Genomic DNA, 56,387 nt, shown 5'->3' with positions numbered 1-56,387 from the left:
GGGCGCAGCAGCAAAGCCTTAGCGTTTGGAGAACTGCTTGCGGCGGCGTGCGGAGTGCAGGCCGACCTTCTTGCGTTCCACTTCGCGGGCATCGCGCGTGACGAAGCCGGCTTGGCTCAGCACGGGCTTGAGGCTCGCGTCGTAGTCCATCAGCGCACGCGTGATGCCGTGGCGCGTGGCGCCTGCCTGGCCCGATTCGCCGCCGCCGTTGACGTTGACCATGATGTCGAAGGTTTCGACATGGTTCGTCAAGAACAGGGGTTGCTTCGCGATCATGATCGAGGTCTCGCGGCCGAAATAGGCCTGGATGTCCTTGCCATTGACCGTGATCTTGCCGGTGCCCTTCTTCAGGAACACGCGAGCGACGCTGGATTTGCGACGGCCGGTGCCGTTGTTCCATTCACCAATCATCTCAAGGCTCCTTAGATTTCCAGCGCTTTAGGCTGTTGGGCGGTATGCGGGTGCTCTGCGCCACCGTAGACCTTGAGTTTCTTGATCATCGCGTAGCCGAGCGGACCCTTGGGCAGCATGCCCTTGACGGCCTTTTCCAGGGCGCGGCCCGGATGCTTGGCTTGCATGTCGCGGAAGTTCGTCGCGGTGATACCGCCCGGGTAGCCCGAGTGACGGTAGTACACCTTGTCGATCGGCTTGGCGCCGGTCACGCGGAGTTGCGATGCGTTGATGATGACGATGAAGTCACCGGTGTCGACGTGAGGCGTGTAAATGGCCTTGTGTTTGCCGCGCAAACGGAGAGCAACTTCGCTGGCTACTCGTCCGAGGACCTTGTCGGTCGCGTCAATCACAAACCACTCGTGCGTCACGTCAGCGGGCTTGGCGCTGAACGTTTTGGTCATGAGTTTTCTCTTTTGAAGAGGGTTTGGCGGGCCCTTTTCCACGGTCGGCGTTCCTCTGGCGGGAATCTCTTAGGTGGGTTTGATACCTTCGCCGCGGGGCCACAAAAGCGCTGCGAAGCCTTCCATTATACGAAGGAAAGCCCAATTCGGGCAAATCCGGCCTTTGGCAGCGCACAGGCCTCAAAATCGGAGGCTCCTCGAACGCAGGCGCACGACTCGCAGCTCCCACTGGCTGCGCGTCGGGCGCCCGGCGTTTACCCGTTCATCCGACAGGGACTCGACAAGACATGTTCAGCTATCGCCACGCATTCCACGCCGGCAACCACGCCGATGTGCTCAAGCACACGGTGCTGATCGCCACCCTGGAGCATCTGCTCGAAAAGGACACCGCGCTCACCGTCGTCGACACCCATGCCGGCGCGGGCCTCTACCGGCTCGATGGCGACTACGCCGGGACCAGCGGCGAGGCGAGCGATGGCATCCTGCGTCTCCTGGCGCCGAAGCAGGCTGCGGCCGCGGTCGCGCTGGCGGCGCCTGCCCAGGGCGCGGCGAAGAAGTCCCCCAAGCCGGCCGCGCCGCCAGATGCGCCGATGGCGCCAGCGATCCACGCCTACCTGGACCTGGTGCGTGCGTTCAACCCCAATGGCGGCGCACGCGTCTATCCGGGCTCGCCCTTCATCACGCATCACCTGCTGCGCGATCACGACAAGCTCAAGCTGTTCGAGTTGCATCCCACCGACGCGCGCACGCTCGACGCCAACATCGCGCAGCTCGAAGCCGGCCGCCAGATCGCCGTGCTGCGCGAAGACGGTTTTGGCAGCGCCACCAAGTTCCTGCCGCCGCCCTCGCGCCGCGCGCTGGTGCTGTGCGACCCAAGCTACGAGATGAAGACCGACTACGGTCGCGTACTGGACCTGATCGGCGAATCGCTCAAGCGCTTTGCGACCGGCACCTACGCCGTGTGGTACCCGATCATTCCGCGGCCCGAGGCGCACGACCTGCCGCGCCGGCTCAAGACCATGGCCACGAAGGCGGGCAAGTCGTGGCTGCACGCGACGCTGACGGTCAAGTCGAGCAAGGTGTTGACCACCGTGACCGGCGACCAGAAGCGGCCGGGATTGCCGGCCAGCGGCATGTTCCTCATCAACCCGCCCTACACGCTCAAGGGCCGGCTGCAGCCAGCGCTGGAGCAACTCAAGGTCTTGCTCGCGCAAGACCGGCATGCGGCGTTTTCGCTCGACAGCGGAGGTTGAGAAGATCCTGGACAGGATGGCCGCCTACCTTGGGGGGCGACGGCAGTGATCAACGCCGCTGGCGCGGATTGACGGCCTTGGACGCGCCCTCGGGCGCCTTGCGCTTCGTGGGCGCGGCCGGCGTGTAGGCTGTCGGCTCGAAGCCGTCGGCGTCACCCGTGGCACCGCCGCATCGTTGCTCCTTGCGATCGATCACGGAGAGGGACACCTGCTTGATGCCCAGGCCCATCATGCCGATCTGTTCGGCCGCCGCGCGGCTGAGATCGATGATGCGACCGGCCGCGTAAGGGCCGCGGTCATTGATGCGAACCAGGACTTCCTTGCCATTGACCAGGCTCCGCACGCAAACCTTGGTGCCGAAGGGCAGGGTCTTGTGGGCCGCGGTCATGGCGCTCATGTCGAAGCGCTCACCGTTCGCCGTTCGCTTCAGGTGGAACTCGATGCCGTACCACGAGGCATTGCCGCGTTCGATGATCTCCCGCGGACCGGCGTTGTCGCCCGGCACGCCGTCGTCAACCGACTCCGAGTTGTAGATGTCGTAGTTGACCGTCGCGACGGCCGACTGCGGCGCAGCCCCGGGCGGCGTCGCGGGCAGGCGCGAGAGTGGACGCAGGCGCGGCCAGGAAAAGGAAGACGTCGAGGGTGTCTCGGCGCCGGCCACCGGAGCCGCCCCATCCTCGGTATCGGCCGATCCAGGCGCGGCGGGCGGAACAACGCAGCCGGCGGTGAATGCCGCCGCGAGCAACGCTGCAATCCTGCAACCGACGCGCCAGGAACTCATGGACCCCAGCCCAATCGCTGCAGCAGCCCGAGGGTCGCCACCGACTGGTTCATCGTATAGAAATGCATGGCCGGCGCACCACCTGCACGCAGGCGTTCGCACAGCGTGGCCACCACGTCGGCGCCGAAGGACTTGATCGATTCCACGTCGTCACCATAGCTCTGCAGGCGCAGCCGGATCCAGCGGGGAATCTCGGCGCCGCAGGCGTCGGAGAAGCGCATCAGTTGCGTCGAGCTGATGATCGGCATCACGCCCGGCACGATGGGCGTGTCGATGCCCAGCGCGCGCACTTCATCCACGAAGCGGAAGTACGCCTCGGGGCTGAAGAAGTACTGCGTGATGGCCGAGTCGGCGCCTGCGCGCACCTTGGTTGCGAAGGCCTTGAGATCGGCTTCCGGCGAACGTGCCTGCGGATGCACTTCGGGGTAGCAAGCCACCTCGATGTGGAAATCGTTGCCGGTCTCGTTGCGGATGAAGGCGATCAGGTCGCTGGCGTACTGGAACTCGCCGCCAGCGCCGTAGCCGCTGGGCAGGTCCCCACGCAACGCCACCAGGCGCTTGACACCCATGGCCTTGAGCTCGGCCAACTGCTCGCGCACGGTGGCCTTGGTGGCGCCGATGCAGGAGAAATGGCTGGCCGCGTCGACCCCCTCAGCAAGGATCTCGCGCACGGCATTGAAGGTGCCTGCATGCGTCGAGCCGCCGGCACCGTAGGTGACCGAGCAGAACTCGGGCTTCATGGCATACAACTGCTGGCGCACCGCGCGCAGCTTGACCGCGCCTTCTGGCGTCTTGGTCGGGAAAAACTCAAAGCTCAATGGAAGGCGCATGGCCAACTCCGGTTCACCGCTCTGCGCGAACGGCGTGCAAGAAAAATTCGTGGTTTCCGTCGCCACCCTCGATGGGGCTGTCGAACCAGTTCACCACGCGCAGACTCAGCGCGGCGCATGCCTCCCGCAAGCGCTGCTCGACCACTGCGAAAAGGGCCGGGTCGCGAACGATACCGCCTTTGCCGACTTGCCCGGGCTGCAATTCGAATTGCGGCTTGACGAGCATGAGCAAATCGCCGGCAGGCGTGAGGAACTGCACGACGGCCGGGAGCACCAGCGTCTGTGAAATGAAAGACAAATCGCCAACGATGATGTCGAAAGCTGGCTCGGGCGGCGGTTCTGACAGGGCGCCATCGTCCGCGTCGTCGGGCATCAGGTCGGTAGCCGTCAGGGCGCGCGCGTTGACCTTCTCGATGGCGGTGACGCGCTCATCTCCACGCAGCCGCGCATGCAGTTGCCCGTGGCCGACATCGATGCCGGTCACGTGCAATGCGCCATGCTGCAGCAGGCAATCGGTGAAGCCACCCGTCGACTGACCCACGTCGAGGCAACGCTTGCCGGATGGCTTGAGTCCCGCGACGCGCAAGGCGCTTTCGAGCTTGAGCCCGCCGCGCGAGACGTAGCGCGATTCGGCCGCGTCGAGCAGCTCGAGCTCCGCGGTTTCAGGCAGATCGTCGCGGTTCTTCACCACGTTGCGCCACGCGTCGGTGGTGCCGGCATCACGCCAGCGCAAGCCACCGGCGATGAGGCGCACGGCCTGCGATCGGGACGCGGCCATGCCGCGCTCGACAAGCAATTGATCAGCGCGCATGAGCGAAGCGCCGGGCCGCCCCAAGCAAGCTCGCACCGCAGTGCGAAGCACGAAGGCTTTGCATCCTTCGCCGATCAGTAGCGGTAGGTGTCCGCCTTGTACGGACCCTTCTTGTCGACGCCGATGTAGGCAGCCTGTGCATCGGTCAGCTCGGTCAGCATCGCGCCGACCTTCTTCAGGTGCAGGCGCGCAACCTTCTCGTCGAGATGCTTGGGCAGCACGTAGACCTTGCCGGCCTGATAGGCGTCCTGCTTGGTGAACAGCTCGATCTGCGCGATGGTCTGGTTGGCGAACGACGACGACATCACGAAGCTCGGGTGGCCCGTGCCGCAGCCCAGGTTCACCAGGCGGCCCTTGGCCAGCAGGATGATCTTCTTGCCGTCCGGGAAGGTGATGTGGTCCACCTGCGGCTTGATCTCTTCCCACTCGTACTTCTCGATCGACGCGACGTCGATCTCGTTGTCGAAGTGGCCGATGTTGCAGACGATGGCCTGGTCCTTCATCTTGATCATGGTGTCGTGCGTGATGACATCCTTGTTGCCGGTGGTGGTCACGAAGATGTCGGCCTTGTCGGCAGCGTACTCCATCGTGACGACCTTGTAGCCTTCCATCGCGGCTTGCAATGCGTTGATGGGGTCGATCTCGGTGACCCACACTTGCGCGCTCAATGCACGCAGCGCCTGCGCCGAGCCCTTGCCCACGTCGCCGTAGCCAGCCACGCAGGCGACCTTGCCCGCGATCATCACGTCGGTGGCGCGCTTGATGCCATCGACCAGCGATTCGCGGCAGCCGTAGAGGTTGTCGAACTTGCTCTTGGTGACCGAGTCGTTCACGTTGATGGCGCGGAACAGCAGCGTGCCCTTGGCCGACATTTCGTTCAGGCGGTGCACGCCGGTGGTGGTCTCCTCGGTCACGCCGATGATCTCGGCGGACTTGCGCGTGTACCAGGTGCTGTCGACGGCGAGCTTGGCCTTGATGGCGGCGTAGAGGATGCGTTCTTCCTCGCTGGTCGGGTTGGCCAGCACGGACTGGTCCTTCTCGGCGCGCTGGCCCAGGTGCATCAGCAGCGTGGCATCGCCGCCGTCGTCGAGGATCATGTTCGGGCCTTCGCCCTTCGTGCCCTTGGAGCCGAAGTCGAAGATGCTGTGGGTGTAGTCCCAGTAGTCCTTCAGCGACTCGCCCTTGATGGCGAACACCGGCGTGCCGGTGGCGGCGATGGCGGCGGCGGCATGGTCTTGCGTCGAGAAGATGTTGCACGAGGCCCAGCGCACGTCGGCGCCGAGGGCTTGCAGCGTCTCGATCAGCACGGCCGTCTGGATGGTCATGTGCAGCGAGCCGGTGATGCGCGCGCCCTTGAGCGGCTGCGCCTTCGAGAACTCCTCGCGGATGGCCATCAGGCCGGGCATTTCGGTCTCGGCGATGCGGATTTCCTTGCGGCCCCAGGCGGCAAGCGACAGGTCGGCGATGGCCTGGTCAACGGTGGAAACGGGGGTGGGCTTGAGAACTGCGCTCATGTGAACTCCAACAAAGCTGGTTTGAAGAATGCCACTGCGTTCGGGGTATGAAAACTCACCGCGAGAACAGCGGGTGAGCGTGGTTGCGATAAGGGTCCGAGCCTCACGCCTGTCGGCGCTGCAACGCTCCTCGGAACGGCGGATTTTAGCGCGGGTGCGATTTGACAGCTGCCGAACTGTGTTTCGGGGTCGCGACGGCGCCTTTGCCGGGTGGGTTGCAAGCCGCAGCGCGCCGCACTGACTGCCTGCGCATGCGAGCGTCGCAACGCCACAGATCGCCCGCAAAGACACTGGCCCGACGGGATTGCGACCCTGAAACGTCGTTCATCAGCCTGCCCTGGCCAGCGGGATTGGAAGGATCGTCCTAGACTGCCGATTCCCATCGCCTGTCCGGAGACCCAAGCCATGATGAAAGCTCAGCAACTCGCCATTTCGATCGTTATTGCGGCCACGTCCGCGCTGCCCCTGGTCGCCGCGGCGCAAGCGCCCGCGCAGGTCCGAGTGCGCGGGGTCATTGAACGTGTCGACGCCAACTCGATGGTCGTCAAGGACCGCAGCGGTGAAGTGGTCACGCTGGTGCGGCCCGCGGACATGAGCGTCTCGGAGGTCGTGCCGCTCACGATGGCGGACATCAAGGCCGACAGCTTCGTCGGCGCCGGGTCGATGCCGCAGCCCGACGGCACGCAGCGCGCGATGGAGATCGTGGTGTTTCCGGAGTCCGCACGCGGCACCGGCGAAGGCTTCCGGCCCTGGGACTACCTGCCCGAGAGCACGATGACGAATGCCACCGTTTCCACGCTCTCGACTGCGCCGGCATCGGTGCCGGGTGGGCAGAAGCTGTTGCTCAAGTACAAGGGCGGTGAACAGACGGTGATCGTGCCTGCAGGCACGCCGGTCGTCACCTTCAGGCCGGGCAACCAGGACCAGGCCGCGCTGGTGGTGCCGGGCGCCAAGGTGGTCATCACGGCGCAGGAGAAGGAAGGCAAGCCGACCGCGCTGCGCATGCTGGTCGGGCGCAACGGGTTCCAGCCACCGATGTGAGCCGGGCAGGGACTCGGGAAAGGCGCGGCCCCCCTGCCGTCGTCAGGAGGGCCTGCGCCATGCTTCGGTCAGTGCGCGACGGCGCCCTTGGGCGCGACGCCCGCCGAGGGCGTTTCGGACTCCACCTTGAGCCGCAGCGCGATCACGGTGCCGATGGCCGCCACGGAGCCAAGCATGATCAGCCCGGTGGTGAAGCTGCCGGTCTTGTCGTGCAGGTAGCCCATCATGTAGGGGCCGAAGAAGCCCGAGAGGTTGCCGATCGAGTTGATGGCCGCGATGCCCGCGGCCGCCGATGCCCCGGTCAGGAAGCTGCTCGGGATCGGCCAGAACAGCGGCGGCACGGACGACACGCCAATCTGCCCCAGGCACAGCAACCCAAGGATCAGCACCGGTGCGCTCACCATGCCTGCGCCAGCCACGCCAACGGCGGCAAGCGCCAGCGCGAAGGCCACGTGCTCACGCCGCTTGAGCGTGCGGTCGGAGTTGCGGCTCAGCGTCACCATGCCGATGGCGCCGAAGACGAAGGGCAGCGCGGCCAGGAAACCGGCCTGCAGGTTGGAGACGCCAAAGCCCTTGATGATCGACGGCAGGAAGAAGGCCACTCCGTAGCTTGCCGCGTTGAGGCAGAAATACACGGACGCGCACGCCAGGATGCGCGGATTGGAAATCGATTGCCAGAGGCTCAGGTGGCCGTGGCCGGCGGCGACCTTTTCCTTGGCTTCTTGTGCAAGCCGCGTGTCCAGCCACTCGATTTCCTCCTTGTTCAGCCAGGTGGCCAGCACGGGGCGGTCCGTCAGGTAGAAGATCACGCCGATGGAGAGCAGTACCGAAGGCGCGGCCTCCAGCACGAACAGCCACTGCCACCCAGCCATCCCGGCGCCCGTGATGCCGAGCAATGCGCCCGACAGCGGCGCACCGAGGATCGACGAGAACGGAATGGCCAGCATGAACAGCGACACCACCCGCGCCCGGTAGATCGCGGGGAACCACAGGGTCAGGTAGAAGATGACGCCGGGATAGAAGCCCGCCTCCATCACGCCGAGCAGGAAGCGCAGCGTATAGAAGGTCACCTCGTTGCTGACGCCGAGCGATTTGGAGATGGGATCGATGAAGGCGAACAAGGCGGACACGAGGCCCCACGAGGCCATGATCCGTGCGATCCACAAGCGCGCCCCGAAACGGTTGAGTGCCAGGTTCGACGGCACCTCCAGCAGGAAGTACGCCACGAAGAACAGGCCCGCGCCCAGCGCATAGGCGGTTTCGCTGAGGCCGAGCGCGGCGTTCATCTGCAGCTTGGCAAAGCCGACGTTGACGCGATCGAGGTAGGCGACGAAATAGCAAAGGATCAAAAAAGGAACGATGCGCCGCATCACCTTGCGGATCGTTCTTGTCTCCAACTCATTCATGTTGTTGTCTCCCCGTTGTTTTTTCAAATGAGGCCACGGACTGCGTGACGCCGCGGGGCGGACGTTTCGCGTCGATGGCAGGTGGAAGCGTGTCTCGGGAGGCATGGCCGTGGCGGCCCGGTCCCCATGCGCGCGAAGCGCTGGTGTGCGGTGGTTTCCTCCTTGCATCCGCTCATGGGCGGACGGCTGTTGTGCGTCGTTCTGTGCGTGCCAAGTCTCCGCGGGGACAGCGGGGGCCGTCAACGGCAGATGTGCGCCGCGACGTCCCGCAAGTGACTGCCAGAGCCGGGGCGGCGATAATTGCGGGTTCTCCTCGACCCTTGGTCCGCCGCGCCTCGCCTCCTCATGGCGACTGCGCGGTTCGCAATCCTTGCGGCCACATCCTGTCTCTGGAACCCTCTTCGTGTCCTATCTTTCCGAAACCCGCCGCCGTCGCACCTTCGCGATCATCTCCCACCCTGACGCCGGCAAGACCACGCTGACCGAGAAGCTGCTGCTGTTCTCGGGCGCGATCCAGATCGCCGGCTCGGTGAAGGCGCGCAAGGCCTCGCGCCATGCGACCTCCGACTGGATGGAAATCGAGAAGCAGCGCGGCATCTCGGTGGCCTCGTCGGTGATGCAGATGGCCTACCGCGACCACGTGATCAACCTGCTCGACACGCCCGGCCACAAGGACTTCTCGGAAGACACCTACCGCGTGCTCACCGCGGTCGACTCGGCGCTGATGGTGATCGACGCGGCCAACGGCGTGGAAGCGCAGACGCGTCGACTCATCGAAGTCTGCCGCCAGCGCGACACGCCCATCATCACCTTCGTCAACAAGATGGACCGCGAAGTGCGTGAGCCGCTGGACATCCTCGACGAAGTGGAACGCGAACTCGGTATGGCCTGCGTGCCGATGACCTGGCCCGTCGGCCAGGGCAAGACCTTCCGCGGGATCATGAACCTGCGTACGCAGGCGATGACGGTGTTCGAGTCGGGCAGCGAACGGCTGCCGCAGGACTTCGAGACGATTCCGCTTTCCGACCGCGAAGCGCTGACGAAGCGCTTCGGCACCGACTTCGAGGACGCGATGGAGAGCATGGAACTGGCCACCGGCGCATCGCATGCCTGGGACCACGAGGCCTTTCTCGCCGGCAAGCAGACGCCGGTGTTCTTCGGCTCCGGCGTGAACAACTTCGGCGTGATGGAAGTGCTGGATGCGCTGGTCGACCTGGCGCCTTCGCCGCAGTCGCGCACCAGCACCACGCTGGTGAATCGCCAGTCGGTCGTGAAGGAGATCCAGCCCGAGGACAAGGACTTCGCTGGCGTCGTGTTCAAGGTGCAGGCCAACATGGACGCCAACCACCGCGACCGCATCGCCTTCGTGCGCATGGCCTCGGGCAAGTACACGCCCGGCATGAAGCTGCGTGTGCAGCGCACCGCGAAGGAGCTGCGGCCGACCAGCGTCGTGACCTTCATGAGCCAGCGGCGCGAAGCCGTGGACGAGGCCTATGCGGGAGACATCGTGGGCTTCACCACGCATGGCGGCGTGCAACTCGGCGACACCATCACCGATGGGGCGAGCCTGCAGTTCACCGGGTTGCCGTTCTTCGCGCCGGAGCTCTTCATGACGGTGATCCTGAAGAATCCGCTGCGCACCAAGCAACTGCAGCAGGGACTGGCGCAGCTGGGCGAGGAAGGCGCCATCCAGGTCTTCCGTCCCGAAGTGGGCGGCCCGATGCTGCTGGGCGCGGTCGGGCAACTCCAGTTCGAAGTGGTGCAGCACCGCCTGAAGGCAGAGTACGACGCCGATGTGAAACTCGAAGGCTGCCAGTACACCGGCGCGCGCTGGATCACCGCCGACACGCCGGCCGAGTTGCGCGAGTTCGTCAACGCCTATCCGGTGCGCATGGCCAAGGATGCGGCCGACACGCTGGCCTTCCTGTGCACGTCGCCCTACGACGTGCGGCTGGCTCAGGAGCGCTTTCCGAAGATCCATTTCCATCCGCTGCGCGAGCATGCGGGCCTGGCGTTGCAGACCGCCGGCTGAATGGCCTCCACGCTCGGTACCAGCGTGTCCTCGTTGCCCGCCGGCCAGCCCGCCTTGGAGCAGCCCGGCGACGGACCGATGCTGCCGCTTTCGCGATGGCCTTGCGAAGCACGCGCCGGCCTGGTTGGCGTGTTCACCGACATCGACGACACGCTGACCACCGAAGGCGCGATCAGCCCCGACGCACTGCAATCGCTCGCCGACCTGAAGGCCGCGGGCTATCACCTCGTCGCCATCACCGGTCGGCCGGTGGGGTGGAGCGAACCGTTTGCCGCTTCATGGCCCGTGGATTCCATCGTCGCGGAAAACGGCGCGGTCGCGCTCGTGCGCTCGGTCGACGGCACGATCACCAAGCGCTACCAGCAGGACGCCATGACGCGAGCGCGCAACTTCGTGCGCATGCAGTCAGTGCTCGATCGCATCGAGCGCGAGATTCCCGGCGCGCAGCGAGCGACCGACTCGGTCGGGCGTGAATGCGACATCGCCGTCGATCACAGCGAGTTCGTGCAGCTCGACGATGCACGGATCGCCGCTGTCGTCGCCCTCATGAAGAGCGAAGGCATGCATGCCACGGTGAGCAGCATCCACGTCAACGGCTGGTACGGCGAGCACAACAAGCTGGAAGGCGCGCGATGGATCGTGCGCGAACTGTTTGGCCGTTCACTCGATGGCGAGATGAGCAGCTGGGCGTACGTGGGCGATTCGACCAACGATGCACTGATGTTCCAGCACTTCGAACACAGCATCGGCGTGGCCAATGTGCGCCGGTTCGAGGCGTCGCTGACGCACCTGCCGCGCTATGTCGCACCGAGCGAACGTGGCGCGGGCTTCGCCGAAGTCGCGGGCGCCATTCTTGAAAGCCGCGCGCCGCTCGACGCGCGTTGAGGACGATGGCGGGCGCGCGGGGCGTTCCGGCCACCGAGCGGGCCGTCGCCCGCGCTCCAGCGCATCACTCCTTGCGGAACACCCGCTCGCCGCCCACCCAGGTCTGCAGCACCTGCGTCTTCCACAGGTCGGCCGCCGGCGCCTTGAATGGGTCCTGGTCGACCAGGATGAAGTCGGCCCACTTGCCACGCTGCAATGAGCCCAGCACCTTCTCCTGGTGCTGCGCGTAAGCGGCATCGAGCGTGAAGGCGCGGAAGGCCTGGAGCAGGGTCATGGCCTCCTCGGGGTGCCAGCCCTGGGCGGGCTTGCCTTCGTGGTCGGTACGTGTCACGGCGGCGTGCAGGCCGTAGAACGGATTGGCCGACTCCACCGGGAAGTCAGACCCGCCCGCCACCACCGTTCCCTGCTGGAGGAAGGTGTGCCATGCGTAAGCGCCCTTCAGCCGCTCCTTGCCGATGCGGTCTTCTGCCATGTTCATGTCGCTGGTGGCGTGCGTGGGTTGCATGGAGGCGATCAGGTCCAGCGTCTTGAAGCGCGGAATGTCGGCCGGCGTCACCACCTGTGCGTGCTCGATGCGGTTGCGCAGGCCGCGCCCACCAACGTCCTTGTATGCCGCCTCGTAGGCATTGAGTATCTGGTGGTTGGCAGCATCGCCGATGGCATGCGTGTTGACCTGGTAGCCGGCCTTGAGCGCGATGCGCACCTTGCTGTTCATGGTCGCATCGTCCGACAGCAGCAAGCCCTTGTTCCCGTGGTCGTCCGAATAGGGCTCGAGCATGGCGGCGCCCCGGCTGCCCAGCGCGCCGTCGCCGCGCAGCTTGACCGCGCGCAGGTTGTAGCGGTCCTGCGCGTAGCCCTTGAGCGGACCCTTCGTGTTCAATGCGCCGAAGTCGTCGCCTACGTCGCTGATCATGGCGTAGACGCGCGTGGTCAGCTTCTTCTGGTCGGCGAACTCGCGGTAGATGCGCGCCTCGTCCACGCCGATGCCGGCGTCGCCGACGCTGGTGAGCCCGAGCGAGCCGAAGTGCGCAAGCGCAGTGCTCAGTGCCAGCCGGCGTTCGTCGTCGCTGGGCGCGGGAATGATGTTCGTGACCAGCAGCTGGGCCTTGTCCACCAGCACGCCGCTGGGATTGCCCGCGGCGTCGCGTTCGATGCGCCCGCCCGCCGGATCGGGCGTGTCGCGGGTGATGCCCGCGGCCTGCAACGCCTTGCTGTTGGCCCAGGTGGCATGGCCGTCGACGCGTCGCAATGTCATCGGCCGGTCGGCGACCGCGCTGTCGAGTTCAACCGCCGTGGGGAAGCGCCCGAGCTTCCAGATCACCTGGTTCCAACCGGAGCCCAGCAGCCATTGCCGGTTGGAATTGGCCTTGGCGTAGTCGCGGATTTTCGAGAGTGCCTCGTCGAGGTTCTGGGTGCCACCCATCAGCACCTCGTTGCGCCGAAAGCCCAGCCGGAATACGTGGCCGTGCACGTCGAACAGGCCGGGGAGCATCGTCTTGCCTTCGCCATCCACGAGCGTGGCGCCGCGGTAGCGCTTGACGAGTGCCGTGTCGTTGCCCGTCGCCAGCACCTTGCCTTTGTCGAAGGCCAGGCCGCTGAAGCTCACGAGCTTGTTGTTGGCAAGCGTGTAGCCCTGGACGTTGGTGACCACGGTGGGTGCGGCCATGGCCGCCGGGACGACAAGGATGCTCGTGGCAGCGCATGCCACGGCCATGACGGAAACGCGAAATCTCATTTTTTCCCCCTGATTGGTTTGAGTGGTGTCTCGTCGAACTTCATGTCCTGGTAGCGCACGTAGCGCGTCTTTCGCAGGACCTTGTAGCCCAGCCACAAGGTCAGAAAAATCGGAATGCCGATGTAGGTTGCGGTCACGCCCACCCAGTCGATGCGGTTGGCGGTGAAGGCGGCGTAGTTCTGCCCCAAGGTCACGACGAGGCACAGGCCGAAGGCGAAGATCGGGCCCCAGGGAAAGAAGGGCGAGCGGTACGGCAGCCGGTCCGGGTCGATGCCTTGCGCCTCCATGCCCCTGCGGAAGCGGTAGTGGCAGATCGCGATGCCGAGCCAGGCGACAAAGCCGGTCATGCCCGAGAGGTTGAGCAGCCACAGGTAGACCGACTGGCTCTCGAACAAGGAGGTGAGGAAGCACAGCGCACCGACTGCCGTGGTCGCGAACAGTGCGTTGATGGGCACGCCGTTGCGCGTGAGCTTCGCGAAGACCTTGGGCGCCCTGCCCTCCACACCCATGTTGAAGAGCATCCGCGTGGACGCGTACATGCCGGAGTTGCCGGCCGACAGCACCGCCGTCAGGATCACGGCGTTCATCAGCCCCGCCGCGAAGGCCAGGCCCGCGCGCTCGAAGACCAGCGTGAAGGGGCTCACGCCGACCTGCCCGATGTCGGTCTTGATGAGGTTCGGGTCGGTGTACGGGATGAGCACGCCGATGACCGCGATGGCCAGCACGTAGAACAGCAGGATGCGCCAGAACACCTGGCGCACCGCCTTCGGAATCTGCGTGGCCGGGTCGGCCGATTCGCCGGCGGCCACGCCGATCAGTTCCGTGCCCTGGAACGAAAAGCCGGCGATCAAGGCCACGCCGATCATCGCGGGCAGGCCGCCCACGAAAGGCGCGTCGCCGATGGTGAGGTTGTGCAGTCCCGGCGATGTTTCGCCGCGCAGCACGCCGAAGATCATCAACAGGCCCAGGATGATGAACCCGATCACTGTCACCACCTTGATGAGCGCGAACCAGAACTCGGCTTCGCCGAATCCCTTCACCGAGATGGCGTTGAGCAGGAACATGAGCCCCAGGAACAGCGCGCTCCACAGCACGCCGGAGCTGCCCGGAAACCAGTACTGCATCACCAGCTGCGCGGCCGCCAGTTCGACCGCGATGGTGACGGCCCAGTTGTACCAATAGTTCCAGCCCAGCGCGAAGCCGAAGCCCTCGTCCACGTACAGCGCGCCGTAGGTGGCGAAGGAGCCCGACACCGGCATGTACGCGGCCAGCTCGCCCAGGCTGGTCATGAGGAAATAGACCATCGCGCCGATCAGCAGGTAGGCCAGCAAGGCCCCGCCTGGGCCGGCCTGCGAAATGGTGGCGCCCGATGCGACGAACAGTCCCGTGCCGATGGAGCCGCCGATGGCGATCATCGTCAGGTGGCGGGCGCGCAGGACGCGATGCAGCGTGGGGGCGGGTTCGGTCGCGGAAGCGGCGGTTGCGGAAACGGCGGGCGCGCTGGCGCGCGGCGTGTGCTCAGGCATAGGGGTGTCGTCCCGTTCTGGTTGTCGTTATGTCTACGCGGATGCGCCTGTCGTGGCGCACTGGCGGTCCCTCCGGCCGTCAGCGCGCAAATGATAGAGCGGCCCGGTGGGCAAGCCGGCGCGTTGGCTGGTTTGGTGAGTGGGTCAGGCGCCCTGTGTTGCGCGGAGGTTCTCGCCCGGCAGAATCGCAGTGAGCGCCAGATTGACGTAGTAGTTGCCGCGGCGGCGAAGTTCTCCGAGTCGTTGATGAAGCGCTCCAGCCCACTCATCGGCGCCACAGTTTCGGCGGGGTCCTGCGGTGGGGTGTAGGCCGTGCGCCCCGCTCCGTCTTTCAGCGCCGTACCTGGGAGTTTGCGAAAGCCTGCGTTGTTGCGCTCCAGTTCGGCCTGGACCTGAACAAAATGATTCGCCGTGATCAGGCCGCTTGATCGGACCTGCTCGAATCCCACGCAACGCCTGGCGATAACGCAAGACTTCCTTCGTCGCCGGATTCGCGAAGGCCTCGGGCAACACATCGCCCTTGACCAATTCATCGTGCGTGGTGACGATGTTCTCAATCTCGGAACTGTGCTTGGCCTCTTGCAGGCCCAAGGTGTCGGTCAGGATTTCCTGGTTGGGAATTGCAGAGGCGATGCCCTTCAATTCCGCAGGCCGGCGACTCGCGCTGGCCAGCTTCTTGGGGGATCAAGGCGCGCCAAATCGGGCGGGATCCAGTTGATCAAGCGCGAGGATATGCACAGGAAATGCAAGCTTCCTTGCATATCGCCCGCGGCGTGTATAGAAAAATGCGTTTTCTATGCATATGGAAGCCTCGCCATCAATTCACGGGCTTCGCCAACCCCAGTTTCTCGATGATCACCTTCTCCCGCGCCACCGTGTCCTTGGCGAACTGGGAGTACTGCGCCGAGCTCTTGTAGTCGGGCAGCATGTCGTAGCGACCGAGCGCGGCGACGTAGCTCGGTTCCTCCATCGCCAGCTTGAAGGCGTCATGCAGCTTCTTCACCACCTCGGGCGGCGTGCCCTTGGGGGCGCCGATGCCGAAGGGCGAGTTCTGGACGACGTCGTAGCCCAGCTCCTTCAGCGTCGGCGCGTCGGGGAACTTGGCCAGGCGCTTCTCGCCCCAGGTGTTGAGCACGCGCAGCTTGCCGGCCTCGACCTGCGGCGCGAAGCCGGTGCTGTCGGCGGCGGCCATCAACTGGCCGCTGAGCACGGCCAGCGACAGGTCCGCGCTGCCCTTGTACGGCACGTGCTGCAGTTCGATGCCGGCCTTCTGCGCGACGATTTCGGTGGTGAGGTGCGGACTGGTCAGCGTGCCGGTGGAGCCGTAGGTGAGCTTGCCGGGGTTGGCCTTGGCATAGGCGACGAAGTCGGCCCAGGTCTTGAACGGGCTGCTGGCCGGCACGACGATGCCAAAGGCGTAGCCGGTGACGTTGATGACGTAGGTGATGTCCTTGATCGGGTCCCAGTTGATCTTGGTGGTGTAGCCGAGGCGGAACACGCCGAGCGGGATCTAGGCGATGGTGTAGCCGTCGGGCGCGGTGGTCTGCAAAGCCTGCGCGGGCAGGGTGCCGCCGGCGCCGGGCTTGTTGTCGATGATGACGGGCTGGCCGAGGATCCTGGAGGCGTTCTCGGCCAATTGCCGCATCGTGATGTCGGTCGGGCCGCCGGCCGGGAAGGCGATGATCAGCTTGACGGGCTTGGCCGGGAAGCCCTGCGCCCATGCGGCGAGCGGCGCGGCGGCGGAGAGGGCGACGAGCGCGGTGGCGCGAAGCAGGTGGGAACGGGTGAACATGGGGCAGGCCTCCTGGGCGATGTCGTTGGACGATGATGTCGAGCCGGGCATTGGGCCCGGTCAGGTGAAAGTCAGCAATCCGTGATGTCCCATGGGCGACCCTGCCGGGCCGTTCCGGGTTTCCAGGAAGGAAGTCATGCACACAGTGATCGTGTTGGGCGGCGGTTTTGCGCTGATGGCGGCGTGCCTGCTGCTGGGCCATGCGTGGGGGCACGGAATGGCCGGCGTGGTGGCGGGCGCGAAGGTGTTCGTCCCGCTCTGGCTCGCGGCTGCCTTCGTCAACATGTGGGTCGGGGTCAGCACCGCCGGCTACTCGTGGGGCGAGGAGCTCCCGATCTTCCTCGGCATCTTCGCGGTGCCCGCCATCGTGGCGGGGCTGCTGTGGTGGAAGCTTTGACCCGTCCGGCTCGGGCCGGCCATTGGGGTCTCTTCAGCCAGAAGGCGCGGACCGACTCATGATGTTCCGCGCGCCAAGACAGGCGCCAATGCGACGCCGGTGTGCGTGCCGATGCGCACCACCTCTTCCGGCGGCGCGGCGGCGACGATGCGGCCGCCGGCGTTGCCACCTTCAGGGCCGAGATCGATGATCCAGTCGGCCTCGGCGATCACGTCGAGGTCATGCTCGATCACCACCACGCTGTGGCCGCCGTTGACCAGGCGGTGCAGCACGTGGATGAGCTTCTCCACATCGGCCATGTGCAGGCCCACCGTCGGCTCGTCGAGCACGTAGAGCGTGTGCGGCGCCTTGTTGCCGCGGCGCGTGACGTCGTCACGCACCTTGCTGAGTTCGGTGACGAGCTTGATGCGTTGCGCCTCGCCGCCGCTCAGCGTGGGCGAGGGCTGGCCAAGCGTGAGGTAGCCCAGCCCCACATCCTTGAGCAACTGCAGCGGATGGCTGATGTTCGGCATGGCGGCGAAGAAGTCGACCGCCTCGTCGACCTCCATCTGCAGCACCTCGCCGATGCTCTTGCCGCGCCAGCTGACGGCCAATGTTTCGGGATTGAAGCGTGCGCCGTGGCAGACCTCGCAGGGCACCTTCACGTCGGGCAGGAAGCTCATCGCGATGGTGCGGATGCCGGCGCCGTCGCAGCCGGGGCAACGCCCTTCGCCGGTGTTGAAGCTGAAGCGTGCCGGGCCGTAGCCGCGCGCCTTCGCCTCCAGCGTGTCGGCGAAGAGCTTGCGGATGGTGTCCCAGAAGCCGATGTAGGTGGCGGGGCAACTGCGCGGGGTCTTGCCGATGGGGGTCTGGTCGACTTCGAGCACGCGGTCGATGGTGCTGTAGCCGTTCACCGACTTGCAGCCCGCCCACGCCGGGCGCTTGCCGGCATCGTCGTTGTCGCGGCCGGCCCTGGTCATGCGCTGCACGACGACCGCCTGCACGTTGGCGAGCAACACATCGCGCGCGAGCGTGGACTTGCCGGAGCCGCTGACGCCGGTGACGGCGACGAGGCGATGCAGCGGCAGCGTGGCGGTGATGTCCTGCAGGTTGTGCAGGTAGGCGCCATGGACGGTGAGCCATTTGTTGGCTCCCTCTCCCGCTGGCGGGAGAGGGTTGGGGTGCGGGTCTGCGGATGGCGCAGCAGCCTGTGCGGTGCTGCCCCTCACCCCTGCCCTCTCCCCGGCGGGGAGAGGGAGCAAGACAGCCCTGCGGGGTTGCAAGGGGTGCTTGATGGCGTCACGCAGGTAGCGGCCGGTCTGCGAATCGACGGCGGCCTGGATGTCGGCCACCGTTCCTTCGGCCACCAGCTTGCCGCCGCGCTTGCCGGCGCTCGGGCCGATGTCGATGATGTGATCGGCGCGGCGGATCGTGTCCTCGTCATGCTCCACGACGACGAGCGTGTTGCCCTTGTCGCCGAGCTTGTGCAACGCGTCGAGCAGGATCTGGTTGTCGCGCGCGTGCAGGCCGATGGTCGGCTCGTCGAGCACGTAGCAGACGCCTTGCAGGTTGCTGCCGAGCTGGGCGGCGAGCCGGATGCGCTGCGCTTCGCCGCCGCTCAACGTCGGTGCACCGCGGTCGAGCGTGAGATAGCCGAGGCCGACTTCTTCGAGGAATTCGAGGCGGCTCCTGATCTCGGGGACCAGGTCACGGGCGATCTCGGCATCGCGGCCGATGAGTTCGAGGCCTTCGAACCATTGGCGGATATCGGTGACGCTCATGCGGGCGAGTTCGGTGATGCCGATGCCTTGGAATGCACCCTCACCCCGGCCCTCTCCCGCAAGCGGGAGAGGGAGGAATACCGGCGCCCGCGCCGAAGCGACCTCCTCCCTCTCCCCTCTGGGGAGAGGGCCGGGGTGAGGGGCGGCCCCGCCCCCCGCGAACAGCACCGCGCGCGCCGTCGCATTCAACCGCGTGCCGGTGCATGTCGGGCAATCCACATCGCCCACGTCCTCTGCCTCAGGCTCCGCAAAGGTCTGCTCGCGCCCCTTCTGGTCGTCGGCCATGACCGAATCGTCGTAGACCTTGCGCTGGTCCTTGGTGAGCTTCACGCCGGTGCCCACGCAGTCAGGGCACCAGCCGTGCTTGCTGTTGTAGCTGAACAGGCGCGGGTCGAGTTCCGCGTAGCTGGTGCTGCAGACGGGGCAGGCGCGCAGCGTGGAGAACACCTGCACGCGGCCGATGCCGGTGGTCGGCGCGCCCGCCATCATCGCGGCCTTGAGGCCGGTGAGTTGGCTCAGCACATGCACCACGCCCTTGCCATGTTCGAGCGCGCGCGTGAGCGATTCGCGCAGCAGCGCCTCGTTCTCCGGCAGCACGTCGAGGCTGGCCACGGGCAGTTCGATGCTGTGCTCCTTGAAGCGGTCGATGCGCGGGAAGTTCAGCGTCGGCAGGAAGGCGCCGTCCACGCGCAGGTGGGTGTAGCCGCGCGGTCGCGCCCAATCGGCGAGTTCGGTGTAGACGCCCTTGCGGTTGCTCACCAGCGGCGCCAGCAGGCCGATGTGCTGGCCGCGGAAGGTCTTCAACAACTGCGCCGCAATGCTGTCCGGCGTCTGCGGCTGCACCGCGGCGCCATCGTGGATGCAATGCTGGATGCCGAGCTTGACGTAGAGCAGGCGCAGGAAGTGCCAGACCTCGGTGGTGGTGCCGACGGTGCTCTTGCGGCCGCCGCGCGAGAGGCGCTGCTCGATCGCGACCGTCGGCGGGATGCCGTAGACCGCATCGACCTCGGGCCGGCCCGCGGGCTGCACGATGCTGCGGGCGTAGGCGTTGAGCGATTCGAGGTAGCGGCGCTGGCCTTCGTTGAAGAGGATGTCGAAAGCGAGCGTGGACTTGCCGGAGCCGCTCACACCCGTGACCACGCTGAACTTGCCGCGCGGGATGTCGACCGTCAGGTTCTTGAGGTTGTGCTCTCGCGCGTTGACGATCTGGATGGCCCCCTCCCCTCTTGCTCCCTCTCCCGCGCCCGCCTTCTCCCGCTCGGAGGGGGCGCCATACCGCGCGGTAGGTTCGGCTGCGCGCAGGCGCGACGGCCCGATGGCCAGCTCATAGTCGCGCAAGGCCTCGCCGGTGAAGGTGCCCTTCATCTCGCGCACATGCTCAGGCGTTCCTTCGGCCACGACGCGGCCGCCACCCTCCCCGCCTTCGGGCCCCAGGTCGATGAGCCAGTCGCTCGCGCGGATCACATCGAGGTTGTGCTCGATCACGACCAGCGAGTGCCCGGCCTCGAGCAGCTTGCGCAACGCCCGCATCAGGCGCGCGATGTCATCGAAGTGCAGGCCGGTGGTCGGTTCGTCGAACAGGAACAAGGTGCCCTTGCGCGCCACTGCCTGCTTGCTCGAAGTCGCGTTCTTCGCAGCCTCGGCCAGGAAGCCCGCGAGCTTGAGGCGCTGCGCCTCGCCGCCCGAAAGCGTCGGCACGGGCTGGCCCAGCTTCACATAGTCCAGGCCGACATCGACGATGGGTTGCAGCATGCGCAGCACATCGCGGTCTTCCACGAACACCTGCGCCGCCTCGGCCACGGTGAGTTCGAGCACGTCCGCCACATTGAGCGTCTTGCCGGCGCGCTCGATCGTCACCTCCAGGATCTCCGGCCGGTAGCGCTGGCCATCGCAGTCGGGGCAGCGCAGGTACACGTCGCTCAGGAACTGCATCTCCACATGCTCGAAGCCGGAGCCGCCGCAGGTCGGGCAGCGCCCATCGCCGCTGTTGAAGCTGAACTTGCTGGCGGTGTAGCCGCGTTGCCTGGACAGGCCCGCGGTCGCGAAGATCTCGCGCACCGCGTCCCAGGCGCCGACATAGCTCGCCGGGTTGGAGCGCGCGGTCTTGCCGATGGGCGACTGGTCGACGAAGACCACGTCGCTCAGGTAGTCCGCGCCGAGCAGGCGGTCGTGCGCGCCCGGCGTCTCGGTCTGCTTGCCGAAGTGACGCATCAGTGCCGGCGCCAGCACGTCCTGGATCAAGGTCGACTTGCCGGAGCCGCTGACGCCAGTGACCACGACGAGCCGATGCAGCGGTATCTCGACCGTCACGTCCTGCAGGTTGTGCTCGCGCGCGCCTTCGAGGATCAGGCGGTGCGTGTTCTCGCTCACGAGGCGCTTGAAGCCCATGCCGATCTGCTTGCGGCCGCCGAGGTAGGCGCCGGTGAGCGTGTCGGCATTGCGCAGCGCATCGACCGTGCCGTCGAACACCACCTGTCCGCCACGCACGCCGGGCCCCGGGCCCATGTCGATGACGCGGTCGGCCGCGAGCATCACGGCCGGGTCGTGCTCGACCACGACCAGCGTGTTGCCCGCATCGCGCAGGCGCAGCATGGCCTCGGTGATGCGGCTCATGTCGCGCGGGTGCAGGCCGATGCTGGGCTCGTCCAGCACGAACAGCGTGTTGACCAGCGAAGTGCCGAGCGCGGTCGTGAGGTTGATGCGCTGAACTTCGCCGCCGGAGAGCGTGCGGCTCTGGCGGTCGAGCGTGAGGTAGCCGATGCCGACGTCGTGCAGGTAGCGCAGGCGGGTGGTGATTTCGTCGAAGAGGAGTTTGAGGGCTTGCAACTCGCCCTCACCCCGGCCCTCTCCCGCGGGCGGGAGAGGGAGGAGATTCGTCCGAGCCCCTTCCCCGCGCGCGGGAGAAGGCAATTCACTCCCTCTCCCGCTTGCGGGAGAGGGTTGGGGTGAGGGTCTCTCTCCGCTTGCAACCTGCCGATCAAAGAACCGCCGCAGCCGCTCGATCGACAGCAGCATCAAGTCATGCAGGCAAAGCCCCGGCAGCGCCTCCAGCTGCGCACGCGACCACTTCACGCCCACCGGCATGAAGCGCTTCTCCGGCGGCAGCACCGCGTCGGCATCTTCCTTGCTGCCGATGCGCCACAGCAGGCTTTCCAGCTTGAGCCGCGCACCCGCGCACACCGGGCACGGCGTGTAGCTGCGGTACTTCGACAAGAGCACGCGGATGTGCATCTTGTAGGCCTTGCTCTCCAGGTAGCCGAAGAAGCGCCTGATGCCGTACCACTGCTGGTTCCACTTGCCCTTGTAGTTGGGCGAGCCTTCGATGACCCAGTCCTTCTGTTCTTGCGTGAGCTTGGCCCAGGGCGTGTCGCGCGGGACGCCGGCGGCTTCCGCGTGGCGCATGAGGTCGTCCTGCGCCTCCTTCCATGCGGGCGTCTGGATCGTCTTGATCGCGCCGGCGCGCAGCGTGAGCTTGTCGTTGGGAATCACGAGCCCGAGGTCGACACCGATCACGCGGCCGAAGCCGCGGCAGGTTTCGCAGGCGCCGACGGCCGAGTTGAACGAGAACATCGACGGCAGCGGGTCGCCGTAGCGGATGTCGCTCTCGGGGCAGTGCAGGCCGGTGGAGAACTTCCACGCCTCGGGCGTGCCTGCCGCCCGCACGCTCGCCGCCGCCTGTGCTTCGCTACCCTCCGCGGGGCGCCCTTCGTCCGCCGCCAGCGCATAGACCGTGAGCCGCCCGCTGCCACGCTTCAACGCCACTTCGATCGCCTCGATCACGCGCGCCCGTTCCGCACCCGCCATGCGGAAGCGATCCGCCACCACGTCGAGCACCTTGCGCGGCCCGGTCGGCGTGGCGACCTCGCGCTCGCCGTGCACGCGCGTGAAGCCGCTGGCGGACAGCCATTGCGTCACTTCCTCCGCGCTGGTCGTCGCCGGCAGCTCCACCGGAAAGGTCAGCACCACGCGCGGGTCGCCCGCGTCCTTCGCGCGCTCGACCAGCGCCGAGTAGATCGAATCGGGCGAGTCATGCCGCACCTGCAAGGCCGTCTCGCGGTCGAACAACTCGGCGGCCCGTGCGAACAGCAGCTTCAGGTGGTCGTTCAGCTCCGTCATCGTGCCCACGGTGGAGCGCGAGGAACGCACCGGGTTGGTCTGGTCGATGGCGATCGCGGGCGGCACGCCCTCGACCTTGTCCACCGCCGGCTTGTCCATGCGATCGAGGAACTGGCGCGCGTAGGCCGAGAAGGTCTCGACATACCGACGCTGCCCTTCCGCGTACAGCGTGTCGAACACCAGGCTGGACTTGCCGGAGCCGCTCGGGCCGGTGACCACCGTCATCTCGCCCGTGCGGATGTCGATGTCGATGTTCTGGAGGTTGTGCTGGCGTGCGCCGCGAATCCGGATGGAGCCCTGTGTCATGCGTGCCTTGGGTGTGGGGCAAACATTCTAGGGAGCACACTGCGACCCCGCCGTGGCAGGGTCTTGCGCTTGCATCCGTCGGCCGCCACGCCGTTTGACCTGCATATCCAGGCGCCTGCACGGGCCGGTCCTGTGACGAACACCGCCCACACCAAACACTGGATATTCCAACCTGAAGCACCATGTAGGGTGTTCGTTCAACTTTACGGAGGCTCGAATGGCAGGCAACAGGTATGAGAAGAGCGCCGAGGCAATTGCCCGTCTCACGCCGGAGCAGCGGCGCGTGACGCAGCAAAGCGGCACGGAGCGCCCGTTCACCGGCGAGTACGACGAGCACTTCGAGCGCGGCCTCTACGTCGACATCGTCTCCGGCGAGCCGCTGTTTTCGTCGCGCGACAAGTTCAATTCCGGCTGCGGATGGCCCGCATTCGCCAAGACGGTTGTCGATGAGAACGTCAACGAGATCAAGGACCGCAGCCACGGCATGATGCGAACCGAGGTGCGTTCGACCCATGGCGACAGCCACCTGGGCCATGTCTTCGACGATGGACCCAAGGCGCTCGGCGGCCTGCGCTACTGCATCAATTCGGCCTCGCTGCGTTTCATTCCGGAAGCGGAAATGGAAGCGACAGGCTACGGCGAATACATCCCTCAACTCTGAGAAAAGGAAGCCTCCAAATGACGACCGAAACCGCAGTGCTGGCTGGTGGCTGTTTCTGGGGCATGCAAGACCTCATCCGCAAGCTGTCGGGCGTGAAAGCCACGCGCGTGGGCTACGTGGGCGGCAGCAACGACCACCCCACCTACCGCAGCCATCCGGGGCATGCCGAAGGCATCGAGATCGTTTTCGACAACGAGGTTGTCAGCTATCGCGACCTGCTGGAATTCTTCTTCCAGATTCACGATCCCAGCACGAAGAACCGTCAGGGCAATGATGTCGGCACCAGCTACCGTTCGGCCATCTTCTTCACCAGCGACGCGCAGAAGGCCGTGGCACTCGACACCATCCAGGATGTCGATGCCTCCGGGCTCTGGCCTGGCAAGGTGGTGACGGAAGTGACCCCTGCGCCGACTTTCTGGGAGGCCGAGCCGGAGCACCAGGACTACCTGGAGCGCCTTCCCGACGGTTATACCTGCCACTTCGTCCGGAAAGGCTGGCGCCTGCCAAGACGCGCCGCTGCCTGAAGAAAAGTCCATGTGAAAAGCCTCATGGCGCTCGCGCGGCATGAGGCTTCTTCTTGCGAAGCACCCGGCCAGCCGGGTGCCGCGTGGGCGGGATCAGTCGTCGGCGTAGATGTCGACGTCCTTCGTCTCGCGCACGAAGATCATGCCGATCACGAATGTCATCGCGGCGATCGCGATCGGATACCACAGCGCGTTGTACATGTTGCCCGTCTGCGCCACGATCGCGAAGCCGGTACTCGGCAGCAAGCCGCCGAACCAGCCATTGCCGATGTGGTACGGCAGGCTCATCGAGGTGTAGCGGATGCGCGTCGGGAACATTTCCACCAGCATGGCGGCGATCGGGCCGTAGACCATGGTCACCAGGATCACCAGCAGCGTCAGGATGAAGACCACCATCGGCTTGTTGATCTTGGCCGGATCGGCCTTGGTCGGGTAGCCGGCCGTCTTCAGCGACTCGCCCATTTCCTTCTTGAAGTCGGCGATCTTCTTGGTGCTGTCGGCGTCGAAGCGCGAATTCGTCACGAGGGCCGACGGCGCGGTGATGACCTTGTCGCCGATGGTCACGGTGGCGGGTGCGCCGGCCGGGACTTCTGCGTTGTCGTAGCTCACCGAGCTTTGCGCCAGGAAGCGCTTGGCGATGTCGCAGGAGGTCGTGAAGTCGATGTCGCGTGCCACCGGGTTGCCCTGGAACGAGCACTCCGCCGGGTTCGAATGGACCACCACCTTGTTGACTTCCTGGGCCTTCGCGAGGTCCGGGTTGGCGTACTCCGTCAGCTTGTGGAACAGCGGGATGTAGGCAACCGCCGCGATCAGGCAACCGGCCATGATGATCGGCTTGCGGCCGATCCTGTCGGACAGCGTGCCGAACACCACGAAGAAGGGCGTGCCGATGAGCAGCGCCACGCCCAGCAGGATGTAGGCGGTATCGAGGTCGACCTTGAGCGACTGGATCAGGAACAGCTGCGCATAGAACTGGCCCGTGTACCAGACCACGGCCTGGCCGGCAGTGAGGCCGAGCAGCGCGATGATCACGATCTTGAGGTTGCGCCATTCGCCGAACGACTCGATCAGCGGCTTCTTGGAGGTCTTGCCCTCGGCCTTCATCTTCTGGAAGGCGGGGGATTCATTCAGCGACAGGCGGATCCAGATGCTGATGGCCAGCAGCAGGATCGACATCAGGAACGGCAGGCGCCAGCCCCAGTCGCCGAACGCATCGGCACCCATCGCGCTGCGGATGGCCAGCACCACGATCAGCGACAGGAAGAAGCCGAGCGTGGCCGTGGTCTGGATCCACGCCGTGTAGGCGCCGCGCTTGCCCTTGGGGGCGTGCTCGGCGACATAGGTGGCGGCACCGCCGTACTCACCGCCGAGCGCCAGGCCCTGCAGCAGGCGCAACGCGATCAGGATGACCGGGGCCGCCACGCCGATGGTGGAGTAGCTGGGCAACAGGCCGAGCACGAAGGTCGACAAACCCATGATCATGATGGTGACCAGGAAGGTGTACTTGCGTCCGATCATGTCGCCGAGGCGGCCGAACACCAGCGCACCGAAGGGCCGCACCACGAAGCCGGCCGCGGCGCCAAGCAGCGTGAAGATGAAGCCGGCCGTCGGGTCGAGGCCCGAGAAGAACTGCTTCGAAATGATCGTCGCGAGCGCCAGGTAGACGTAGAAGTCGTACCACTCGAACACCGTGCCGAGCGAGGAAGCGAAGATGACCTTCTTTTCTTCCGCCGTCATCGGCCCGGCTATCGGCACCCCTCTGGAATCCAGTGTTGCTGCCATCGTCGTCTCCTGAAAATGAATGCGGCCCCAGTCGGAACCGTGCCAAATTCTTCGCCTTGGGACTGACCCGAGACTTTCGCGAAACTGACAGATGCTTACAAACTAGGGTGAAACCCCTTGGGAGGGTTTCAAGATGCGGAATTCAACACTGGGAAAAACCGCCATATGGCACGGTTGCGCGATTTTTCAGTGTCAGCGTTGGCCGCGCTGCAGCGAGGGCCGGTTTGCCGCGCCGTGCCATTGCGGGCCGTCGAACCACGGGTCATCCAGCAGCGCCGCACGCAGCATCACTAGGCTGTCGAATCCCCAGATCAGCCGGCCGTCGACCGCATAGGCCGGCACGCCGAACGCACCTCGCGACAGCGCCTCGTCGGTGTTGGCCTTGAGTTGCGCCTTGACCGCATCGCTGCCGGGCTCGCGACGCAATTCCAGGCGCTCGGCCAGCGCCGCCAGCCGCGCGGCATCAGTTGCCTCCTGGCCGCCGCGCCACACCTCGCGAAAGACCGTCTCGGCCACGTAGCGGCTGATGTTGCCGTCCGGCGAGGTGGCCAGCGCCAGCCGCAGATGGGCCAGCGGGTTGAACGGATGCGCGGCCGGCATCTCGATGGGGATGCCGTGGACATGCCCGAGCCACAGCACCTGCCGGTAGGTCCATTCGCGCTTCGTCGGAATTTCCGCGGGGCCGAGCTGCCCATGCTGCTTGAGCACCGCGCCGAACAGGATCGGCTTGTAGGCCACGCTGCAACTCAGCCCGTCCAGCGCCTTGGGCAGTTGCTCGAACGCGAGGTAGGCGTAGGGCGAGATGAAATCCAGGTAGAAGTCGATGTGCTTCATGGCGCTGTCGCCTCTTCGATGCGTCGTGCGATGCAGGCCCAGACCCGGCGCTTGCCGGGGTCGTCCATGCGACTCCACTGCGCGATTTCGGCCAGCGTCCGAAAACACCCGCGGCAGAGGCCGCTGCCTTCGTGGATGCGGCAAACGGAAGTGCATGGCGATGGCACCGACTCCGAATCTCCCACCTCGACTGCACGCGCCGCGACGGCACGGGCAGCCATCGGATCGAAGTCGGCGTCGTCGCGTATCGAGGCCGGTGCATCCGGCACGGCCGCGCCCTCGCCGCGCACGGCGTTCACACCACGTCGGCGACGGGCGCGCCGGTCAGGCGTTCGAGGTCTTGCGGCGCAAGTCGAACCACCGCATGCGGATGGCCGGCGGCGGCCCAGATCTCGTCGAAGCGGAACAGCTCGCGATCGATCAGCGTGACGGCCGGCGTGGCCTGCGCGAAGGGCGAGACGCCGCCGATGGAGAAGCCCGTCTTCGACTTGACGAAATCCGCATCGGCGCGGCCCGTCTTGCCGACGATGGCGTCGACCTTCTTCTCGTCCACACGCTTGTCGCCCGAGGTGATGACCAGCACGGCCGACTCGTCGCTCTTGCGGCGGAAGATGATGCTCTTGGCGATCTGCCCCACCGCAATACCCAGCGCGTCGGCCGCCTGTTGCGCGGTGCGGGCGGCATCGTCGAGCATTTGCGGCGCATGCGGATGGCCGGCCTCCTGCAACACGCGCGCCACGCGCTGAACGCCCTCGGGCAGGGAATGAAGTTCAGAGCCGCACATGATCAAGGCAAGGAATACGGGAGCCGGACGCAGAGGACGCGAAGGTTCCGCGAAGGACGCGAAAGGATTGCAAGGAAGTCATTCTTGAATTGTCTTCTTTCGCGTCCTTCGCGAAACCTTCGCGTCCTTCGCGTACGGCCAAGTCCGCGTTCATGGATGCCTCACCCCGCGCGTTTCGTGCGAATCGCCTTCGACGCACGCGAGTTCGGCTCGCGGCCCAGCGCATCGCTGATGTAGACGCCGGCGTCGATGAGCTTGTCGAGGTCGATGCCGGTCTCGATGCCCATGCCGTGCAGCATGTAGACCACGTCCTCGGTCGCAACATTGCCGGTCGCGCCCTTCGCGTAGGGGCAGCCGCCCAGCCCGGCCGACGAGGTGTCGAACTGCCACACGCCCATCTCCAGGCTGGCCAGCGTGTTGCCCAGCGCCTGGCCGTAGGTGTCGTGGTAGTGGCCGGAAATGTCGTCGATGTCGTAGTGCGCGAGCGTGGCCTCGATGGCGCGCTGCACCTTCACGGGCGTGCCGACGCCGATGGTGTCGGCCACCCCAACGTGCTGCACGCCGATGTCCTTCATGAGCTTCGCGAGCCGGCCCACGGCCTCGGGCGCGACTTCGCCTTCGTACGGGCAGCCCACCGTGCACGACATCGCGCCGCGCACGTAGATGCCCTTGTCCCGCGCGGCGGCCACCACGGGTGCGAAGCGCTCGATGCTCTCGGCAATGGAACAGTTGATGTTCTTCTGGCTGAAGGCCTCGCTGGCGGCGCCGAACACCACGATCTCGTCGGGCCATTCCTCTCGCGGCGCCGCGATGGCGGCCTCGAAGCCCTTCATGTTGGGCGTGAGCACCGAGTAGCGCACGCCCGGCTTGCGCTGGATGCCGTGCATCACCTCGGCGTTGTCGGCCATCTGCGGCACCCACTTCGGGCTGACGAAGCTGGTGACCTCGATCTCGCGCAAGCCCGCGTCCTGCAGGCGATGCACCAGGCCGATCTTGACTTCGGCGGGCACGGGTTGCTTTTCGTTCTGCAGGCCGTCGCGCGGCCCGACGTCGACGATCTTCACGCGTGTGGGTAGTTTCATGGTCTCTCTCCGGCGGGCACCAACGATACCCGCAATGAATTGCCCGTGTCGGGCGGCAGGCACACCCTTGCGTTCTCAGTAGCCGCGGGAGGCATCGACCACGCCGGGCAATTCGTCGAAGCTGGCACCTGCTTCGAGGGCGCGGATCTTGGTGACGATCTGGGCGACAGACTCTTCGCGCTGGGTGCGAGCGGATGCGTGCGGGGTCACGGTGATCCTGGGGTGGCGCCAGAAGGGGTGGTCGGAGGCCAGGGGCTCGGACTGGAACACGTCGAGCGTCGCGCCCGCGAGTTGGCCGGCGTCCAGCAGCGGGATCAGGTCCTCGTCGACCAGGTGCGCGCCGCGGGCGACGTTGATGATGTAGCCGCCGGGCTGGCCGGCGTTGAGCTTCAGCAGGTTGTCGCGGCGCAGGATGCCGCGCGTCCCGGGGGTGAGCGGCAGCAGGCAGACCAGCACGCGGCTGGCGGCCAGGAAGTCATCGAAGCCCTTGTCGCCCGAGAAGCAGCGGATGCCGTCGATCTGCTTTGGCGATCTGCTCCAGCCCATCACCGGAAACTCGAACTGGCCGATCGCCTTTCCCACGCGTTCGCCGAGCACGCCGAGGCCCATCACGCCAACCGGGAAGTCGTTGCGGGCGCGCGGGCGGCGGTAGCTCCACTTGCCTTCACGCGCGTCGGCCTCGTAGCCGTCGAACTCGCGGAAATGGCGGATCAGCGCATGGCAGACGTACTCGGCCATCTGCACCGACATGCCGGCGTCGTCGAGCCGCACGATGCGGGTCTGCGGCGGCAGCTTGAGCTTGAGCAAGGCATCCACGCCGGCGCCGATGTTGAACAGGCCGCGCAGCGTCTGCTGCTCGTCGAGGAACTCCTGCGCCGGCGCCCACACCACCGCGTGATCAGCCGGCGCATCGCCCGGCGACCAGGGCGCGATGTCGGCGTCAGGCAGTTCGGCCCGCAGGTTGTCGACCCAAGGTTCGGGGCGGTTGTTGTCGGTGAGGCAGACGGTGATACGCATGGTTTGCTAAGACTCGAGTGCGAAGGCATGTTTGGTCCATTCATCGCACAGCTTGCGAAATGACCTGCTTCTGTGATGCGCCAATTCAAGGTCGAAGACGTGCGAGAACGCTGGCTGATCCGTCGTTTCCCCGTAGGTCCCATCTACGAGGCGGTCATTGATCCAACCCTTCGCATTCCTGGGCGATTCCGGGTCCACTTGCTCGTCATCTGCACGGGATTCAAAGCCCCTGCGACCATGGAGCGACGACGACGCAGCGATAAACCAGGCTTCATACTCCCGATTGGCGAAGACAACGCCGAGTCTGCGGTGAGGCGCGAGTTCCGTAGCTCGCTTCAGGACTTCGGCGCCTTTGTCCGCCGGACAATCGTCGTCGGCATCCATCAGAATCAATATCCAGCCTGACTCTCCGCATTTCGCGGCGGCCAACTGAAGGTGTCGATTGAATTCGGATTCCTTGTTGAGAAACTGGTCTCGTCGAACACGAATCGGGCGAAGAATATCCGCTTGCACTTCGGGCGTTCGCCATACTTGCAGGCGTCGCAACAGCACCGGCAAAGCGAGGACTTCGCCATCGCCCTCCACAATCGAAGCAACGGTGATCACGGTGTGGAATTGCCGAACAATTCGGCCTGTTTCTGCAACTGCGCGTTGAGAATTGCGCGATCGGGCTCAAGCTGATTGAGGCGCAGCAACTCCCCGGCAGAGAAAAGCTGCTTGTGCATCATTGACTTCGATGCCTCGTCCAGCGGACCTATGCGAGTCTCGCCACCTTCAGAGATCACCGCCAGAAAATGGGCGGGATCAATGTCGCGGTCGTCCAGTAGATCGGGGCTGTGACTTGTGACGATGATCTGGGTTCCCCGCGAGGCCTGCAGCAACGCCTCGCGCAATGCTGCACCTGCGGCGGGGTGCAATGCAGTCTCAGGCTCCTCGATACCTACCAGCAAAGGCGCATAGTCTCGATTCGCTTGGAAGAGTGCTGTAAGGACTCCCAATGCGCGCAAGGTGCCGTCCGACATGTTCTGGGCCGGGAATCGCCACGGATGCTTTGAACCTGCCATGTCCTGCCGAAATTCCAAAGTCTCCAGCGGTCCCATTTGCTCCCGCCGCACGCCCTGCACCGTCGGAACGACCGTTTGAAGGTACTCCTGAATCGAACTCATGCTCTCCGGGGCGACTCGTTCGAGATGGCCAATCACACTGACGATATTTTCGCCAGCGGGCTTGAGCAAGCGACCGTCCTGAGGCTTTTGTGGTTCACGCATGAGTTTGGGATTGAGGTTGTAAAACCCCATCGCAATCAATGCATCGAAGACGGGTCGAAAGACCGCCAGGCCTGAAACGCTGACGAGTGCCAAGCGATCGGACGTGACAGCCGGAAACGTGGCCTCGCTGCTGGCCAATAACTGGCCCCGCTCAATTTTGTAGAACGGGCCGCCGCTCGCCCCACCCACAGCGCATTCCTCACGTTGTACTTCATAGCCTCTGCCGGGCAATGCGCCAATATTGAAAGCGTAGTGACCCAGTCTTAGGTCAGGCAAGACGAATTCAACTCGGATTCCAAAGTGCGTCGGGTGGCCGCTGGACCTTCGCCGGACTTCAGTGAGTCCCCCGCGTTCGTTCAGTGCATTGTCCAGGGACGACGACAATGCATCGCGCACGAGATGCAGCGCATCGAGAAAGTTGCTCTTGCCGGAGCCATTCGCGCCCACAAGATAAGTCAGCGGGCCTAGACGCACGTCGCAAGCACCGATGCTCTTGTAGTTGCGAAGCACGACGCGCGTCAGGAATGGGATTTGACTCATTGATGGACAACTGCCTTCTTCGTTGGCGCCCGATCGACGCCCAACGCGTTTGCGCCTAGCAAATTTAAGGGGAGGAGTATCTCCGGCAACCCGGCATTCTGAAGCAGAAGGGCGAACTCGATGCCACTCGATCCAATCAGGCGCTGATGCGCAGCAACTCATTGCCCTCGGCCACCTGGTCGCCCGGCGCGAACATCAGTTCCTCGACGGTGCCATCAGCCGGCGCGGCGATGGTGTGCTCCATCTTCATCGCTTCCATCACCGCGAGCGGCTGGCCCTTGCTGACCTTGTCCCCGGCCTTCACCGCAAAGGACACGACCTTGCCGGGCATCGGCGCGGTGAGCCGGCCGCCTTCGGCCTGCGTGTCGCCGGCATGCGCGAGACGGTCGACGGCAAGGATCTTCGTAGCGCCTTGCGCCGCGAAGACGTGCGAACTGCCATCACGTTCGTAGACGTTCAGGGTATGGCGGCCGCCGTTGAACTCGACTTCGAACTCGCCGGAGGGGAACTGCCCGACCACCAGCGCACCCGAGACCCCGCCGGCTTCGAGCCAGAAGCTGCCGTCGCGCTTGTAGGTCAGCGTGGCCGACGCTGGTTCGCCGCGGAACTCGTAGTCGAAGCGGCGCTTGTATTCGCCGAGCGCGCGGAAGCCGTCGCGGCGCGCGAAGGGCTCGGGCATGGCCGCCGGCCATTCGGTGATGCACTGGCGCGCGATGGCTGCCGCGGCGGCGAGAGGCAAGCCCAGCGGCTCGCGGTCGAACAGCACGGCGCGCTCGCGCTCGATCAATGCCGTGTCGAGGTTGGCGTTGGCAAAAGAATCGGTGGCGATGATGCCGCGCAGGAACTGCACGTTGGTTGCCACGCCGACGATGTGCACCTGCGCCAGCGCGGCGTCGAGCCGGGCCAGCGCCTCGGCGCGCGTGCTGCCGTGCACGATGAGCTTGGCGATCATCGAGTCGTAGAACGGCGATATCTCGCCGCCCTCGCGCACGCCGTCGTCGATGCGCACGCGGCTGCGCTGGAAGGCGGTGGCCTGCGGCTTGCGGTAGACGTGCAGCGTGCCGGTGGCGGGCAGGAAGTTGTTGTCGGGGTTCTCGGCGCAGATGCGCGCCTCGATCGCGTGGCCGTGGATCTGCAGTTGCTCTTGCTTCAATGGCAGCGGCTCGCCCGAGGCCACGCGCAGTTGCCATTCCACGAGGTCGAGGCCGGTGATCGCTTCGGTGACGGGATGCTCGACCTGCAGGCGGGTGTTCATCTCCATGAAGAAAAAGTTCATGGCGCCACCGTCGCGCTGCTCGACGATGAACTCGACAGTGCCCGCGCCGACGTAGTTCACCGCCTTCGCTGCAGCGACCGCCGCCGCGCCCATCTCCGCGCGCATCGCCTCCGTCATGCCGGGCGCAGGCGCCTCCTCCAGCACCTTCTGGTGCCGCCGCTGCACCGAGCAGTCGCGCTCGAACAGGTAGACGCAGTCGCCGTGCGTGTCGCCGAACACCTGGATCTCGATGTGGCGCGGGCGTTGCACGTACTTCTCGATGAGCACCGCATCGTCGCCGAAGCTGTTGATCGCCTCGCGCTGGCACGACGCCAGCGCCGCGGCAAAGTCCTCCGACTTGTCGACGGCGCGCATGCCCTTGCCACCGCCGCCCGCGCTGGCCTTGATGAGCACCGGGTAGCCGATGCGGTCGGCCTCGCGCTGCAGCAGCGCCGGATCCTGCTCGCTGCCGTGGTAGCCGGGCACCAGCGGCACACCGGCCTTTTCCATGAGCTGCTTCGACTCGGCCTTCAGGCCCATCGCCTTGATCGCCGAGGGCGGCGGGCCGATGAAGACCAGGCCCGCGTCGGCGCAGGCCTGGGCGAACTCCTCGTTCTCGCTGAGGAAGCCGTAGCCGGGATGGATGGCTTCAGCGCCGGTCGCCTTCGCAGCTTCGAGGATCTTTTCCCAGCGCAGGTAGCTGTCCTTCGGCGCACTGCCGCCGAGGTACACCGACTCGTCACAGGCACGCACGTGATTGGCATGCGCATCGGCATCGGAATACACGGCCACGGTGCGGATGGCCATGCGGCGCGCAGTGGCGGCGACGCGGCAGGCGATTTCACCGCGGTTGGCGATGAGGATCTTCTTAAACATGGTGCGTCTCCGCGGTGAAATCGCCTCGGCCCGCTGCGCGTGCCACGCGATGTGGCTCTGCTGCTGCGCCGCTGCGCGGCTGGTCACCGCGGTTGGCGATGAGGATCTTCTTAAACATTGGATTTGTCTTCCGAGGAGGGTTTCTTGAGTTGGAACGCCGGCACGACGCCCGGGTCCGGCTTGCCGCTGAAGATCTTGCGAACGCGGCTGACGAGCCCGCGCAGGAATCGCCAGCTCTTGCGGATGAGCCACACGCTCATCACCAGCACGATCGCGAACACGATGAAGAACACCACCGGGTGCGCCACCGCGAGCCACAGGCTGGCCGGCACCAGGCTGTCTTCCACCAGCGAGGCGCCCACGTTGCTGAACGGCTCCGGCGATGTGTTGATGGCCGCCCGCGTGGTCGCCTTGGCGGTGTGCGCGGTCGCCGCGAGCCCACCGCCCAGCAATGCAGCCACCAGCGCCATCGCACCGTTGTCCGCGCCGAACACGCCGGCCGCGAGCGCCGCGCCGGCCGGCACGCGGATCACGGTGTGCACCATGTCCCACAGCGAATCGAGGCCCGGGATCTTGTCGGCGAAGAACTCGACGAACACCATGAAGCCGCTGGCCACCAGCACCACGGGATGCGACAGCATCTGCAAGCCGCCGGGCAAGGGCATCCAGCCGAAGAATCCTGCCAGCCCCACCAGCAGCACGACAAGGTAGAGGCGCACGCCGCTGGCCCAGCCGATTGCACCGGCCAGGGCGAGCAGCTGGGGCATGTCGAGCGAGGTCATGAGGGCGTGCGCCGCTGTGTGGCCATCACACCAGCCACGAAGGCTTGCGCTTCTGCAGGAAGGACTGCACGCCCTCGCGCCCCTCTTCGCTGGCACGGATGTCGGCGATGCAATCCACCGTCTCCGCGATCAGCGCGTCGTCGATCTCGCGGCCGGCCACGTCGGCGATCAATGCCTTGCAGGCGCGCACCGCCGCCGGACTGGCATTGCACAGCGCCTTGACGAGTTCCTCGATCTTGGCATCGAGTGCATCGGCAGCGACCACTTCATGCACCAGCCCGATGCGATGCGCCTCGGCTGCGGTGAAGCGCTCCGCCGTGAGGAAGTACCGTTGCGCCGCACGCGTGCCCATCGCACGCAGCAGATACGGGCTGATGGTCGCAGGGATGAGGCCGATCTTCACTTCGCTCACGCAGTACCAGGCCGTGTCGACACTCACCGCCATGTCGGAGGCCGCGACCAGTCCCAGGCCGCCGGCATACACATCGCCCTGCACGCGCGCGACCACCGGCTTGGGGCATTCGTGGATGGCGCGCAGCATGCGGGCGAGCCCGCCGGCATCGGCGATGTTCTGCTCGCGCGTGAAGTCCGCGGCACGACGCATCCAGTTCAGGTTGGCGCCGGCGCAGAACGCCGGGCCGCGTGCGCCGAGCACGATCACCCGCACCGACGCCATCGCCGACACGGACGCGAAGGCCGCGCTCAGTTCGGCGATGACGACTTCGTCGAAGGCATTGCGCAGGTCGGGGCGGTTGAGCCAGATGCGCGCGACCTGGCCTTCAGCCTGGACTTCGAGCGTGGTGAATGAAGGAAGCGTTGCAGTCGTCATGAGGCGCGTGCCTTTTGTTGCAGCAGGTAGACCCAGTCGAGCTCCGGGCCGGGACGTCCCATGGCGGTGAGCGCGGCCGAGAGCTGGCCGCGGTGATGGGTCGCGTGGTTGAAAGCGTGGCCGAGCGCGGGCGCGAAGGGAATGGTCACCGCCTCGCCGTTGTTGCGCATGTAGACCAGGTCACCTTCGAAGCGGGCCGCATCGAGCGTGGCGAGCCAGGGCGACCAGCGCTGGACGGCAGCGCCGAGTCCGGCGACCACCGATTCGCGATCGGCGTGCAGCTCGGTGTCGAGCGGCAGGCGCAGCGAGTGGTTCTCGGCAAAGCGCGCGTACCAGATGTTGTCGGTCACCAGCAGGTGGTTGATCGTGCGATGCACCGAGCCGAAATACAGGCCGCTGTGGCGATGCCACTCGTCGTCGCTGATCGGCGCGAGGTTCGATTCGAGCAGGCGCGCCGTCGCCCACGCGTGATAGCGCGCGAGGGAGGCAAAGTATTTCTGGAGCTGCATCGCGACTTCCTTTGCATCGATCACATGCGAAAGATGCCGAACTTCGGCTCGGGGATCGGCGCATTGCGCGCGGCCGAGAGTCCCAGCGCCAGCACGCGGCGCGTGTCGGCCGGGTCGATGATGCCGTCGTCCCACAGGCGCGCCGTCGCGTAGTACGGGTGGCCCTGGTCTTCGTACTGCTGGCGGATCGGCGCCTTGAAGGCTTCCTCCTCGTCCTTGCTCCAGCTTCCGCCCTTGAGCTCGATGCCGTCGCGCTTCACCGTGGCCAGCACGCTCGCGGCCTGCTCGCCGCCCATCACGCTGATGCGCGCGTTCGGCCACATCCAGAGGAAGCGCGGCGAATACGCGCGACCGCACATGCCGTAGTTGCCGGCGCCGAAGCTGCCGCCGATGATGACGGTGAACTTCGGCACGTTGGCCGTGGCCACCGCCGTCACCATCTTGGCGCCGTGGCGCGCGATGCCTTCGTTCTCGTACTTGCGGCCGACCATGAAGCCGGTGATGTTCTGCAGGAACACCAGCGGGATCTTGCGCTGGCAGCACAGCTCGATGAAGTGCGCGCCCTTCTGCGCCGACTCGGAAAACAGGATGCCGTTGTTGGCGATGATGCCGACCGGCATGCCCTCGATCTCGGAAAAGCCGCAGACCAGCGTCGCGCCGAAGCGGGACTTGAACTCGTGGAACTCGCTGGCGTCGACGATGCGGGCGATGATCTCGCGCACGTCGAAGGGCTTGCGCGTGTCGGTCGGGATCACGCCGTACAACTCTTCGCGCGGGAAGTCGGGCGCGGCCACGCCGGGATGCGGCGCGTCGGTCGCGTCCTTGCGGTTGATGTTGGCGATGGCCGAACGTGCGAGCGCCAGCGCATGCAGGTCGTTCTGCGCGAGGTGGTCGACCACGCCCGACAGCCGCGTGTGCACGTCGCCGCCGCCCAGGTCTTCGGCCGTCACCACTTCGCCCGTGGCCGCCTTCACCAGCGGCGGGCCGCCCAGGAAAATCGTGCCCTGGTTCTTCACGATGATCGACTCGTCGCTCATCGCCGGCACGTAGGCGCCACCTGCCGTGCAGGAGCCCATCACCACCGCGATCTGCGGAATGCCCTGCGCGCTCATCTGCGCCTGGTTGTAGAAGATGCGGCCGAAGTGTTCGCGGTCGGGGAAAACCTCGTCCTGGTTCGGCAGGTTGGCGCCGCCGGAATCGACCAGGTAGATGCAGGGCAGGCGGTTCTGCTCGGCGATCTCCTGTGCGCGCAGGTGCTTCTTCACCGTCATCGGGTAATAGGTGCCGCCCTTCACCGTCGCGTCGTTGCAGACGACCATGCAGTCGACCCCGCTCACGCGGCCAATGCCGGCGATGATGCCGGCGCCGGGTGCGGATTCCACACCCTTGCCGTCGAGGTACATCGCGTGCGCAGCGAGCGGCGCGATCTCCAGGAAGGGCGTGCCGGGGTCGAGCAACTCGGCCACGCGGTCACGGGGCAGCAGCTTGCCGCGGGCCACGTGCTTGGCCCGTGCGGCCTCGCCACCGCCGGCCTCGACTTTCGCGAACTGCTTGTGCAGGTCATCGACCAAGGCGCGCATCGCAGCGGCGTTGGCCTGGAAGTCGGCCGAACGGGGGTTGAGTTTGGATTCGAGTTTGCTCATGGGTGGTGTTGTTCTGTGCGGAGGGCGTCAGGAAATGCGGGTACCGGACGCAGAGGACGCAAAGGTACCGCGAAGGACGCGAAAGAAAACCAAAGAAACTTGTTTCTCCTTCTTTTGCCTTTTTCGCGTCCTTCGCGTACCTTCGCGCCCTTCGCGTACGGTCAAGTCCGCATTCATGCCGTCTTCTCCTCGTTCAAGCCCAGCTCATCCTTCATCGCATCCCGGATCTTGAACTTCTGGATCTTGCCGGTCACCGTCATCGGAAACTCCGGCACGAACTTGATGTACTTCGGCACCTTGTAGTGCGCGATCTGGCCCTTGCAGAAGTCGCGCACCTCGTCTTCGCTCACGGTCTGGCCGGGCTTGGAAATGATCCAGGCGCACAGCTCTTCGCCATACTTCTTGTCAGGCAGGCCGACCACCTGCACGTCCTGCACCTTCGGATGTCTGTACAGGAACTCCTCGATCTCGCGCGGGTAGATGTTCTCGCCGCCGCGGATCACAAGGTCCTTGATGCGCCCGACGATGTTGACGTAGCCCTCGTCGTCCATCGTCGCGAGGTCGCCGGTGTGCATCCAGTCCTCGGCGTCGATGGCTTCGCGGGTCTTCGCCTCGTCTTCCCAGTAGCCCAGCATCACCGAATAGCCGCGCGTGCAGAACTCGCCCGACTGCCCGCGCGGCACCACCGCACCCGTCTCCGGATCGACGATCTTGATGTCGATGTGCGGCTGCACGGTGCCGACGGTCGACACGCGCTTGGCCAGCGGCGTGTCGGTGCTGCTCTGGCAACTGACAGGACTGGTCTCGGTCATGCCGTAGGCGATGGTGATCTCGCGCAGGTGCATCTGCTCGACCACGCGCTTCATCACCTCGGTCGGGCAAGGCGAGCCGGCCATGATGCCGGTGCGCAGGCTCGACAGGTCGAACTCCTTGAAGCGAGGATGGTCCAGCTCGGCAATGAACATGGTCGGCACGCCATGCAGGCCGGTGCACTTCTCGGCCTGCACCGTTTCGAGCACCGTGAGCGGGTCGAAGCCGTCGTTCGGGTACACGATGGTCGAACCGTGCGTAAGGCAGGCCAGGTTGCCCAGCACCATGCCGAAGCAGTGGTACAGCGGTACGGGAATGCAGAGGCGGTCTTCCGGCGTGAGCTTCATGCACTCGCCGATGAAGAAGCCGTTGTTCAGGATGTTGCGGTGCGTCAGCGTCGCGCCCTTCGGAAAGCCGGTGGTGCCGCTGGTGAACTGGATGTTGACGGCGTCTGTCGCCTTCAATGTCTTGCCGATCTGCGCGATGCGTGGATCGGCCGGGTCACCGCTCGCGAGCAGGTCGGAGAAGCGCAGCAGGCCTTGCTTGGGGCCTTCGCCCGGCTTGTCGATCCACACCGTGTGCAGCAAGGACGGCAGCTTGGCGGCGCCGAGTTCGCGCAGCATGCCGAGGTAGTCGCTGGTCTTGAACTGCGCCATCGACACCAGCGCTTTGCAGCCGACCTTGTTGAGCGCGTACTCGACCTCGGACGTGCGGTACGCCGGGTTGATGTTGACGAGGACCAGGCCAATCTTGGCGGTCGCGATCTGCAACAGCACCCACGGCGCGTTGTTGTGCGACCAGATGCCGATGCGGTCGCCCGGCACCAGGCCGAGGTTCAGCAGTGCGCTGGCCAGCCGGTTGGATTCGGCCTGCAACTCGCGGTAGCTGAAGCGCTTGCCTTCGTGGCGGCTCACCAGCGCCTCGCGGTCGCCCTGCCTGGCCACCATGTCGTCGAAGAAGTCGCCGATGGTCTGCTCGATCAGCGCAATGTCGGTGGCCCCGTGGGCCAAACTCGTTGTCGGGTTCATCCGGGATGTCTCCTCTGTGATGGCTTCATTGGCGCACGTTGACCATGGTGGCCTGCATCAATGCCACCACCTTGCCCTCGCCTTCGTCGGTGATGGCACGGACCTCGCCCGTGCACACCGTCATGAGCTTGCCTGCGTTCTGCACCCTGCCCGTCGCCAGGAAGCGCTGGCCGATGGCGGGTCGCAGGAAGTTCACCTTGAACTCCGCCGTGACGATGCCGCAGTCCGCCGGCGCGACAGTCAGCGCCGCATAGCCACAGGCGCTGTCGACCGCGCTGGTGATGGCGCCTGCATGGACGTAGCCATGCTGCTGCGACAACGCCGCGGCAAATGGCAGTTCGATGTCCACTTCACCGGCAGCCACCCGGACGATCCGGGCGCCCAGGGTCGCCATCAGGCCCTGCTTGTCGAAGCTGGCTGCGATGCGCTGCCGAAGTTCATCGGTCACCATGCGGCGCGCTCCTCAGGCCGTCTCGGCGAACAGCTCGCGGCCGATCAGCATGCGGCGCACCTCGCTCGTGCCCGCGCCGATCTCGTACAGCTTGGCATCGCGCCAGAGGCGCTCCACCGAGAAGTCCTTGGTGTAGCCCACCCCGCCCAGCGTCTGGATCGCCTCGCCGGCCATCCAGGTCGCCTTCTCGGCCGAGTACAGGATGGCGCCGGCCGCGTCTTTGCGGAAGGTGCGCGCATGGTCGTTGCGATCGCAGGCCTTGCCGACCGCGTAGACATAGGCGCGCGTGGCCTGCCAGGTCGAATACATGTCCGCCAGCTTGCCCTGCATCAACTGGAACTCGCCGATGCTCTGGCCGAACTGCTTGCGCTCGTGGATGTACGGCAGCACCGCGTCCATGCAGGCGGCCATGATGCCCAGCGGGCCGCCGGAGAGCACGGCGCGCTCGTAGTCGAGGCCGCTCATCAGCACCTTGGCGCCCTGGCCTTCGCCTCCGAGCACGTTTTCTTCCGGCACTTCGCAATTGTCGAAGAACAGCGGATAGGTGTTGGAACCGCGCATGCCCAGCTTGTCGAGCTTGGTGCCGGCGCTGAAGCCCTTGAAGTTCTTCTCGACGATGAAGGCCGTCATGCCGCGCGCGCCCATCTCGGGCTCGCTCTTGCCGTAGATGACCAGCGTGTCGGCGTCGCCGCCGTTGGTGATCCACATCTTGCCGCCGTTGAGCACGTAGTAGCCGCTCTTCTTCTCGGCCTTGAGCTTCATGCTGACCACGTCGGAACCGGCGTTGGGCTCGCTCATCGCCAGCGCGCCGACGTGCTCGCCGCTCACCAGCTTGGGCAGGTATTTCTTCTTCTGCGCGTCGGTGCCGTTGCGATGGATCTGGTTCACGCACAGGTTGGAGTGCGCGCCGTACGACAGGCCGACCGAGGCGGAGGCACGCGAGACCTCTTCCATCGCCACGATGTGCGCGAGGTAGCCCAGCTCGGTGCCTCCGTATTCCTCTTTCACCGTCATGCCATGCAGCCCGAGGTCGCCGAGCTTCTTCCACAGGTCGTGCGGGAACAGGTTGTCGCGGTCGATGTCGGCCGCGCGCGGCGCGATCTCGTTGGCGGCGAAGTCCTGGATGGCGTCGCGCAGCGAATCGATGGTGTCGCCGAGGTCGAAGTTCAGGCCGGGATCGTGCATGGGTTCTTGTCTCCTGTGGGGTCCGGAACGCCGCGAGTCGGCGCTTTGCAGAACCGCAGCTTACGCCCTGTGCCGCCTCAATTGGCGCCACAATGGTTGCAAATTGCGCCACCTGGATTGCCCCGCCCGATGTCTTCCTCTCAGCTCCTTCCGTCCGGCCGCGCGGCCACGCCGATGGCCTTTGTGCGAGCGATCGTGCAGGGCTACCAGCGTTACGGCAGGGACCCGGCAGAAGCACTGAGGCAGGCACAGATTGCGCCGCGCGAACTGGCCCGCCCACAGGCGCGCGTGACCGCCGCGCAGTTCGAGGCGCTCAATGCCCATGCGATGCAGGAACTGGACGATGAGGCGCTCGGCTGGTTCTCGCGCAAGTTGCCTTGGGGCTCCTACGGCATGCTGTGCCGCGCCTCGCTCGGTTCGCCAGATCTCGGCGTGGCCATCAAGCGCTGGTGCCGCCATCTGCGCCTGTTGACGGACGACATCCTGCTCGATCTGCACGTTGCCGGAGGCATGGCCACCGTGACCATCACCGAGCAGCGCGACCTTGGCGCGTTCCGCGAGTTCTGCCTGGTGTCGAACCTCCGCTTCCTGCACGGCTACGCCTGTTGGGCCATCGACTCGCGCATCTCGTTGCGCGAGGCCCGCTTTCCATTCGACGCGCCGCCGCACCGCGATGCCTACCCGTTGATGTTCGGCGGCGACCTGCACTTCGGTGCGCCGAAAGCCAGCTACAGCTTCGACGCGCGCTACCTGGCGCTGCCGCTGCAACGCGACGAGCGCGCCTTGCGCACGATGCTCAAGCGCGCGCTGCCGCTCACCGTCCTGCAGTACCGCCGCGACCGGCTGCTGGGCCAGCGCGTGCGCGAGCTGATGCGGGCACGCCCTGCGGAGGTGATCCATGCAGAGGCACTGGCCGCCCTGCTCCACATCTCCGCGCGCACGCTGCACCGGCAACTGCACGACGAAGGCGTGTCCCTGCAGGCGCTGAAGGACGAAGTGCGCAAGGACCAGGCCATCGAGCAGCTGCGCCGCACCGCGCGTCCCATCAAGCAGGTGGCGCTGGCGGTTGGCTTTCGCAACGAAAAGAGCTTCTCCCGCGCCTTCCGCGAGTGGACGGGCGAGTCGCCTGGCGCGCTGCGGCGCCGCGCGGCCGCGGCTGAATAGCCCCGGAACTCCACAAGAAGTAGCCACGCACCCCACAATGGCCGCTTCACCGTCATTTCTCCCAAGGAGGATTCGCGATGACCATCCAGATCGGCACTCTCTGCTACGTCGACAGCAGCTGCGAGGCCAGCCCCGCCACCCGCGGCGCGGTCAATCGCATCGTCGAAGTGGTGTCGGCGCCCTACGAGGCGCCGGACCTGAGCTACCTGCCCGGCACCTACTACGACGTGGCTTTCGAAGGCTGGACGTACTTCTGCCGCAGCGACAAGCTGCACCCCATCTCCGACCCCGGCGCCGACATCGGCGAATGGATCGAGGACATGCTTACAGCTTGACCTGCCGCAGCACGAGCAGGCCGCCCAGCCCGGCCTTGCCTTCGAGCAGCAGCTTGTCGCCCGCCAGCAGCGTCTGCGCAAGCGCCTGCGACACGCAGAGGTCGAAGGACACCGGTGAATAGCCGGCCACCTCGATGTGCGCCTGCTTGCCGCAGATCGTGCTGTTCTCCTGCACTTGCGACACCGACACGATCCTGCTCGCCCCCGGCCCGCTGGTGAAGCCCGCGAGGAGGTCGGGCACGAACAGCACGAACTGCGCCAGTCCGAAGTAGAGGACGAACGGAAGGATCACCAGGTACGGCCCCTTCGGCATGTGCCTATCCCGGTTGGCGTGCAGCAGCAGGTAGGCCAGCGGTATCGACAGCAGCGCCGAATACTTCCAGGCCAGCGCCAGCAGGAATTCATCCGGCAGGAAGGGTGGCAGCTTGCTGGCATAGACCAGGCCGGCGATGAACAGCAACGCGCAGGCGAGCACCATGCCCTTCTGCACGGGCGTGGGTTCGGGTCTGGAGACTGTGGTGATCTGGGCGGACGGCATGCAGCGGACGGTCGGGCCGTGCGCTGGCCCGCAGTGTGTCGGGAGGCCGCACCTTACGTTCGCAATGCTTGAAGGAAGCTGACTTGCGCCGCAGACAGTGCTGCAGCACGGCAAGGCGATCCAACGCAGTTATGCGTTTGATCGCGAAGTCGTATCAGCCCGACGATTGCAGCACTTCGTCGAACAGCGCGAGCAGCTGGCGCGCGAACACATCCATGTTGGCTGCACGATTCGTGTCGCCGGTCTCGATGGTTCGCACGCGCGACGAGGCTTCGCCGACGACTGCGACGCACACATGCCCCGGCGCATCGCCGTAGGGGCTGCCCATCGGGCCGGCTGCGCCGCTCTCGGCGATGCCCCAGGTCGCATGCAGCCGGTCGCGCATGCGGCCGGCGATGAAGGTGGCATAGGGCTCGGTCTCGGCGCGCATGCCGGCCATGTCCTCCGCGGTCACGCCGAGCATGTTGCGGCCGGCGCGCCGCGAGTAGACGACCGCGCCGCCAAGGAAGTAGGCCGACGCGCCCGGCACGGCCAGCAGCGCCGCCGACACCAGTCCGCCCGCGGACGACTCGGCCACGGCCACCCGCTGGCCCCGTTCGCGCAGCGTGGCACCGACGCGCGCAGCCAGGTCCGCCAGCGCCGGAAGGCTATCGTGGGTCGACATGGGCGATGTCAGTCCTGCAGTGCCGCCGAGGCATTCGTCGCGACGCCCTGCGCCACCGCTGCCTCCTGCTGCGCGACCATCGCGCGCTTGTAGCCCTCGCGTTGCTGCAGCCGCTCCCAATACGCTGCCACGTTCGGCGGGAACTGCTTCGCGAGATGGATCTGGTTGCCGAGCAGCAACGCATAGCCCACCGACACGTCGGCGGCGGTGAAGCGGCCCGCGCAAAGCCATTCGTTGCCCTCCAGCGCCGCCTCGATCCCGCGCAGGCGCGACAGGAACCACTTGGCATAGTCCTCCGCCGCCTGCGGCAGCTTGCGCTCGGGCGACTCGAAGTAGCGGTAGCGCAGCACGATGGTCTGCGGAAAGGTCAGCGTCGCCTCGCCGTGATGCAGCCAGTTGAGCCATGCGCCGTAGGCCGGCTCGTCGGGGCGCACCTGCATGCCGGTGCGGTTGTCGGGATCGCAGCGCACCGAGAGGTACTGGCATATCGCGGCCGACTCGGTCATGCGGGTGGCGCCGTCTTCCAGCAGCGGAATCGTCCCCAGAGGATTGAGGGCGAGGTACTCCTTGGCAAACACGCGCGGCGGAAAGGGCAGCATGCGCAATTCATAGGGCACGCCGAGTTCCTCGAGGGTCCAGAGCGGGCGGAAGGAGCGGGCGCTCATGCAGTGGTGGAGAACGATCATCGGAGAAGTCTACGGGCCGGCATCGTCCGCAGTCCAGACGCGGGCGTGCCCTGCAGACCCGTGCAAACCCGCGAATTCCGGGGGCGACCTGCAAGTCGCAGCGAGTCGACGCAAGTCGCGCTCCGTCAACGGCCGCCGCTCAAGCCGCAGGCTGTAGCGGGATGTAGAACTCGCCGCCGCCGGCCTTGAACTCGGCCGACTTGGCGCTCATGCCCTGCGCGAGCGCCGCATCCTCTGCCAGCCCCTTCGCCGCGGCGTACTCGCGCACCTCCTGCGTGATCTTCATCGAGCAGAACTTCGGTCCGCACATCGAGCAGAAGTGCGCCGTCTTGCTCGCGTCCTTCGGCAGCGTCTCGTCGTGGAAATCGCGCGCGGTGTCCGGGTCGAGGCCGAGGTTGAACTGGTCCTGCCAGCGGAACTCGAAGCGCGCCTTGCTCAACGCATCGTCGCGCGAGCGCGCACCGGGGTGGCCCTTTGCCACGTCGGCCGCGTGCGCGGCGATCTTGTACGCGATGATCCCCTGCTTCACGTCGTCGCGGTCCGGCAGGCCCAGGTGTTCTTTCGGCGTGACGTAGCACAGCATCGCGGTGCCGGCCCAGCCGATCATCGCGGCGCCGATCGCGCTGGCGATGTGGTCGTAGCCCGGCGCGATGTCGATGGTCAGCGGGCCGAGCGTGTAGAACGGCGCCTCGTGGCAGGTCTTCAACTGCTCGTCCATGTTGGCCTGGATCATGTGCATCGGCACGTGGCCGGGGCCCTCGATCATGGTCTGCACGTCGTGCTTCCATGCCACCTTCGTGAGTTCGCCGAGCGTGCGCAGTTCGGCGAACTGGGCCTCGTCGTTCGCATCGGCGCCCGAGCCGGGGCGCAGGCCGTCGCCGAGCGAGAAGCTCACGTCGTAGGCCTTCATGATGTCGCAGATGTCCTCGAAGTGCGTGTAGAGGAAGCTCTCCTTGTGATGGGCGATGCACCACTTGGCCATGATCGATCCGCCGCGCGAGACGATGCCGGTCATGCGGTTCGCCGTCAGGTGGATGAAGGGCAGGCGCAGGCCGGCGTGGATGGTGAAGTAGTCGATGCCCTGCTCTGCCTGCTCGATCAGCGTGTCGCGGTAGATCTCCCAGGTGAGGTCTTCCGCCACGCCGCCGACCTTCTCCAGCGCCTGGTAGATCGGCACCGTGCCGATGGGCACCGGCGAGTTGCGCACGATCCAGTCGCGCGTGGTGTGGATGTTCTTGCCGGTGGAAAGATCCATCACGTTGTCCGCGCCCCAGCGGATCGCCCAGACCAGCTTCTCGACCTCTTCCTCGATGCTCGACGTGACGGCCGAGTTGCCGATGTTGGCGTTGATCTTTACCCTGAAGTTGCGCCCGATCGCCATCGGTTCGACCTCGGGATGGTTGATGTTGGCCGGGATGATCGCGCGGCCGCGCGCCACCTCGTCGCGCACAAACTCGGGCGTGATGATCTGCGGGATGCGCGCACCCATCGGATTGCCGGCCACGCGCTTGGCGCGCTCGTCGTTGTCGAGGTATTCGGCCATCCACTCGCGCTTGCCGTTCTCGCGCAAGGCCACGTATTCCATCTCGGGCGTGACGATGCCGCGGCGGGCGTAGTGCATCTGCGTGACGTTGGCGCCGCTGCGCGCGCGGCGCGGCGTTCGTTGCAGGGCGGAGGCTTCGGCGCGCAGTTGCGCGATGCGCTCGCCCTCCTTGTCGGACATGCGTTCCTCATGCTTCACGCCGTCGTCGAGCGCCGCGCGCAGGCGGCCTTCGTAGCGCTCGGTGTCGCCGCGCTCGGCGATCCATGCGGCGCGCACGTCGGGCAGGCCGCGTCGCACGTCGATGTCGACGGCGGCATCGGTGTACGGCCCCGAGGTGTCGTAGAGCGACACGCGCTCGCCATTGGTCAGCGCCACGTCGCGCACAGGCACGCGCAGGTCGGGCCGGCTGCCGGTGATGGTGGACTTGGTGGAAGCGGGGAAGGGCTCGCGCGTCAGTGTGAGCAACGAGGCAAACTTGTCGACTGCATTCATGTGGGGCACTCCAGGTTGATGAGGGGTGCTCCGCGATCGCTCGACGGACCCCCGGCCCTGACGGCCTGTGGAATCCTGGGGAACTGCAGCTCTTCTTCCGCCGGTACTAACCGGTTCAAGTTCGCGGGTTCGGTCGCCTGACGACCATCTCAGCACGCTGATGCGTGTACCCCGGAGCGGGGCGGATTCTAGGCCTGCCTGCTCGCCGAACCCTGACAGATGCGCGCGGAGTTGTGTCAGGAAGTGAGGGCTCAATCGGCGGCTGCTCGGCATGGGCAAGGGTGTAGAGCCCCACGTCCACCCGCCCTGAGCGAAAGCCGGCTTCGCAATAGCACAGGTAGTACTCCCAGAGCCGCCGGAACGAGGCGTCGAAGCCGAGCGCCGCGACCTGCGGCCAGGCCTGCAGGAAGCGGTGCCGCCATTCGGCCAGCGTGCTTGCATAGCTCTCGCCAAAGCAAAGGTCCTTCCGCAGGCTCAGGCCTGCGCGCCGGGCTTGCGACTGCATCGCGGCGAAGGACGGCAGCATGCCGCCGGGGAAGATGAAGTGCTGGATGAAATCGGCTTGGCTGCGATAGCGGTCGAAGTGTTCGTCCGCGATCGTGATGACCTGCACGACTGCCGTGCCGCCGGGGCGCAGGCGCTGCCGCAGCGTCTCGAAGTAGCGCGGCCAGTAGCGCTCGCCCACCGCTTCGAGCATCTCGATGGAAACGATGCGGTCGTACTGGCCCTCCACGTCGCGATAGTCCTGCAGCCGCAAGTCGACCCATGCCTCCAGCCCCAGCTCGCTTGCCCGCCGCCGTGCGTGGGTCAGCTGCTGCGCGGACAGCGTCAAGCCGGTGACCTGGACGCCCGGCCGGCGCGCAAGCGCGAGGGCCAGCGCACCCCATCCGCAGCCGATCTCCAGCACCTTCGCGTTCTCTTCCAGGTCGAGCAACCCGACGATGCGCGCGAGCTTGAGGGCCTGCGCCTGCTCCAGCGATTCGTCGCCCTGCGCGTAGAGGGCGCTCGAATAGATCAGCTCCGGATCGAGCCACAGCGCGTAGAACGCATTGCCGAGGTCGTAGTGAAACGCGATGTTCTGCCGGCTCCCGCGGCGTGTGTTGGCATTGCCGAAGTGCAGCAGCCGCCCGAGCCAGCGCGCCGGCCAGGAGGCATCGAGCGCGCGGCCCCAGCCCGCTTCGTTGCGCAGGCCCAGGTCCAGCAACGCCGGCAGGTCCGGGCTCGACCAGTCCCCGTCGCGATAGGACTCCGCCAGCCCGATGTCGCCGCGCAGCAGCAAGCGCCAGAGAGGGCGCCAGCGATGCAGCGAGATCGAGGCCTGCGGCCCCGGGCCCGCACCGCGGCCTTCGATGCGTTCGCCGCCCGGCAGTTCCACCGTCAGCGTGCCGATCGACAGCCTTTGCAGCAGGCTCAGCAACAGTCGCCGGAGCGGCCAGCCGGCCCAGGCCGAGAGCGTTGCGCCCACCCACCCGTGCGGACGAACTGGCCGATGACGGCTGCCCGAGGATGACGAAGACGCACTCATCGTTCCACCGGCTCGACGATGGTCACCGCACGCGCCGGAGCGGGCGGATGTCGATGCGGACGCACACCCTTGAACCAGAGGCGCAATGCCTCCCAGTGAATTGCTGCCATGACCTTGAGCGTGAGAAGTGGATGAGAGAAGAAGACGAGTGCCAGCGCCGTATCGCTCAGCGCGCGCCGGCGGGCGTCGAAGCGGGCGGTGAGCACCACACCCTGCGCATCCTCGACCGTCACTTCGACGCGCAGGCCCTCCCTGTCGGCATGCGGCGGCTCGATGCAGAAGCCGTAGGCCATCTGCATCGGAAGGAAGGGCGAGACGTGGAACTGCTTGTCGCAGCGCTGCCTGATCTGCCTGTCGTCACGCCGGGATTCGTCCACCGCGACGAAGTAGCTGTGCCTTTCGCCAAAGGTGTTGTTGACCTCGTAGAGGATGGCCTGCAGGCCGCCTTCGGGGTGGTGGCAGAAGTACACGCTGAGGGGGTTGAATGCGTAGCCGAGGATGCGCGGCATGGTCAGCAGGCGGATCGGGCCGCCGGGGCACAGATTGGCCGCGACCAGTTGCCGCTCCACATGGGCCCGCAGCCCGTGGCCGTCGCCGGTGCCGTAGTCGCGCTCGTGCAGGCTGAACAGGTTGAAGCGGTTGAGCGAAAACAGCCGCAGTCGCTGCGCGAGCGCCCCAAGCTCGTCGACATCGATCAGCAGCGAGAACACGCGGTAGCGCAAACGATGGCGCGCAGGCCGCGACCGCTGGTGCATCACCGTGCCGACGTACAAGCTCCCCCCCGAATGCGCCTGCGGCGCCCGGGCGGCCGCCAGATGCGGCTGCTCTTGCGGGCCGTCCAAGCCTGCGCGGGCAGGCTTGGAGCCGCGGCCCTCAGCCCCCTCAAGGGGGCGCACCCGGCGGCCCGGCAAAGCCGGTTCCGCGGGTGCCCGCGAAGGGGCTTCGCGCGACTGGCCGGGTTCCCGCATTGCGGGCAGCACGCTGCGTGGTTGAGGAACTGTCATGTAGTCGATACGGATCGGATGCCCAATCGGATGCGGCCGGATTCGTTCGCCACGGTCCAGGGCCGGCGCACGCCGCCCAGCGCTTCCGCAACGGCAAGCCCGGCCTGCAGCCCGTCCTCATGGAAGCCCGCGCCGAAGTAGGCGCCGCAGAACCATGTCCGCTGCTGCCCCTGCAGCGACCGCAGCTGGCCTTGTGCGCGCACCGCCGCGGCATCGAACACCGGGTGCTCGTAGATTTCCGAGTGAATGACATGCGCGCTTGCCGGCTCGTGCAGGGGATTGAGCGTGAGGAACAGCGGCAGGTCCTCGCGGATGCCCTGCAGCCGGTTCATCCAGTAGGTCACGCTCAGTGCCTCCGGCCTCGCGCGGTCGGCTGCGTAGTTCCAGCTGGACCAGACGGCACGGCGCTGCGGCATCACCGAGGGGTCGCTGTGCAGCAGCGCGCGGTTGCGGCTGTAGCCGAAGGCGCCCAGCACGCGCGACTCCTCGGCACTGGCATCGCCCAGCAGCCGCAGGGCCTGGTCGGCGTGGGTCGCGATCACGACGTGGTCGAATCTCTGGGCCGCGCGGTTGACGTCGGTGCGCACATCGATGCCATCCGCTCGGCGCTGCACATCCACGACAGCGCTGTCGAGCCGCAGGCGCTCGCCCAGCACCTGGCCCAGGCGTTCGACATAGCGGCGGCTGCCGCCGCTGACGGTGCGCCAGGCCGGTCGCTCGCCGAGGCTCAGAAGCCGGTGGTTCTCGCAGAAACGCACGAAGGCCTCGGTCGGGTATTCGCCGATGCGTGCCGCCGGGGTCGACCAGATCGCGGCGGCCATCGGATAGAGGTGGTCTTCGCGGAAGGCGCGGCCGTAGCCACGCAGCCGGAGGTAGTCGTCGAGCGGCATCAGGCCGACGGCGGCGGCGTCCGCCGGCGCCTGGCGGTAGAAGCGGACCAGGTCGCGCAGCATCGACCAGAAACGCAGGCTGACGAGATTGCCGCGCTGCGCGAACAGCGTGCCCAGGCTGGTGCCGGCGTATTCGAGTGCGCCGTCGTCGATGCTGACGGCGAACGACATCTCCGACGGCTGGGTCTGCACGCCCAGATGCGCGAACAAGGCCGTGAGGTTCGGGTAGGCCGCCTCGTTGTAGACGATGAATCCCGTGTCGACCGGCACCGCGCCGCCCGCCGCGGGCGCGTCGACCGTGTTGCTGTGGCCGCCGGCACGGCCGTCCGCCTCGAACACCGTCACGCGGTGTCGCTGTGCCAGCAACCAGGCTGCCGACAGGCCCGAGATGCCGCTCCCGATCACGGCCACGTCCAGCACCCTGTCGTCGGCATGGGGCGGCTGAGGCGGCCGAAGGGGCGCGGCGGCGTGGGTCATGGCGTCATCCTCGGGTCTGCGGGTTGCAAGGCTTGGTGCTTGTACGCGGCCGATGGCCGGTCGGATCACAAATTCGCTGTGATCTAATCCGGCCGACTCTGCGTAAGAGCAGCATGAACACCGTCCGACCGCCATCGGCAGTGACCGCGATCCGGTCGCGCTCGCCCTGCCTGTCTGTCGTGACACTCCAGCAGGGCCGCGGACCGATGCCAACCATCGAGGAATTGAACGCCCTGGCCAGGGCGGTGGCGCTGGCCGGCGACCGCGAGGCCTTTGCCGCCCTGTTCAAGCACTTCGCGCCCCGCGTGAAGGCGTACCTCATGCGCTCGGGCACCGCCGAAGGGCTTGCCGAGGAACTGACCCAGGAAGCGATGGTGAGCGTCTGGCGCAAGGCGGCGATGTTCGACGCGGACCGGGCCAGCGTCTCCACCTGGATCTTCACCATCGCGCGCAACCTGCGCGTCGATCATCTGCGGCATCAGGGCCGGGCGCCGGTCGGCGTCGAGGACCTGGACTGCGACGCCGTGGCCAGCGATGCACCGTCGCCCGACGAGCAGATGAACACGCGGCAACGCGAAGTCGGCGTGCGCGATGCCCTGCAGCAGTTGTCCGACGAGCAGGCCCAGGTGCTGCGACTGTCCTTCTTCGAAGACCGGCCCCATGCGCAGATCGCGCGCGAGCTGGGCATTCCGCTCGGCACCGTCAAGTCGCGCGTGCGCCTTGCCGTGAATCACCTGCGCCGTTTGCTCGACGCACCCGAATCATGATCCTCCACCATCCCGACGACGAACTCCTGCTGGCGCATGCGGCCGGCAGCCTCCTGAACGGGCATTCATTGCTCGTGGCCACCCATGTCGAGGGCTGCGCGCATTGCCGCGAGCGCATGCGCCTTTTCGAGGCGGCCGGCGGGTCCCTGCTCGAAGCGCTGTCGCCGGAAGTGTTGCAGGCAGAGGCGCTGGCGCGAACCCTCGCCGCGATCGATGCGCCTTCACCTGCTCTTTCACCATCCGCGCCGCGCACGCCTGCCGAAGCAGGCGTCCTGCCGGCAGCGCCCGAGGGCATGTCCTGGCCGCGCGCGATGCGCGGATGCGTGGCCACGCGCTGGCGCTGGCTCGGACCGGGGATGCACTGGAGCCGCGTGACGCTGCCCTGGGACAAGGCGGCCAACGTGTTCCTGCTGCGCATCGGCGCGGGCAAGATGCTGCCCCAGCACACACACAGCGAATCCGAGCTGACGCAGGTGCTCTACGGCCAGTTCCACGACGGCCGCGCCCTGTTCGGTCCTGGCGATTTCGACGAGACCGACGGCAGCATCCGGCATCAGCCGACGGTGGAGGCCGCGGGCGAATGCATCTGCCTGGCCTCGGTCCAGGGCAAGGTGTTGTTCGATGGCGCGGTCGCGCGGGTGCTGGGCGCGATGGTGGGCATGTAGGCGCCTCGCCGACGACGCCTCCTACCCGGGTCGATCGCGTGCGAGCCTGCGCGTGATGGCGAAGGCGGCGGTGGCGGAGACTGCCGTGACGAAGGTGCCCCAGACCAGGTCGGCCAGCGTCACCTGCAAGGGCCAGTCTTTCAGCGTGGCCTGGTTGGTGAGGTCGTAGGTGGCGTAGGCGACGAGCCCCAGCAGCGCCCCCAGGCCAAAGGCCAAGCGCCCGCGCCCGGCCTGCAGAGCCGGCGCGATGGCGAACACGACGATGCCGGTGAAGTAGATGGCATAGAAGGCCAGCGCAGGGCCGATGGCGAACTGCTGAAGCATCAGGTCTCCCAGCGCAGGTCGGTAGAGACGGTCGGCCATCGTGACCAGCCACAGGGCGTCGAGCGAGAGGAAGACCACCGCGGTGGCGAAGTAGGCGATGACGCTTTGTCGGAGGGACATGGATGGGCTCGCTGTGGTTGTTGCGTGGGGCACTTCAGTCTTTCAATTGCGGTACGCACCTGAACCTCGAGCAGGGGCGCGGGCCGAGGACACCGGGTATTCCCCTCCGCGAATGTCCCCCGCCTTCGGCTCCTCCTTTATTTCGCTGCGGGGAACACCCGATGCCCTCGACCCAGGACACGTCGCGTCGTGCCGGCCGATCAACCGCCGCGCCTCCGGATCACGTCGATGGTGTGCTCTGCGCAGCGAAATAGAGGAGGGGCCGGCAGCCGCAGGCTGACGGCGGGGGGCATTCGCGGAGCAGAGTACGCCGTCGGCGTGATCCAGCGCACCGCCGACAAACTCAGCCGGCAGAAAAGATTGCAAGCGTCGGACTTGTTTCACTTCAGTCGATAGCTCAGCTTGCGACCCCCGGCGACCGTCGAGTCCAGCCCGATCCATTCACCGCCTGCCGAGTACCACACGTCGACCGGCCTCGCCGGCCCGGTGATGCGCCAGCGCGTCGCGGTGGTCGGCTGGCCGCGGACGTCGACGGTGCCGCTGCCGTCCCGGCTCACCTGCACCGCCTCGGTCCGGCCGGTCTGTGCATTGAACAGCTGCGTCTGGTTCCGCATCGAGGGGTTCCAGTAGGCGAAGCTCATCACGCAACCTGGCAGCGGCTGCACCGACGCACCGAGGGAAGCCGGGCTTGCTTCGTCGCGGGCTTCGGCATGCACGCGCGTCGACTTGCCATCGTCGTCGGTCGTGGACTGCAGTTCCACCAGGCAGTTACCGCGCCATCGCTCGGTCGCCTTGTGGCTGTAGCGGTAGGCCACGATGCCCAGGAAGCGGACCACGAAGTTCGCCTCGCTCGTCACCTTGCGTTCGTCGTCGCCCGATGCCGCGACGCTGAACCGGTGCTCGCCGATCTCCGCGTTGTCGAGCAGGACGCGGAATCGCCATTCGCCGCCCGTGGCTGCGGAAGCCGAAGCCGAAGCTGCCGCGGCCAGGACCCACGCGCGTGCTCGGGTCCGGGTCGACGCCCTCACGGCGACGCCCTGTGCGGTCGGCCCGGAATGAAGGCGTTGGTGCGCAGCACGTATTCGCGGTAGCCGGGGCGGCGTTCGGCAATGTCCTTCTCGAGCAGGCGCACGCCGGAGACCTGCAGCAGCAATACGGTCATGAGCACTGGCGAGACCGCGCTCCAGGCACCGGCCCAGCCCGCACCGGCCATGGCCACGAGCCAGAAGCCCCACCAGACGCAGGCCTCGCCGAAGTAGTTCGGATGCCGGGTGAAGCGCCACAGGCCCTGGTCCATCACCTTGCCCCGGTTCGCGGGGTCGGCCCGGAATCGCGACATCTGGAAGTCCCCGACAGCCTCGAAGACGATGCCGAAAGCAGCCAGCGCCAACCCCGCGGCATCGAGCCCGTTCATCGGCCCGCCTGCCGCCATGCCCGCCAGGAAGGGCGCAGAGACCATCCATGCCAGCACGCCCTGCAACAGGAAGACGAGGTAGAGGCTTTTCAGCGCGAAGTGGGGCTCGTTGCGCGCGCGGATCTCCCGGTATCGACGATCCTCGCCATGGCCCCAGTTGCGCCAGCTGATGAAGAGACTGAGGCGCAGCGCCCAGGCCACGGCCAGCACGACCATGCACAGGCCGCGCGCGCCGGGCGCGGCAAGCAGCGCGAAGTACAGGAGTCCGGCGCCGGCGATATAGAGGGACCAGGTCCGGTCCACCAGGCTCACGTCGTGGCGCACCAGACTCGCCAGCCATGTCAGGCAGGCCAGCACGAGCGTCAAGGCAAGGCCCGCGAGCGACACGCCGATCGTCGTCGAGTGTTCAAGCATGGGCTGGCTCCGGCACGGCCACGCCGTCGAAACGCATCGACAGCCAGACGAGCAGCGGCAACGCGACGGCCCAGGCACACGCCAGTCCGGCCAGCGCGGAAGGCGCATCGACGAAGCGCGCGCCGCCCAGCTTCACGCCAGACGCGAACGAGGCAGGACCCACCACCGCACCCAGCACCGCGGCCAGCCAGAGGCGCGGCCGGAGCCAGCGCATCGTCACGTTCAGCGCGATGGCCAGCAGCCCCCACAGCGCAACCATCCAGTACGGCGCGAGGCGCGGATCCGGCTGGCCCGACGGATAGGCGACCACGCCTCGCATCGCAGTGAAGGACTCGAACGCGAAGCCGATCAGGCATGCGAGGCCCACCAGCTTCGCTTCAGCTGCAGGCCGCGCGGACATGCCGAGGTGCCAGCCGATCGCCGCCACGACGCCGGCGGTTCCCGGCAGCGGAAACCCGTGCGCCGCGCCCAGCACGGCAGCGAACCATGCCAGCTGGAACACCACCAGGTTCGCGACCTGCATGGGGCGCGTGGGGCGGCCCGTCATGCGCGTTTCTCGAACAGGTAGTGGCCGACCCACCACTGCTGCCCGCCGTCGTAGCCGAACAGTTCGGCCACCGACATGAAGAACAAGCGCCAGCGCGTCCACCACACATCGGCGTCGTCGCCATAGACGTGGTCGAACAGCGGCCGCAATTCGCCGCGGCGCTCGTCCATGTTGTGCAGCCAGGCCTCGGCCGTGCGCTGGTAGTGCGTGCCGCTCCAGCGCCACCGTTGCAACAGGCGCAAATCATCCTGGAAATACAGGGCGAGGTCGTCGCTCGGCATCATGCCGCCGGAGAAGAAATACTTGCTCATCCAGTCGCTCGCGTCCTGCTCGACGAAGGCATAGGGCGCCTCCCGATATGCGAAGACGTGCATGAAGAAGCGCCCCTCCGGCAACAGCCACCGGGCCACGTTGGCGAATGCCCGCGGCCAGTTGCGCAGGTGCTCGAACATCTCGACCGAAACGATCCGGTCGAATCGCTCCGGGGTGTCGAAGACGTTGAAATCGCGCGTGACCACGTTCACGTTGGCCAGGCCACGCTCAGCCAGCTGTGCCTCGATGTACGCGCGCTGGGCCTGCGAATTCGACAGCGCGGTGATCCGGCTGCGCGGGTAGCGCTCGGCCATCCACAAGGTCAGCGAGCCCCAGCCGCAACCCAGTTCCAGCACCTGCTGGCCGTCGGCCAGGCCGGCGCGCTCGCAGGTGGCTTCGAGGGCCGCGACCTCGGCTTGCGCCAAAGTGTCGACGCCCTCGGGCCAATGGCAGCTGCTGTACTTGCGACGTTGACCCAGCACCGCGCAGAAGAAGGCAGCGGGAAGCTCGTAGTGCTGCTCGTTCGCCTTGTCCGGCAATGGCGCGACCTCTGCCGTGCGCATCGCATTGATGAACTCGCGCGTCAGCGACGCGGTGGCCTCTGCGTCGCCGCTGTGCAACTCGGCGAGTCGCGCCTTCAGCAATCGCTGGATGCCCAGCCGGACGACGCGGTCGGGAACCAGCCCCTGCTCAACCCAATGAATCGCGACGGCGACGTTTTGCGGCATGTGCATCTCCATGTCCGTGACACACGCGTTCGTGCGCCGGCCGGACATCTGATGCATATACGCAGGGCCGCTCCGATTGGATCAGCGCCGCGGCGCCGACCGGTTCAGCGGGGCTGCGATGCGGGGCGCCAGTTCGCCAGCAATGCAGGCAATTGCGCCATGTCGACGAACACTTGGCTCGCACCGGTGGCGCGCAGCGCGTCGGCGCTGCTGTGGCTCAGGCCGCCGGGGCTGTAGCCGAACACCGTGGCGCCCGCGGCGACACCTGCGGCGGCGCCCGTCACGGTGTCTTCGATCACCGCGCAGCGCGTCGGGTCGACGCCCAGCGATGTAGCCGCCGCAAGATAGACGTCGGGAAACGGCTTGCTGCGCGGCGTGTCGTGGCCGCTGAATATGCGGCCCTCGAATGCATCCAGCAGGCCGACCTTCTGCAGTTGCAATCGCACCTTGCCGAGGTCGGCGCCCGAGGCGCAGGCGATGCGGCCCTGCAGCGTGGCATGTAGCGAGCGCACCGCCTCGGGCGCGCCGGGTACTTCAAGCAGGTCGCGGTCGAGCGCCTCGTTGCGTCGCGCCTGGAAGCCCTTGAGCCATTCGGGCGTGATGGCCACGCCGGTCTTCTGCTGGATGAGCGCGGCTTCGTCCTTCACCGCCTTGCCGACGAAGGTCCGCATGCATTCCTCCAGTGTCAGCGCCCAGCCGAGTTCCTCGAGCATGTCGCGCAGCACGGTGTTGGTGATGGGTTCGGAGTCGACCAGCACGCCGTCGCAGTCGAACAGCACGGCGTCAAAGGGGAATCGGGGCATGCGCCGATCGTAACAACGCCCCTGGCGCGTTGCCGCGGGTTCAGGCCGGCGCGGGTTCGATCTCCGGCGCGGCCGC

50 protein-coding genes, 2 pseudogenes and 2 riboswitches are annotated in these 56,387 nt (G+C 66.4%); of the genes and pseudogenes, 11 read left to right on the top strand and 41 right to left on the bottom strand.

Annotation, left to right across the window (positions count from 1 at the left end):
- Positions 1-18: 18 nt before the first annotated feature.
- Together rpsI and rplM are read right to left on the bottom strand one after the other, a co-directional pair.
- Positions 19-411, bottom strand: coding sequence for a 30S ribosomal protein S9 (rpsI, locus tag HCU76_RS30240; RefSeq protein WP_213957394.1), 393 nt, complete (start codon positions 409-411; stop codon positions 19-21).
- An 11-nt stretch (positions 412-422) separates the two neighbouring features.
- Positions 423-854, bottom strand: coding sequence for a 50S ribosomal protein L13 (rplM, locus tag HCU76_RS30235; protein ID WP_213957395.1), 432 nt, complete (start codon positions 852-854; stop codon positions 423-425).
- A 287-nt stretch (positions 855-1,141) separates the two neighbouring features.
- Here rplM and HCU76_RS30230 point away from each other — a divergent pair, with 287 nt between their 5' ends.
- Positions 1,142-2,107, top strand: a complete 966-nt coding sequence (locus HCU76_RS30230) for a 23S rRNA (adenine(2030)-N(6))-methyltransferase RlmJ (RefSeq protein ID WP_213957396.1) — start codon at positions 1,142-1,144, stop codon at positions 2,105-2,107.
- Between the two features lie 49 nt (positions 2,108-2,156).
- Here the strand turns inward: HCU76_RS30230 and HCU76_RS30225 are convergent, their stop codons facing one another.
- The 4 genes from HCU76_RS30225 to ahcY form a co-directional block, all read right to left on the bottom strand.
- Positions 2,157-2,888: a septal ring lytic transglycosylase RlpA family protein gene (locus tag HCU76_RS30225; protein ID WP_218511306.1), complete on the bottom strand. Its 732-nt coding sequence runs from the start codon at positions 2,886-2,888 to the stop codon at positions 2,157-2,159.
- Positions 2,885-3,718, bottom strand: a complete 834-nt coding sequence (metF, locus tag HCU76_RS30220) for a methylenetetrahydrofolate reductase [NAD(P)H] (RefSeq protein ID WP_218511305.1) — start codon at positions 3,716-3,718, stop codon at positions 2,885-2,887. The genes HCU76_RS30225 and metF overlap by 4 nt, the downstream gene beginning before the upstream one ends.
- A gap of 13 nt (positions 3,719-3,731) precedes the next feature.
- Positions 3,732-4,529 (bottom strand): TlyA family RNA methyltransferase, encoded by a 798-nt coding sequence (locus HCU76_RS30215; RefSeq protein ID WP_218511304.1) that lies wholly within the window; start codon positions 4,527-4,529, stop codon positions 3,732-3,734.
- Positions 4,530-4,603: 74 nt separating this feature from the next.
- The gene (ahcY, locus tag HCU76_RS30210) at positions 4,604-6,043 is read right to left on the bottom strand and encodes an adenosylhomocysteinase (protein ID WP_218511303.1); all 1,440 of its coding nucleotides are present in this window, start codon (positions 6,041-6,043) and stop codon (positions 4,604-4,606) included.
- 68 nt (positions 6,044-6,111) lie between these two features.
- A riboswitch (S-adenosyl-L-homocysteine riboswitch) is annotated at positions 6,112-6,181 on the bottom strand.
- 267 nt (positions 6,182-6,448) lie between these two features.
- On the opposite strand from ahcY, the gene HCU76_RS30205 reads away from it, so the two are divergent.
- Positions 6,449-7,084 (top strand): hypothetical protein, encoded by a 636-nt coding sequence (locus HCU76_RS30205; protein ID WP_256354586.1) that lies wholly within the window; start codon positions 6,449-6,451, stop codon positions 7,082-7,084.
- A 68-nt stretch (positions 7,085-7,152) separates the two neighbouring features.
- Here HCU76_RS30205 and HCU76_RS30200 read toward each other — a convergent pair whose 3' ends face one another.
- Positions 7,153-8,490 (bottom strand): MFS transporter, encoded by a 1,338-nt coding sequence (locus HCU76_RS30200; protein WP_218511302.1) that lies wholly within the window; start codon positions 8,488-8,490, stop codon positions 7,153-7,155.
- 403 nt (positions 8,491-8,893) lie between these two features.
- Between HCU76_RS30200 and HCU76_RS30195 the strand changes: the two genes are divergently transcribed.
- Positions 8,894-10,522 carry a peptide chain release factor 3 gene (locus HCU76_RS30195; protein WP_218511301.1) on the top strand — a complete coding sequence of 543 codons (1,629 nt, stop codon included), beginning with the start codon at positions 8,894-8,896 and terminating at the stop codon, positions 10,520-10,522.
- A 78-nt stretch (positions 10,523-10,600) separates the two neighbouring features.
- Positions 10,601-11,407: an HAD-IIB family hydrolase gene (locus tag HCU76_RS30190; RefSeq protein WP_218511315.1), complete on the top strand. Its 807-nt coding sequence runs from the start codon at positions 10,601-10,603 to the stop codon at positions 11,405-11,407.
- Positions 11,408-11,471: 64 nt separating this feature from the next.
- Here the strand turns inward: HCU76_RS30190 and HCU76_RS30185 are convergent, their stop codons facing one another.
- The 4 genes and pseudogenes from HCU76_RS30185 to HCU76_RS30170 all read right to left on the bottom strand — a co-directional run bounded on the left by HCU76_RS30185 (position 11,472) and on the right by HCU76_RS30170 (position 16,460).
- Entirely contained in the window at positions 11,472-13,121 is a 1,650-nt protein-coding gene (locus HCU76_RS30185) for an amidohydrolase (RefSeq protein WP_371319930.1), read from the bottom strand.
- A gap of 17 nt (positions 13,122-13,138) precedes the next feature.
- Positions 13,139-14,668 (bottom strand): amino acid permease, encoded by a 1,530-nt coding sequence (locus HCU76_RS30180; RefSeq protein ID WP_218511299.1) that lies wholly within the window; start codon positions 14,666-14,668, stop codon positions 13,139-13,141.
- A 144-nt stretch (positions 14,669-14,812) separates the two neighbouring features.
- On the bottom strand, positions 14,813-15,310 hold the full coding sequence (locus HCU76_RS36910; protein ID WP_256354584.1) for a Fic/DOC family N-terminal domain-containing protein: 498 nt from the start codon (positions 15,308-15,310) through the stop codon (positions 14,813-14,815).
- A 175-nt stretch (positions 15,311-15,485) separates the two neighbouring features.
- Positions 15,486-16,460 (bottom strand): annotated as a pseudogene (locus tag HCU76_RS30170) (tripartite tricarboxylate transporter substrate binding protein).
- Between the two features lie 136 nt (positions 16,461-16,596).
- Between HCU76_RS30170 and HCU76_RS30165 the strand changes: the two are divergent.
- Entirely contained in the window at positions 16,597-16,857 is a 261-nt protein-coding gene (locus tag HCU76_RS30165) for a hypothetical protein (RefSeq protein WP_218511298.1), read from the top strand.
- 56 nt (positions 16,858-16,913) lie between these two features.
- Here HCU76_RS30165 and uvrA read toward each other — a convergent pair whose 3' ends face one another.
- Positions 16,914-23,039, bottom strand: a complete 6,126-nt coding sequence (gene uvrA / locus HCU76_RS30160) for an excinuclease ABC subunit UvrA (RefSeq protein ID WP_218511297.1) — start codon at positions 23,037-23,039, stop codon at positions 16,914-16,916.
- Positions 23,040-23,256: 217 nt separating this feature from the next.
- On the opposite strand from uvrA, the gene msrB reads away from it, so the two are divergent.
- The gene (msrB, locus tag HCU76_RS30155; protein ID WP_218511296.1) at positions 23,257-23,700 is read left to right on the top strand and encodes a peptide-methionine (R)-S-oxide reductase MsrB; all 444 of its coding nucleotides are present in this window, start codon (positions 23,257-23,259) and stop codon (positions 23,698-23,700) included.
- Between the two features lie 17 nt (positions 23,701-23,717).
- A complete protein-coding gene (msrA, locus tag HCU76_RS30150) occupies positions 23,718-24,224 on the top strand; it encodes a peptide-methionine (S)-S-oxide reductase MsrA (protein ID WP_218511295.1) in 507 nt (168 codons plus the stop codon).
- A 93-nt stretch (positions 24,225-24,317) separates the two neighbouring features.
- On the opposite strand, the gene HCU76_RS30145 is transcribed toward msrA, so the two are convergent.
- The 16 genes from HCU76_RS30145 to HCU76_RS30070 form a co-directional block, all read right to left on the bottom strand.
- Positions 24,318-26,006, bottom strand: coding sequence for an MFS transporter (locus HCU76_RS30145; protein ID WP_218511294.1), 1,689 nt, complete (start codon positions 26,004-26,006; stop codon positions 24,318-24,320).
- 192 nt (positions 26,007-26,198) lie between these two features.
- Positions 26,199-26,840, bottom strand: a complete 642-nt coding sequence (locus HCU76_RS30140) for a 2-hydroxychromene-2-carboxylate isomerase (RefSeq protein WP_218511293.1) — start codon at positions 26,838-26,840, stop codon at positions 26,199-26,201.
- A complete protein-coding gene (locus HCU76_RS30135; protein ID WP_345944735.1) occupies positions 26,837-27,139 on the bottom strand; it encodes a DUF1289 domain-containing protein in 303 nt (100 codons plus the stop codon). The genes HCU76_RS30140 and HCU76_RS30135 overlap by 4 nt, the downstream gene beginning before the upstream one ends.
- A complete protein-coding gene (locus tag HCU76_RS30130) occupies positions 27,136-27,624 on the bottom strand; it encodes a YbaK/EbsC family protein (RefSeq protein ID WP_213957410.1) in 489 nt (162 codons plus the stop codon). The genes HCU76_RS30135 and HCU76_RS30130 overlap by 4 nt, the downstream gene beginning before the upstream one ends.
- Positions 27,625-27,785: 161 nt before the next feature.
- Positions 27,786-28,706: a hydroxymethylglutaryl-CoA lyase gene (locus HCU76_RS30125; protein WP_213957411.1), complete on the bottom strand. Its 921-nt coding sequence runs from the start codon at positions 28,704-28,706 to the stop codon at positions 27,786-27,788.
- A gap of 75 nt (positions 28,707-28,781) precedes the next feature.
- On the bottom strand, positions 28,782-29,723 hold the full coding sequence (locus HCU76_RS30120; RefSeq protein ID WP_213957412.1) for a glyoxylate/hydroxypyruvate reductase A: 942 nt from the start codon (positions 29,721-29,723) through the stop codon (positions 28,782-28,784).
- Positions 29,724-29,729: 6 nt separating this feature from the next.
- Positions 29,730-30,329 carry a DUF4276 family protein gene (locus HCU76_RS30115; RefSeq protein ID WP_345944736.1) on the bottom strand — a complete coding sequence of 200 codons (600 nt, stop codon included), beginning with the start codon at positions 30,327-30,329 and terminating at the stop codon, positions 29,730-29,732.
- Positions 30,326-31,531, bottom strand: coding sequence for an AAA family ATPase (locus HCU76_RS30110; protein WP_213957413.1), 1,206 nt, complete (start codon positions 31,529-31,531; stop codon positions 30,326-30,328). The genes HCU76_RS30115 and HCU76_RS30110 overlap by 4 nt, the downstream gene beginning before the upstream one ends.
- 136 nt (positions 31,532-31,667) lie before the next feature.
- Positions 31,668-33,662: an acetyl/propionyl/methylcrotonyl-CoA carboxylase subunit alpha gene (locus HCU76_RS30105; RefSeq protein ID WP_218511292.1), complete on the bottom strand. Its 1,995-nt coding sequence runs from the start codon at positions 33,660-33,662 to the stop codon at positions 31,668-31,670.
- 110 nt (positions 33,663-33,772) lie between these two features.
- Positions 33,773-34,444: a DUF4126 domain-containing protein gene (locus HCU76_RS30100; RefSeq protein WP_218511291.1), complete on the bottom strand. Its 672-nt coding sequence runs from the start codon at positions 34,442-34,444 to the stop codon at positions 33,773-33,775.
- A 25-nt stretch (positions 34,445-34,469) separates the two neighbouring features.
- Entirely contained in the window at positions 34,470-35,273 is an 804-nt protein-coding gene (locus HCU76_RS30095) for an enoyl-CoA hydratase/isomerase family protein (RefSeq protein ID WP_218511290.1), read from the bottom strand.
- Positions 35,270-35,782 (bottom strand): DinB family protein, encoded by a 513-nt coding sequence (locus tag HCU76_RS30090; RefSeq protein ID WP_218511289.1) that lies wholly within the window; start codon positions 35,780-35,782, stop codon positions 35,270-35,272. Before HCU76_RS30090 ends, HCU76_RS30095 begins: the two co-directional genes overlap by 4 nt.
- Before the next feature lie 20 nt (positions 35,783-35,802).
- The gene (locus HCU76_RS30085; RefSeq protein ID WP_218511288.1) at positions 35,803-37,425 is read right to left on the bottom strand and encodes a carboxyl transferase domain-containing protein; all 1,623 of its coding nucleotides are present in this window, start codon (positions 37,423-37,425) and stop codon (positions 35,803-35,805) included.
- Positions 37,426-37,598: 173 nt separating this feature from the next.
- On the bottom strand, positions 37,599-39,263 hold the full coding sequence (locus tag HCU76_RS30080) for an AMP-binding protein (protein WP_218511287.1): 1,665 nt from the start codon (positions 39,261-39,263) through the stop codon (positions 37,599-37,601).
- Positions 39,264-39,288: 25 nt separating this feature from the next.
- On the bottom strand, positions 39,289-39,714 hold the full coding sequence (locus tag HCU76_RS30075) for a PaaI family thioesterase (protein ID WP_218511286.1): 426 nt from the start codon (positions 39,712-39,714) through the stop codon (positions 39,289-39,291).
- A gap of 12 nt (positions 39,715-39,726) precedes the next feature.
- A complete protein-coding gene (locus tag HCU76_RS30070; RefSeq protein WP_213957421.1) occupies positions 39,727-40,899 on the bottom strand; it encodes an isovaleryl-CoA dehydrogenase in 1,173 nt (390 codons plus the stop codon).
- Between the two features lie 129 nt (positions 40,900-41,028).
- On the opposite strand from HCU76_RS30070, the gene HCU76_RS30065 reads away from it, so the two are divergent.
- Positions 41,029-42,063, top strand: coding sequence for an AraC family transcriptional regulator (locus HCU76_RS30065; RefSeq protein ID WP_256354583.1), 1,035 nt, complete (start codon positions 41,029-41,031; stop codon positions 42,061-42,063).
- A gap of 77 nt (positions 42,064-42,140) precedes the next feature.
- A complete protein-coding gene (locus HCU76_RS30060) occupies positions 42,141-42,398 on the top strand; it encodes a hypothetical protein (RefSeq protein ID WP_256354582.1) in 258 nt (85 codons plus the stop codon).
- On the opposite strand, the gene HCU76_RS30055 is transcribed toward HCU76_RS30060, so the two are convergent.
- From HCU76_RS30055 to HCU76_RS30025, 7 genes and pseudogenes are all read right to left on the bottom strand, one after another.
- A complete protein-coding gene (locus tag HCU76_RS30055) occupies positions 42,388-42,936 on the bottom strand; it encodes a hypothetical protein (protein WP_213957422.1) in 549 nt (182 codons plus the stop codon). The genes HCU76_RS30060 and HCU76_RS30055 overlap by 11 nt on opposite strands.
- A 154-nt stretch (positions 42,937-43,090) precedes the next feature.
- A complete protein-coding gene (locus HCU76_RS30050) occupies positions 43,091-43,600 on the bottom strand; it encodes a CinA family protein (protein WP_213957423.1) in 510 nt (169 codons plus the stop codon).
- 8 nt (positions 43,601-43,608) lie between these two features.
- A complete protein-coding gene (locus tag HCU76_RS30045; protein ID WP_213957424.1) occupies positions 43,609-44,286 on the bottom strand; it encodes a glutathione S-transferase family protein in 678 nt (225 codons plus the stop codon).
- 139 nt (positions 44,287-44,425) lie between these two features.
- Positions 44,426-46,321, bottom strand: coding sequence for a phosphomethylpyrimidine synthase ThiC (gene thiC, locus HCU76_RS30040; RefSeq protein ID WP_213957425.1), 1,896 nt, complete (start codon positions 46,319-46,321; stop codon positions 44,426-44,428).
- Between the two features lie 75 nt (positions 46,322-46,396).
- Positions 46,397-46,505, bottom strand: a riboswitch (TPP riboswitch).
- 168 nt (positions 46,506-46,673) lie between these two features.
- Positions 46,674-47,846: pseudogene (locus HCU76_RS30035) on the bottom strand (class I SAM-dependent methyltransferase); the annotation flags it as partial.
- Entirely contained in the window at positions 47,843-48,688 is an 846-nt protein-coding gene (locus HCU76_RS30030; protein ID WP_256354581.1) for a DUF1365 domain-containing protein, read from the bottom strand. The gene HCU76_RS30030 and the pseudogene HCU76_RS30035, both read right to left, overlap by 4 nt.
- A gap of 158 nt (positions 48,689-48,846) precedes the next feature.
- Positions 48,847-50,217, bottom strand: coding sequence for an NAD(P)/FAD-dependent oxidoreductase (locus HCU76_RS30025; RefSeq protein WP_213957426.1), 1,371 nt, complete (start codon positions 50,215-50,217; stop codon positions 48,847-48,849).
- Positions 50,218-50,330: 113 nt separating this feature from the next.
- Between HCU76_RS30025 and HCU76_RS30020 the strand changes: the two genes are divergently transcribed.
- Positions 50,331-50,984 (top strand): sigma-70 family RNA polymerase sigma factor, encoded by a 654-nt coding sequence (locus HCU76_RS30020; RefSeq protein WP_213957427.1) that lies wholly within the window; start codon positions 50,331-50,333, stop codon positions 50,982-50,984.
- On the top strand, positions 50,981-51,649 hold the full coding sequence (locus HCU76_RS30015; RefSeq protein WP_218628293.1) for a ChrR family anti-sigma-E factor: 669 nt from the start codon (positions 50,981-50,983) through the stop codon (positions 51,647-51,649). Before HCU76_RS30020 ends, HCU76_RS30015 begins: the two co-directional genes overlap by 4 nt.
- 21 nt (positions 51,650-51,670) lie before the next feature.
- On the opposite strand, the gene HCU76_RS30010 is transcribed toward HCU76_RS30015, so the two are convergent.
- From HCU76_RS30010 to HCU76_RS29985, 6 genes are all read right to left on the bottom strand, one after another.
- Positions 51,671-52,093 (bottom strand): DUF2177 family protein, encoded by a 423-nt coding sequence (locus HCU76_RS30010; RefSeq protein ID WP_213957428.1) that lies wholly within the window; start codon positions 52,091-52,093, stop codon positions 51,671-51,673.
- 380 nt (positions 52,094-52,473) lie between these two features.
- Complete coding sequence (locus tag HCU76_RS30005; RefSeq protein ID WP_213957429.1) at positions 52,474-53,121, bottom strand: DUF6134 family protein; 648 nt, start codon at positions 53,119-53,121, stop codon at positions 52,474-52,476.
- A complete protein-coding gene (locus HCU76_RS30000) occupies positions 53,118-53,921 on the bottom strand; it encodes a DUF1295 domain-containing protein (protein WP_213957430.1) in 804 nt (267 codons plus the stop codon). Before HCU76_RS30000 ends, HCU76_RS30005 begins: the two co-directional genes overlap by 4 nt.
- A complete protein-coding gene (locus tag HCU76_RS29995; protein WP_213957431.1) occupies positions 53,914-54,468 on the bottom strand; it encodes a DUF2878 domain-containing protein in 555 nt (184 codons plus the stop codon). The genes HCU76_RS30000 and HCU76_RS29995 overlap by 8 nt, the downstream gene beginning before the upstream one ends.
- On the bottom strand, positions 54,465-55,508 hold the full coding sequence (locus tag HCU76_RS29990; RefSeq protein ID WP_213957432.1) for a cyclopropane-fatty-acyl-phospholipid synthase family protein: 1,044 nt from the start codon (positions 55,506-55,508) through the stop codon (positions 54,465-54,467). Before HCU76_RS29990 ends, HCU76_RS29995 begins: the two co-directional genes overlap by 4 nt.
- A 104-nt stretch (positions 55,509-55,612) precedes the next feature.
- Positions 55,613-56,311, bottom strand: a complete 699-nt coding sequence (locus HCU76_RS29985) for an HAD family phosphatase (protein WP_213957433.1) — start codon at positions 56,309-56,311, stop codon at positions 55,613-55,615.
- Between the last annotated feature and the right edge of the window lie 76 nt (positions 56,312-56,387).

Origin of the sequence: Variovorax sp. dw_308 (assembly GCF_019207085.1) — a bacterium.
Taxonomy (GTDB): Bacteria; Pseudomonadota; Gammaproteobacteria; order Burkholderiales; family Burkholderiaceae_C; genus Variovorax.
The sequence above is the reverse complement of the archived record's forward strand: the minus strand, read 5'-3'. Positions and strand labels throughout refer to the sequence as shown.

What these genes read in the sequence shown, in the direction of transcription:
- HCU76_RS30190 (WP_218511315.1), top strand. Translation starts at nt 10,601, where the DNA reads ATGCTGCCGCTTTCGCGATGGCCTTGCGAAGCACGCGCCGGCCTGGTT.
- HCU76_RS29995 (WP_213957431.1), bottom strand. Translation starts at nt 54,468, where the DNA reads ATGACGGGCCGCCCCACGCGCCCCATGCAGGTCGCGAACCTGGTGGTG.
- HCU76_RS30075 (WP_218511286.1), bottom strand. Translation starts at nt 39,714, where the DNA reads ATGGTGACCGATGAACTTCGGCAGCGCATCGCAGCCAGCTTCGACAAG.
- HCU76_RS30070 (WP_213957421.1), bottom strand. Translation starts at nt 40,899, where the DNA reads ATGCACGATCCCGGCCTGAACTTCGACCTCGGCGACACCATCGATTCG.
- HCU76_RS30100 (WP_218511291.1), bottom strand. Translation starts at nt 34,444, where the DNA reads ATGACCTCGCTCGACATGCCCCAGCTGCTCGCCCTGGCCGGTGCAATC.
- HCU76_RS30065 (WP_256354583.1), top strand. Translation starts at nt 41,029, where the DNA reads ATGTCTTCCTCTCAGCTCCTTCCGTCCGGCCGCGCGGCCACGCCGATG.
- HCU76_RS30130 (WP_213957410.1), bottom strand. Translation starts at nt 27,624, where the DNA reads ATGTGCGGCTCTGAACTTCATTCCCTGCCCGAGGGCGTTCAGCGCGTG.
- HCU76_RS30120 (WP_213957412.1), bottom strand. Translation starts at nt 29,723, where the DNA reads ATGCGTATCACCGTCTGCCTCACCGACAACAACCGCCCCGAACCTTGG.
- uvrA (WP_218511297.1), bottom strand. Translation starts at nt 23,039, where the DNA reads ATGACACAGGGCTCCATCCGGATTCGCGGCGCACGCCAGCACAACCTC.
- HCU76_RS30025 (WP_213957426.1), bottom strand. Translation starts at nt 50,217, where the DNA reads ATGACCCACGCCGCCGCGCCCCTTCGGCCGCCTCAGCCGCCCCATGCC.
- metF (WP_218511305.1), bottom strand. Translation starts at nt 3,718, where the DNA reads ATGCGCCTTCCATTGAGCTTTGAGTTTTTCCCGACCAAGACGCCAGAA.
- HCU76_RS29990 (WP_213957432.1), bottom strand. Translation starts at nt 55,508, where the DNA reads ATGCCGCAAAACGTCGCCGTCGCGATTCATTGGGTTGAGCAGGGGCTG.
- HCU76_RS30010 (WP_213957428.1), bottom strand. Translation starts at nt 52,093, where the DNA reads ATGTCCCTCCGACAAAGCGTCATCGCCTACTTCGCCACCGCGGTGGTC.
- HCU76_RS30095 (WP_218511290.1), bottom strand. Translation starts at nt 35,273, where the DNA reads ATGACGACTGCAACGCTTCCTTCATTCACCACGCTCGAAGTCCAGGCT.
- msrB (WP_218511296.1), top strand. Translation starts at nt 23,257, where the DNA reads ATGGCAGGCAACAGGTATGAGAAGAGCGCCGAGGCAATTGCCCGTCTC.
- HCU76_RS30015 (WP_218628293.1), top strand. Translation starts at nt 50,981, where the DNA reads ATGATCCTCCACCATCCCGACGACGAACTCCTGCTGGCGCATGCGGCC.
- HCU76_RS30180 (WP_218511299.1), bottom strand. Translation starts at nt 14,668, where the DNA reads ATGCCTGAGCACACGCCGCGCGCCAGCGCGCCCGCCGTTTCCGCAACC.
- HCU76_RS30110 (WP_213957413.1), bottom strand. Translation starts at nt 31,531, where the DNA reads ATGAGTCAAATCCCATTCCTGACGCGCGTCGTGCTTCGCAACTACAAG.
- HCU76_RS30185 (WP_371319930.1), bottom strand. Translation starts at nt 13,121, where the DNA reads ATGGCCGTGGCATGCGCTGCCACGAGCATCCTTGTCGTCCCGGCGGCC.
- rpsI (WP_213957394.1), bottom strand. Translation starts at nt 411, where the DNA reads ATGATTGGTGAATGGAACAACGGCACCGGCCGTCGCAAATCCAGCGTC.
- HCU76_RS30085 (WP_218511288.1), bottom strand. Translation starts at nt 37,425, where the DNA reads ATGAGCAAACTCGAATCCAAACTCAACCCCCGTTCGGCCGACTTCCAG.
- HCU76_RS30105 (WP_218511292.1), bottom strand. Translation starts at nt 33,662, where the DNA reads ATGTTTAAGAAGATCCTCATCGCCAACCGCGGTGAAATCGCCTGCCGC.
- HCU76_RS30055 (WP_213957422.1), bottom strand. Translation starts at nt 42,936, where the DNA reads ATGCCGTCCGCCCAGATCACCACAGTCTCCAGACCCGAACCCACGCCC.
- HCU76_RS30215 (WP_218511304.1), bottom strand. Translation starts at nt 4,529, where the DNA reads ATGCGCGCTGATCAATTGCTTGTCGAGCGCGGCATGGCCGCGTCCCGA.
- HCU76_RS30125 (WP_213957411.1), bottom strand. Translation starts at nt 28,706, where the DNA reads ATGAAACTACCCACACGCGTGAAGATCGTCGACGTCGGGCCGCGCGAC.
- HCU76_RS30060 (WP_256354582.1), top strand. Translation starts at nt 42,141, where the DNA reads ATGACCATCCAGATCGGCACTCTCTGCTACGTCGACAGCAGCTGCGAG.
- HCU76_RS30225 (WP_218511306.1), bottom strand. Translation starts at nt 2,888, where the DNA reads ATGAGTTCCTGGCGCGTCGGTTGCAGGATTGCAGCGTTGCTCGCGGCG.
- HCU76_RS30020 (WP_213957427.1), top strand. Translation starts at nt 50,331, where the DNA reads ATGAACACCGTCCGACCGCCATCGGCAGTGACCGCGATCCGGTCGCGC.
- HCU76_RS30165 (WP_218511298.1), top strand. Translation starts at nt 16,597, where the DNA reads ATGCACACAGTGATCGTGTTGGGCGGCGGTTTTGCGCTGATGGCGGCG.
- HCU76_RS30080 (WP_218511287.1), bottom strand. Translation starts at nt 39,263, where the DNA reads ATGAACCCGACAACGAGTTTGGCCCACGGGGCCACCGACATTGCGCTG.
- HCU76_RS30230 (WP_213957396.1), top strand. Translation starts at nt 1,142, where the DNA reads ATGTTCAGCTATCGCCACGCATTCCACGCCGGCAACCACGCCGATGTG.
- HCU76_RS30140 (WP_218511293.1), bottom strand. Translation starts at nt 26,840, where the DNA reads ATGAAGCACATCGACTTCTACCTGGATTTCATCTCGCCCTACGCCTAC.
- HCU76_RS30045 (WP_213957424.1), bottom strand. Translation starts at nt 44,286, where the DNA reads ATGATCGTTCTCCACCACTGCATGAGCGCCCGCTCCTTCCGCCCGCTC.
- ahcY (WP_218511303.1), bottom strand. Translation starts at nt 6,043, where the DNA reads ATGAGCGCAGTTCTCAAGCCCACCCCCGTTTCCACCGTTGACCAGGCC.
- rplM (WP_213957395.1), bottom strand. Translation starts at nt 854, where the DNA reads ATGACCAAAACGTTCAGCGCCAAGCCCGCTGACGTGACGCACGAGTGG.
- HCU76_RS30000 (WP_213957430.1), bottom strand. Translation starts at nt 53,921, where the DNA reads ATGCTTGAACACTCGACGACGATCGGCGTGTCGCTCGCGGGCCTTGCC.
- HCU76_RS29985 (WP_213957433.1), bottom strand. Translation starts at nt 56,311, where the DNA reads ATGCCCCGATTCCCCTTTGACGCCGTGCTGTTCGACTGCGACGGCGTG.
- HCU76_RS30145 (WP_218511294.1), bottom strand. Translation starts at nt 26,006, where the DNA reads ATGGCAGCAACACTGGATTCCAGAGGGGTGCCGATAGCCGGGCCGATG.
- msrA (WP_218511295.1), top strand. Translation starts at nt 23,718, where the DNA reads ATGACGACCGAAACCGCAGTGCTGGCTGGTGGCTGTTTCTGGGGCATG.
- thiC (WP_213957425.1), bottom strand. Translation starts at nt 46,321, where the DNA reads ATGAATGCAGTCGACAAGTTTGCCTCGTTGCTCACACTGACGCGCGAG.
- HCU76_RS30090 (WP_218511289.1), bottom strand. Translation starts at nt 35,782, where the DNA reads ATGCAGCTCCAGAAATACTTTGCCTCCCTCGCGCGCTATCACGCGTGG.
- HCU76_RS30200 (WP_218511302.1), bottom strand. Translation starts at nt 8,490, where the DNA reads ATGAATGAGTTGGAGACAAGAACGATCCGCAAGGTGATGCGGCGCATC.
- HCU76_RS30050 (WP_213957423.1), bottom strand. Translation starts at nt 43,600, where the DNA reads ATGTCGACCCACGATAGCCTTCCGGCGCTGGCGGACCTGGCTGCGCGC.
- HCU76_RS30205 (WP_256354586.1), top strand. Translation starts at nt 6,449, where the DNA reads ATGATGAAAGCTCAGCAACTCGCCATTTCGATCGTTATTGCGGCCACG.